The organism is Nocardia sp. XZ_19_385, from assembly GCF_015355755.1.
Lineage (GTDB): Bacteria > Actinomycetota > Actinomycetes > Mycobacteriales > Mycobacteriaceae > Nocardia.
Map to the genome: position 1 here is coordinate 111,180 of NZ_JACVEE010000006.1, position 55,365 is coordinate 166,544.

A 55,365-nucleotide genomic window follows, 5' to 3' on the forward strand; every position below is an offset into this window, starting at 1 on the left:
CTCCCCGCCGAACTCGTCGGCCATCGCGGTGAGCACGCACGGAATCGGTTCCGCCCGCGCGGCCCACGCGCTGGCGAAGGTCGAATGGGTGTGCACCACACCGCCGACCTGCGGCATGTGCCGGTAGATGTAGGCGTGCGCGGCGGTGTCGCTGGACGGGGACAGTTCGCCTTCGACCGGTGTGCCGTCGAGGTCGCAGACCACCATCGTGTCCGGGGTGAGCTCGTCGTAGGACAGACCGCTGGGCTTGATGACCAGCAGATCCGCGCCCGGCACGCGGGCCGACACATTTCCCGCCGTCCACACCACGAGCCCCCAGCGCGTCAGTTCGCGGTGCAGGTCGGCCACCTGTGTGCGCAGTCCGGCCACGGCGCGTTCGATCGTCGTCATGTGGTGGCTACCTCCTTGCGTGCGGTGTTGCGAATGCGGCGCAGCCGGTGCAGCGCCTCGGTGCCGCCGCGGCCGAAATGGTCGTGCAGGGCGCGGTATTCGGCGTACAGGGCGGAGTACGCGGCGACGCGGTCCGGATCCGGCAGGTAGGCGGCTCGGTCTATCCGGCCCATCGCCGCAGAGGCGGCGCGCACGTCTGGATACGCGCCCGCGGCGACGGCCGCGTGGATGGCGGAGCCGAGCGCGGGCCCCTGCTGCGAGGCGAGCACCGACAGCGGCAGACCGGTCACATCGGCGTAGATCTGCATGAGCACGGAATTGCGGACCAGACCGCCTGCCACGATCAGTTCGCGCACGGAAACGCCCGCGTGGTTGAAGGATTCGATAATGGTCCGGGTGCCGAAGGCGGTCGCTTCGAGCAGTGCGCGGTAGATGTCCTCGGGCCGGGTCGCCAAGGTCAGGCCGATCAGGACGCCCGAGAGGTCGTGATCGACCAGGACGGACCGGTTGCCGCCCAGCCAGTCCAGGGCGACCAGGCCGTGCTCCCCGACCCGCTGGCGTCCGGCCAGCTCGCTCAGGTACTCGTGCGGATCGAGGTTGCGAGCGGCGGCCCGGTCGCGGTAACCGGCGGGCACGGCGTTGTCCACGAACCAGGCGAAGATGTCGCCGACCGCGCTCTGCCCGGCCTCGTAACCCCAACTGCCGCTGATGATTCCGCCATCCACCACGCCGCACATGCCGGGCACCTCGGCCAGCCGGCCGGCGTTCATGACGTGGCAGGTGGAGGTGCCCATCACCGCGAGCAGCTGTCCGTCCCCCACGGCCTGCGCCGCGGGCGCGGTCACGTGCGCGTCGACATTGCCGACGGCGACCGCGATTCCGGGACGCAGGCCGGTCCACCGCGCCGCCTGCTCGGTCAGGTCGCCGGCACGGCCGCCGAGCGGTGACAGTGGGTGGGCGAGCTTGCCGGTGAAGTCGGCGAAGCCCGGATTCAGGGCAGTGAGGTACGCGGTGCCGGGCCATGCGCCGTCCTGGTGCTGTCCCTTGTAGCCCGCGGTGCACACGTTGCGGGTTTCGCGCCCGCAGAGCTGCCAGACGATCCAATCCGCGGCTTCGATGAAACGCGCTGCCGCGGTGTAGATCTCCGGATCTTCCTCCAGCATCTGCAGGCCCTTGGCGAATTCCCATTCGCTGGAGATCCGGCCGCCGTAGCGGCCGATCCACGCCTCGCCACGCTCGTGGGCCAGCGCGGTGATCCGGTCGGCCTGCGGTTGCGCGGCGTGGTGCTTCCACAGTTTCGGGTAGGCGTGCGGACGTCCCGCGAACTCCGGCACCCGGCAGAGCGGCGTGCCGTCGGCCGTGCTGGGCAGCACCGTACAGGCGGTGAAATCTGTTGCGATGCCGATGATCTCGCCCGGATCGATACCCGCCGCCCGCACCGCGGCGGGCACCGCGACCCGTAGCACGTCGAGATAGTCCTCGGGGTCCTGCAGCGCCCAGTCCGGCGGCAAAGGGGCTCTGGTGGCCGGTAATTCGTGCTCGATCACCGCGTGCCGGTACTCGCACACCGCCGTTCCGAGCTCGGCGCCGTCGCGCACCCGCACGACCAGGGCGCGACCGGACAGCGTGCCGAAATCGACACCCACTACGTACTCGTCGGCCATGCATTGCTCCCAGCTATGTTAACGCGCACATTGTTACCTACGACACTGGGAGGCTGTCAAGGACCAAGCCGGAGTCAGTGGCCGATCATCCTCGGAATATGGCCGTGTACCAGGCAATTTCAGATGAACAGCCGCTTCGGCTCATCGAGCGGTGTGTGACCCACGCCGGGCAATGGAAGCAGCTTTTGATGTTAACGCTCATCTAGTGCGGCAACCGCACTCAGCGCCAGCGGCGGTAGGCCCCGATCACCAGTGCGGAGCCGACGCCATGGAACAGGACGCTGCCGAACACCACGAGCACCATGATCGACAGCGTCGTATACGCCGGATCATCGTTGAGGTGATTGAATGCCAAGAGTCCGAACACGATCGAGGTCGTGCCGCGGGGCCCCAGCCAACCCAGCGTGAGGCGGTCACGCCAGGAGAAGTCGGTGCCCAGCATCGCCAGTAGCACGGGCCCGATCCGCACCACGGTCAGTACCGCGACACCGAAGGCGACGAGTCGCCAGCTCAGGTCGGTCGTGAGAGCGAGCACGGCGGCGCTGCCGAAGACGAACCACATGACGACGGTGAGCAGGAAACCCAAGTCGTCCAGCAACTCCAGCTCGCGCCGGAGCTCCGCTGAGACACGCACGGATCGGTACACGATGCCGCACACGAACGCGGCGACGAACCCATTTCCATGGATACCCACCGACAGCGCGAACGCCAGAATCGGCGCGGCGACCACCGCGATCCGTTTGGACTGGTCGGTCATCAACCCCCGGCGCTCCCCCGCGTTGCCGAGCAGCGCGAGCACACCGCCCGCAACCAATCCGACAGCAATCGCTTTGGCAGAGGCGGGCAGTGCGGCCTGCAAGGCCTCGATCGGCGTCTTGGCCGCCTCGGCTCGACCCCCCGCCAGCAGCAGCGCGCACAGGAAGATCGGGGACACAATGCCGTCGTTGTAGCCGCTTTCCACATTCAGCAGGTGCCGGACCCGTTCTGGTAATCGGCGGTCGCGGACGATAGAGGCCACGGGCGCGAAATCGATCGGCACCACAGCACAGGCGATCACCAGCAGCACCGCCCACTCCAGCCCTGGGAACAGCCATCGTCCCAGGACCATGGCCAGCCCGAGACTGAGCGGCATCGCAATGAGCAACAGCCGCAACGCCGACGACCGTTCCCGGCCGAGCAGCCCGCCGCGAACCTCGCAGGCGTCGACGAAAAGCAGTACCGCCAAGATGATTTCGGCCGCCTTCAACGCGACCTCGGTATTCAGGGTTTCGCCGAGCGAACCCTTGGTCGAGATCCCCATCGCGACGCCGGCCAGCACCACGATCATGGGTGCGGTGATCCGCCAGCGCTCCAGCCGCCCGGCCAGCACGGCCCACAACGCCACCACCGACGCCACCACGATCAGGGACTGATTCACAACTGTCACCTCTCAGCATGTCGCGACTCTCGGCAAACCCGTCGTTACCTGTGATCATCGAGCCCCGATGCTCCGGGCCACCGTCGTGACACGCGCGGCGCCCCTGATGAGACCTCCGATCATCGGCTGGCGGCGGCCTGTTCTTCGATCCGCAGCGCACTGACGAGTTCCCGGTACAACTCGTCGCTGTCCACCAGTTCGGCGTGCGTGCCCTGGGCGCGGATTCGGCCCTCTTGCAGCACGACTATGCGGTCGGCGTCGACCACGGTGGAGAGCCGGTGCGCGATGGTGAGCACCGCGCCTTCCCGCGCCCGTTGCCGGATGCAGTCGTGGATAGCGGCTTCGGTGATGCCGTCGGCATGGGCGGTCGCCTCGTCGAGCAGCAGCACTTCGGGCGCGCCCAGCAGTGCACGCGCCACGGCGATGCGCTGGCGCTGGCCGCTGGAGACCGACGCCGCGGCCAGCGGTGTGTCGAGGCCCTGTTGCTGTGCGGCGATCACCTCTTGCAGCCGGGTATCCCGAATCACTTGGGCGAGTGCGTCTTCCGAGGCGTCCGGACAGGCGTAGACCAGATTATCGCGGATGGTTCCCGGCACCACCGGCGTGTCCTGTTCCACGTAGGCCAGCCGGCCGCGCACCTCGGCGTAGCCGTAATCGGTGTAAGGCCGCCCGTCCAGTAGCAGGGCTCCGTGCTGCGGTTCGAGGAAGCGCAGGATCAACGACATCAACGTCGTCTTACCGGCGCCGGACGGACCGACGATCGCGGTATGCCCGTGGCGCGGGATGACGAGATCGATATCGCGCAGCGCCGGGGCCGCGCGATTGCCGTAACCGGCAGTGACGCCGCGCAATTCGAGCACCGGGCCTGCGGAACGCGTCGGCACGACTCCGGCTGTGGCGGAATCGGTTTCGATCTCCATGTGCTCGACCTCGCGAATCCGGCCGGCGGCCGCGATACCCCGCTGCAAGGTCATCACATGCTGGCCGAGTCCGGTCACCGGTTCGACCAGTGCGAAGGCGTACAGCAGGAACGCGATCAGGCTGGACAGCGGCAATGAGCCGTGCGCGACCCGCCACGCGCCGAAGGCCAGCACCACGACGATCGCGGCTTCCACACCGGCCCAAGCGATTCCGGAGGCGAGTCCTTCGCGCCGGACGGCGCGGATGGCATGCTCGGTCGAGGCCTCGGCGTCGGCGAGGATGCGCTCGGATTGGCGTTGCTCGGCGCGGCTGGCCTTCACCGTGCGGATCGCGTGCAACGCGCCCTCCAGCGCACCGCCGACGAGCCCGAGCCGCTGCTGCGCCTGCTGACGCTGCTCGGCCACACCCGGCATCAGCGCCAGGAACAACACACTCACCACGACGACCGCCGTGAGCGTGACCCCGAGCAGCGTCAGGTCCAGCACAGCCATCAGGATCAGCGACCCCACCAGCATGACCACGCCGTTGACCAGCCCGATCAGGCTGGAGGATGCCGCCTCGTGCAGCAGGACCGTGTCGGAGGTGACCCGGGTGACCAGCTCACCCACCGGACGGCTGTGCAGTGCCGGGATCGTGGCGCGAAAGTACCTGCGGACCAGCGATTTCCGCGCGTCGAGCACTACCCGTTCACCGACCGTACCGAGCAGGATCCACTCCACGCACAGCACCGACGCGCTCAGGATCGACAGCCCCGCCAGGGTGGCCACGGGCGCCACCAGGGACGCACCGGTCCCCAGCGCGTCGAGTACCCACTTGGTGATCATCGGCATCGCCAGGCCCGCCGTCGCGCTGAGCAGTGCCAGCACCAGTCCGATCGCGAGCACACCACGGTGCGGCGCGATGAACGACCACAACAGACGGAGCCGGGCGAAGCGCGGCTGCGAATTCTTCATGTTCTCGACGGTAGGTACCGAATCGCGAATTCGACAGCGCGCCAGCAAACTTCCAGCCATACGGCCGACGCGATGCACCCAGGTGGCGGACTGCGACCCGCCATCCGGCGGGTCGAAGTCTTTCAGAGTTGCATCGCGTCACCGTAGACGGTGATGTTGTTGTCGGCGGTCGGCGTGGAGATCGCCGCGGTGGCGAAGGAACGCAGCGTGACCGGACCGGCACAGGCGTCGACCTTGACCGTGACCTGTTCGGCGGTGATCGAGGCCCTGGACTCCGACCAGGGCTTCTCGCCCAGGGTGATGGTCGTGATGGACCCGGGTTTGAGCGAGGTGGAGATATTCGGAGTCACCGAGGCCGTGACGCCGGCATTGGGCGGTTTCATGATGGATACGCCGGCGTTCGCGCCGAGCGTGGCACCGACACCCAGATTCAAGCCGCTGGAAACATCGACAGCGCAACCGATTTGATAACCCACGGTGATGGTGCCGCTGGTCACCCGCGGCCCGCTTTTGCCGGTGACCTCGGCCGTGGCCTTGACCGACACGAAACCCTCACGGCTGACCGGGGAATTCACCAGACCGGGTGAGCGGTCCAGGTTCTCACCGGATTTGGTGATTGTCAGCGTCCGGCCGTCATCGGTCACGGTCTCCCGCGATCTATCCGCCACCGGCTCTGCACCGGCGGTTCCAGCGCCGATCACAATGGTGCTCAGCAAAATTCCGGCACTCGCCCATGCGGCCCCTGTATTCGTTGCCATTCCGATCACATGTCACCTTCAGAAGCCCCTCTGGTCCGACCAGCGAACGGATAGTGGCGGGCACCCATGTGAGGGGGAGGCATGGATGCCCGCCACCTACGAGTCTGTGCGACCAGCGCCGCCCGAGGAATCCGCCGGATGGCTGTTCGCACCCCCTCCGGTGGCGGGTGGATGGCCCGCCCCCGCACCGGCGTTCAGGTGCGCGGCAGCCGCAATTCGACACGGAAGCCGCCCTCGGCGGTCGCGCCGCTGAGCAACTGGCCGTTCAGCAACTCGGCGCGCTCGGTCAATCCGAGTAGACCGTGACCAGATCCGGGCAACGGCAGCGCGCTGCGTGTGGCCGGTGTATTCACGACCACCACACCGAACCGCTCCGCGTCCGACCACAGGTGGATCTCCGCCGTGGCTCCCGGGGCATGCTTGCGGACGTTGGTCAACGCCTCCTGCACCGTTCGATACACCGCGCGCTGCGCCGCACCGGTGATCTCAGTGGGCAACTCGCCACCGAACACCACCGGAATGCCGCTCGAGTCGATCAGCGTGTGCAGGTCCGCCAGCGTCGGCTGGGGTGTCAGTTCGGTGCCCCGGCCGCCCGACGCGCGCAACAGCGTCACCAGGTTTCGCAGTTCGTCGAGGGTCGTGACACTCAGTTCCCGGATGGTGCGCGCTGCCTCGCGGGTGTCGGTGTCGGGGGCGGCGACCTGCAACGCGCCGGCGCGAACGGCGATCAGGCTGACCTGATGCGACACCACGTCGTGCATTTCCCGGCCGATCTGCGCGCGTTCCCGTGCCAGCACGGCCTGCGCGTGCAGGTGGCGTTCATGGTCCCGCGCCTCCTCGATCTCCACCAGCCGCTGGCTGAGCTCGTCCCGGGTCCGCACCAGCTGACCGAACAAGACCGGCGCCGCGGCCCACGCCGCCGTGAAGACGCCATAGATCACGGCATCGGTCCGAGAAAGCGGCTCGCCCAGCCCCCAGGAGATCCCCGCGGCCGCGGCAGCCACCGCGCACCCGATCGACACCAGCCGATTACGCGACTGCCTGCCCACCGTGTACAGCGCGATGGCGGGCGCGATGACGAGCTCGTTCAGCATCGCCGACGGCAAGGTCAGCAGGAACACCGCCACCGGCCACCGCCGACGGAAAACCAGTGCGGCACAGGCGATCACCGCCAGCGCCAGCTCACTGTTATCGAGATAGACACTGCCGAAAATCGCATCCACCACCGCGACCGCCACCGCCGCGGCGTCGACAACCCAGCGGGGCGGCCGAACCCGGGTGATCAAGGCTTCTCACGCTGCCCGGCAAGCAATCCGGCACGCTGAGCCACCAGCGCCGCCTGCACCCGGCTGCCTACCCGCAGCTTGCTCAGAATCGCGCTGACATGATCCTTGACCGTGCCCACGCTCAAATAGATCCGCTGCCCGATCTCGGCGTTGGACAACCCCTCCGCCAGCAGCACCAGCACCTCACGTTCCCGGTCGGTCAGCGCATCGATGCGCGCGACTTCGGCATCGGTGGCGGCCATCCGGCCCAGCTTGTTGTCACCGTGCAACAGCGTGGCCGCCGCCTTCGGCGACATCACCACACCCCCGGCTGCCAGCGTGCGAATCAGTTGCGCCAACTGGTCCGGTTCGGTGTCCTTCAACAGAAATCCCGCCGCGCCCGAACGCAGCGCCGTGACGATGTATTCGTCGGTGTCGAAGGTCGTCAACATCGCGACCACCGGCGGCTCGGCCAACTCGCGCAGCCGGCCCAGCACCGTCAGCCCGTCCACATCGGGCATCCGGATATCCAGCAACACCACATCCGGGTGCAGCTCGCCGATCATCTCCACGGCCCCGCCACCCGAACTCGTCCCCACCACGTCGACATCGGGCGCGGCACCGAGAATGAGCTCGAACCCCGACCGCACCAAAGCCTCGTCATCGACAATTACCACTCGAATCACGGAAAGACCTGCCTCGCTGTCGTCGCTCGACGTTCGCTGGGTAACCGACGACGCTACCGCGTGCCTCCGCACCCGACGCGCTACCACTCTGTCAGCCCAACGAACGAACAGTAGTGCCCGGTCAGCGGCGCGCCCATCCGCCGACCGGCGGAAACTGTCCGTCGACCGACGGGTCCGCAACAGCGACAGCTGTGCTCGCCCATCGTCGGTAGCGGGTGGCTGAGCTGCCTCGCCGAACGTTGGCGTTCCGGACGATCGCCGTGGCGTTTGAGTCGCGTGGCAGGCCGGGCCGGACTGTTGCATCCGACATGACCACGACATCGACGACCGGCACTGCCGCATCGGGGCTTTCCCGCCGCGCCGCCTGGCCCGCCTTGCTGACCATGTTCCTCGGCAGTTTCACGCTGGTGACCGCGGAGTTCCTGCCGCCGGGTGTACTCACCACGCTCGCGCACGATCTTCGGGTGCCCGAGGGGGTGGTCGGGCTGTCGGTGAGCGCGACGGCGCTGACCGCGCTGTTTGCCGCGCTCGCGTTGGGAGCACTGTTCCCGCGAGTTGATCGGCGGAGCTTGCTGATCGTGTTGACCATCGCGGCGGCGGTATCGAATGTTGTTGTGGCGCTAGCGCCGAACATCGTGTTGCTGCTGATCGCGCGACTGCTGCTCGGGGTGGCCGTGGGCGGGTACTGGTCGATGGCGCTGGTAATCGCCGCGCAGTTGGTGGCGGCCGAACGGCTCGGTAAAGCGATGATGATCGTCAACGCGGGGACCACGGTGGCCACGGTGGCCGGTGTTCCGCTGGGGGTGCTGCTGAGCACCTATGCGGGCTGGCGGACAACATTCGTCGTCGTAGCGGGGTTGACCGTGGCGACGGCGATCGCGGTCCGGATGGTGTTGCCGCCGATCGCACCGAGCGAGGGCGTCGGATTCGCAGCGCTCGGCGCCGCGCTGCGGGCGCCGGGGGTGGCGCTCGGCCTGATCAGCGTCGTATCGGTGATCGCCGGACACTTTGCCGGATACACCTACATCCGCCCGGCCCTGGACGAACTGATGCAGGCCGGCCCGGCAGTGATCCCGGTGCTGCTCGCGCTGTTCGGCATCGGCGGCCTGATCGGGAATTTCGTCCTCGGATCGCTGGCCGACCGGCGACTCGGCGTGCTGCTGGTAGCGGTACCCGTGGCCATCGGCGGCTCGCTGCTGGTGATCATCGCCGCCGGGGCTGTTCCGGTTCTCGGCTACCTCGCCGTGCTCATCTGGGGCGGTGCGTTCGGCGGCATTCTCAATCTGGTGCAGGTGTGGGTGTCGCGGGTGCTGCCGGAGCGCATGGAGGCAGGCGGCGGGCTGGTCGTCGGCGGCTTCCAGTTGGCGATCATCCTGGGTTCCGCGCTGGGCGGTCGCGGTGTGGACAGCATCGGGCTCACCGCCACCTACGGACTCGCCGCGCTGGGCGCGGTGCTCGGCGGGGTGCTGGTGCGGGTATCGCTCACCCGGGCACAGCGCTAGCCGACGACTCCCGGGCCGCACGCCGCCACTGCGACGGCGTGTGGCCCGTATGCCGCCGGAACGCCCGCCCGAAAGCGGTCTCCGACCGGTAGCCCAGACGCCGGGCCACCGTCCCGATCGATGTGTCCTGCTCCGCCAGAAACCGTTGCGCCCGTTCGACTCTCAGCTTCGTCAGATACCGGCCCGGCGTGAGACCCGTCGCCGCTTGGAACCGGGCGGCGAACCCCGACCGCGAGGCCAGCGCGACGCGCGCCAGCGCCTCGACGGTCCACTCCTGCCCGGGATCGGCGTGCATGGCGGCCACCGCCTGCGCCACCCCCGGCTCGTTCACCTTCATCAGCCACCGTTGCGGCGCGCAACCGCGGGCATGCCAGGACTCGATCGCCATCGACGTGATCAACGTGGCGACCCGGTCACCTTGCACACCGAACGGATCGGGGCATTGCTCGACCAGGTGCCGCATCATCGTCGTGGCCAGCGGCGTGTGTTCGACGAAATCGGTCAGCAGCACCCGCTGCGGCAACGCGGCCATCAGGCTGCCACTCCCGACCGGTTCGAGCCGCACGCGCTGCACCCGGCCCGACGCCAGCGCGTTGATCGCGAACCGGCCGTTACCCGGCACGAAAAGAAAGTCGCCACTGGCCAAATCCTCTGTCGCACTGAGCCCTTCGACGCGGACCAGGCCATCGAGCACGACGAGCGCACTGGGCTCGGTGATGAATTCCCACTGCCCCGCCGCCAACGTGAACTCGTCCCGCCCCGCGAACCGCCACTGCAAACCGGCCAGTACTTCATCGAGGCCCGGCACTCCCTCGACCTTCGTCACCGCGCACCCCTCTAGTGGAATCCAATGCGGTTCACGGTACCAACGGCCGGAGCCGTTTCCGCTGGGAGGAGGCGCGAGGATCGTCGATGCCGGGCGGGTGGGCGCTGTCCGGCGGTGTGATCAACAAGACCATGCAGCCGGGCATGAACGGCGCTAGATTGGAATTGTTCCAGAAAAGGTCAACCCTAGAGAAGGAGCAATCGTGACTGCAACGCTGTCCAAGAGGGCCATCGCGGGAACTCTCGGCAAGGCCGAAACCAAAGTCGTCGGCGTCGTTCTGCAGGAGGCGCTCACCGATCTGATCGATCTGAGCCTCACCGCCAAGCAGGCGCACTGGAATGTCGTCGGCCCGCATTTCCGCTCGGTCCATTTGCAACTGGACGAACTCGTCGACAGTGCCCGGGAATTCTCCGACTCGGTCGCCGAACGCGCTGCCGCGCTGGGTATCTCGCCGGACGGGCGCGCCGCCACAGTCGCCGCCGACGCCGCGGAATTCCCCTCCGGGTATCTGTCCGACAGCGAGGTCGTCGCGCTGATCGTGTCCCGCCTGGACGCCGTCGTCCGCCGGCTGCGCATGCACATCCAAGCAACCGAGACCGCCGACCCGGTCACCCAGGATCTGCTCATCGGCATCACCGCCAAGCTCGAAGAGCACCACTGGATGTTCCAGGCTCAAACAGCCCTGAGCTGATCATGCGGACGGCCCCGAGGCCGGTCCCGGCGTAAGCGCCGGGACCGGCCTCGCGTGTTTTCAGCTGACCAGCGTCAGAAACTCGTCGAGGCTGATCTTCTTGTCCCCGTTCAGATCTGCCTTCTCCACAATGGCCAGCGCCGCCTTCTTCGCTTCATCGGTCGAAAACCCGTACGCCTCGACAGCCTGCGCGTACTCCTCGAGGGTGATGAAGCCGTCACTGTTCGCATCGACCTTCACGAATACCGCCTTGGCCTCCGCGACAGTAAAGCCACCCATAACCCACTCCTTCGTTCCGATCCGACAACCGAGCTAGCTACCGGAGTATCGCACCCAGCCGCGACCGGAGGTTTCCGGGCGGCCGGACCAGCCCGTTATGCCGGCTTTCAGCTTCCGGCAAGGCGATTCGGCCAAACTCGGCCGATGAACGTTCGCACCATCATCCGCCTGGTCACCGCGGCGGCCTGTACCGCGGGGATTGCCGCGGTGGGCCCGACCGGTACCGCACAGGCGGCCGACCAGATCCTTTTCGGTTCCCCCAGCGGCAATATCGCCTGTGCGATTTTCGCAGAGGGGTCCGACGGCGGCGCGGGGTATGTCCGCTGCGAGGTGTTCGAATACACCTACACACCCCCACCTCGGCCGCCCGGGTGTTACTTACCCGACGGCACCCCGGTCCAGAGTGACTACGGATATGCGATCCATCTCAGCAAAGCCCACGGCGCGTGGTTCAACTGCGGTGGCGGCACCCTTGGCCACCCCATCAATAGTTTCCTGCCTTACGGCGCGTCGGTCACCTTCGGCGGTTTCACCTGCACCAGCGCTCGCGATGGCATCCGCTGCGGCGTCGGGTCCAAGTCCTTCCGAATCTCCCGTGCCGCTTACGAACTCAGTTGAGGAAGCCCAGGTGTACGTCGTGGTCGACTCGGCCGCCGGTGACGGTCACCTCACTGGTGACCATCGGATAGCCGCGGGTCACGACGATGTATTCGCCCGCGGGCAGGTCGGCCACCGCGTAGCGGCCGTCCATGTCGGTGTGGACGCTACCGACGGCTAAGCCGGACCAGTCGACCACGGTGACCCGGGCGTCATGCACTGCCCGGCCGTCGGCGCGTACCGTGCCCCACAACGTCGCCATCGGAGCCAGTTCCACGTCGAAGACCAACTGCCCGCTCGCCGGCACGGTCAATGTCGTTGCGGTGGGACGCATCTGATCGGAAACCGCCACCAACGTATAGGTTCCCGCTGTTACACCCTTGCAGGCGTAGCTGCCGTCCGCCGTTGTCACGGCGGCGCCGACGACCTCACCACGCAGGTCGGTCACGGTGACCGTGGCGCCTGCCACCGGCTCGCGATCGGGCGTGTACACCACACCCGACAGCTCGCCGGATCCGTGCACCGTGATGTCGACCTGCTGCGCGACCCCGTTCATCGCGGTGACGTGTACCGCGGTCGGTTGATAGCTGTCCGCCGAGACGATCAAGACATAGCTTCCCGGCGCGGGTGGCTCGATGAGGTAGCTGCCGCCGCCGTCGCCGGCCGTACGCGAAACCTGTTGTCCACGTTGGTCGATCAGTGTCAGCACCGCGTCGGGGACCGGGTGCCCGTCGTCACGGCGAATGCTGCCAACGATCGAGGCGACAACTCGCCCGGACGACAACCGTTGTGCACCGATGCCATTGGTGGCTGGGTCCGCGGCACCAGCCGGAGCGAGCGTCGGCTCCGGTTCGGCGATGACCGGCGGGGCAGGCTCCGAGATCTGCTCATCGACCCGCTCTGCGGCGAGCTCCGTCGGCATGGGGTACGCAGCGACGACGGGCTCCGGCTCGGCATGATCAGCCTGCGGCTGTCGCAGCTCTCGCAGTTTCGCGCCCTCGACGTCGATGTCGGGCAGGACGCGGTCGAGCCACTCCGGAATCCACCAGGACCGCCTGCCCATGATCACCAGCAGGGCCGGGACCAGCACCATGCGCACCACGAAGGCGTCGATGGCGACACCGGCGGCCAAGGCGAAGCCCATGGACCTGGCGACGACGTCGGATTCCAGCAGGAAGGAGCCGAACACCGAGATCATGATGATCGCCGCCGAGGTCACCACGCGGGCACCGTGGTGGTAACCGGAGATCATCGCGTCTTTCGGCGACTTGCCGTGCACGTATTCCTCGCGCATCCGGGTCACCAGGAACACCTGATAGTCCATGGCGAGACCGAATACCAAGCCGATCAACATGATCGGCAGGAAGCTGACGATCGGATGCGGATCGGCGATCAGGCCGAACGCACCTTCCTGGAAGATCAGTACGGTGGCGCCGAAGGTAGCCGCCATGGAGAGCAGGAAGCCCAGGGCCGCGGTGAGCGGGACCAGGATGGACCGGAACACCAGGATCAACAGCACGAAGGCCGCACCGGCGACGATCGCCAGGTAAGGGACGATCTTGCCGAGCAGGACGTGGTCCATGTCGGCGTAGATGGCGGTCGTGCCGGTGATGCCGTACTCGATGCCGTATTGCTCGCGCAGTTCCCTTTCGGCGGCGCGGGCGTCGCGCACGAGATCTTTTGTGGCCTGGTTGTTCGGCCCGGACCTCGGCACACCGTCGAGCATGACGCCGAGCCCGTTCGCACTGACCTGCGGCTTGGTGACGTAATCCATCTCGGGGAACTGGGCGAGCCGGTCGCGCAGCGCGGTGACCGCGGCCTCGCGCGTACCTTCCGGCACGTTCGCCAGATCGGCGACCACGGTCAGGATGCCGTTGCTGCCTTCGCCGAAACCTTCCGTCCGGATGTCGTAGGACTGACGGACCGTGGAGTCGGTCGGGAAGCTGTCCTCGCCCGGCAGTCCCAGCTGCAGGTCGAGCGCCGGAAAGGCCAGTGCGGCAAGCGCTCCCACGGCAATGGCCAGGGCGACCCATGGTCTGTTGCCGATCAAACGGCCCATCCGCATGCCGTTGGTGACGGAGGTGTCGTCTTCCGGGTCGTGCCGGGCGACCAGCGGCAGCTTCGGTTTGAACAGGAAGCGGCCGAAGGCGCCGAGCAGGGCGGGCATCAGGGTGATGGCGGTGAGAACGGCGAAGAAGGCCGCCATGGCGCCACCGAGTCCCATGAAGGTCAGGAAGTTCACGCCGACGATGCTCAGCGCACTCAGGGCGACGATGACCGTGAGTCCGGCGAACACCACCGCGGATCCGGCGGTGCCGACGGAGATGCCCGCGGCTTCTTCGGGACTTTCCGCCACGTGCAGTTCGTGTTTGTAGCGGGAGACGATGAACAGTGCGTAGTCGATGGACAGCGCGATACCGATCATCGACGCCAGGAACGTCGTGAAGCTGGGCACCTCGATGATCGAGGTGCCCAGCGCTATCACCAGCAGGGCGGCGCCGAGGCCGACGATGGCGGTGATGATCGGCACGAAGGCCGCCACGACGGCGCCGAAGGCGATCATCATGACAACCAGTGCCACGCCCATGCCGATCAGCTCGGCCTGGCCGCTGGGCTGCTCCTGCTCCTCCTGGATGGCGCCGCCGACTTCGACGGTCAATCCCTGCGCGCGGGCGGGGCCCGCTACGTCGTAGGCGGCGTGCCGCTCTGCGTCGGTGATGTCGGCCGAAGAAGCGATGTCGAATGGAACCGCAAGCACGGCAACGGTTGCCGGAGCATCAGCGCTCAGCACGTTGAGTGGGGCGCCTGAGCAGACGGCCGGGTCGGCGGCGGTCAGGCAGCCCATTTCCGCGGTCGTGTCGACCGGGTTTTCCAGTGCCGCAGCGGCCTTTTCGGCGACGAGCTTGCGTGTGCCGTTGTCGACCGACAGCGCCTTCAGATCGGCGATCAGCGCGTCGATGGCGGCGCTGTTGTTCTTGTCGGTCAGCTTCGTACCTTCGGGCGCCTTGATGACGTAGGCGCCGCTGACGGCATCGATACTGAACTGACCGGACATACCGGGGAATTGCTTGTCCAGGATGTCGGTGGCACGTTCCGACGGTAGCGACGGCATGCTGAACTCGTCGCTCATCGGTTTACTCAGCATGCCGCCGGCGACACCGAGCACTCCGAGGAGTACGAGCCACACCGGCAGCACTATCCATTTGCGGCGGAAGGCGAATTTGCCCCAGCGATAAAGGTATACGGACACGTGTGGGTTCTCCTGGAGGTGACCGGATCGTGCTGTGCGAACAGCTCCCCTGACGCCCGCTACCACGCCGAAAGCGGAGGAGCAACCTCTAGTTTCGAGAGCCTACCGCACGCCGAATCAGCACCGCCATCGGCCGGGCCGCACCCAAACCCCCAGGCTGCCATTCGAACTGAGCGCCCGCTACGCCGACTACTCGGGTTTGACCGAGGGGATGGCGGCCACACAGACGACGAGGTCGTTGCGCAGCCGGCGTTGTTCTTCCGCGGACAGCGGAGCGAACATCTGCCGCTCGACAGAGCGCACGGCCACGCTGGCCGCACGCAGCTTCTTCTGCCCGGCACTGGTGAGCTCAGTGGGCAGCGCGCGGCCGTGCGGGGCCCGCGCAGGCCGAGTCAGCAGGCCGCGATCCTGTAATCCGCGGAGCACGAGATTCATCGATTGGCGCGTGACGAACGCACCGCGGGCGAGTTCGGAGTTGGACATCCCGGGGTGCCGGCCGAGCAGTTCGAGGCAGGCGTATTGCGCCACCGACAGTTCCAGCGGGCGCAGCACCGCGTCCATCGCGGAGTGCAGCGCGGCCTGGGCCTGTTTGAGGACGTAGCCCACCGACTGCTCCAGTTCGCCCACGGCCTCCTCTTGACTCATGTCAGTATCTTGACACAGACTTTCCATGTCAGCATATTGACACCTAGATTCATGACGGCGAGGAGAAAACGATGGCTGAGATCCGCAACCGTGCGAACGATATCGACGACATCAACCTGCGAACACAGCGCAGGAAGACATCGTCCGCGACGATCCCCGACAGCCACGTCGGCATCCTCGCCAAGAAAGGCTTCGCGCACCTCGCGTCCCTGGGACCCGACGGCGAACCGCAATCGCATCCGGTGTGGTTCGACTTCACCGACGGGCAATTGCTCGTCTCAACCGGCACCGATCGGCAGAAATACCGCAACATCCAGAAAGATTCGCGGGTATCGGTCTCGATCCTCGACCCCGACGACCCCTACCGCTACGTGGAAGTCCGCGGCCGTGTCGTCGAGGTCGAACCAGATCCCGAGAAGGCATTCCTGGACCGGCTGGCGCGCAAATACCTGGACCTGGACACCTACCCCTACGAGCAGAGACGTGATGTGGAGCGGGTGATCCTCCACATCCAGCCCGACCACGTCATAGCTTGATCGGCCCACCGTCCTGTTGAAACCGTTGGCCGCCATGCGAATTAATCGTTCGATCGGTGTGCTCGCGCCTTCCACACCAGCAACACGGCCTGTGCGATGAAGAAGACGCCGCCGCCGGTGGCGTAGATGGCGAGGACATGCAGGGACGGCGATTCGCCGGTGGCTTGGGCGACGTAGGTCGCGCCGACCAGGAAGGACAGGCCGCCGGAGATGAGCGTCGGCCACTGCTTGCCCAGTGCGGGCCCGCGCCGGCGTAGGCCGACGATCAATTGCGCCGCACCCGATAGCACCGCCCAGACCCCGAATACGCCCAATACCGCGGCGGCGCCGATGGTTCCGGCGACACCGAGCGCGATGGCGATCACCGTGCTCAGCGCCCCGTTGAGGGCTGTCACGCGACGTTCGGGACCGTTGGGAACCGCGCGATAGTCGAGCAGCGACGAGACGGCGTCGATCAGCGGGTAGGCCACGAGCAGGATGATCGCGACGGCGTTCAGGGTGGCGTGCGCGGCGGCGAAGGCGGCGGCCCACGCTATCGCCAGCACGCCCCGGCTCAGGTAGAGACGGATCAGGGATGACCGCTCGGTCATCGAAACAGGCAGTACCTCGGTGTTGTTCATGAACACCAGCTTTGCGACGGGACATCCGGCTGCGCATCCGTCGGCTGACGCTGCACGCGACGTAGGCCACCGGCCTTACGTACATGCCAGCGTCAGTTGACGGATGTGCCATCCCCGCCTGGCGGCAGACAGTGGAATCGCACACTTTGCATCCACTGCTCGAAGGGCGAACCCCCATGTTAGACAACGCATATGGCGGCATCCGGCGACGCGCCACCCAGGTCGCCACGATGCTCGCGGCCGGGATCGCGGGCGCCGGCCTCGTCGTCGCCTGCACCGCGAGCACCACCCAGGCCGATCCCACCGCCGACGCACCGCGGCCGACCATCATCCTGGAGCACGGCGCTTTCGCCGACGCGTCCAGCTGGAACGGCGTGATCGAGAAGCTGCTCGAGAACCGGTATCCCGTGGTGGCGGCGGCCAACCCGCTGCGCGGACCGGCCGGCGACGCCGCGGCGCTGCGCACCGTCATCAGCCGGGTCGACGGACCGGTCGTCCTGGTCGGGCACTCCTACGGCGGGTCTGTCATCAGCGCGGCCGCAGCCGGGAACGACAAGGTCAAAGCGCTTGTCTATGTGGCGGCCTTCCTCCCCGCACCCGGCGAGACCGCACTCGAGCTGACCGGCAAGTTCCCCGGCACCACACTGCCGGGCACGTTGAATCCGGTGCCGTTCACCAACATCGACGGCAGCGCCGGGACCGATCTCTACATCCAGCAGGACAAGTTCCACGCCCAGTTCGCCGCCGATGTCTCCGCGGCGGACGCCGCGCTCATGGCCGCCACGCAGCGGCCGATCGCGCAGGCCGCGCTCGAGGAAAAAGCCACGGTCGCGGCCTGGACCGAGAAACCCAGCTGGGACATCGTGACCACCAAGGACCTCAACATTCCGGTGGCGGCGCAGCGTTTCATGGCCGCCCGCGCCAAGGCGCAGGTCACCGAGGTCGACGCCTCGCACTCGGTCGCCGTCTCGCATCCCGATGTGGTCGCCGACGTGATTCAAAAGGCCGCAGCGGCCGCGCACTGATCCCGAAAACCCAACCACCACAGGAGAACTCGATCATGGACCTGAAACTCGAAGTCATCGTGCTGCCCGTCTCGGACGTCGACCGCGCCAAGGCGTTCTACGCCGAGCAACTCGGATTCCGGCTCGACGCCGACTTCACCGTGGACGACGGCTATCGCGTCGTCCAGGTGACCCCGCCCGGCTCCGAATGCTCCATCATCTTCGGGAACGGCGTCACGGCCACCACACCCGGGGCGCTGCACGGCCTGCACCTCATCGTCACCGATATCGAGAAAGCCGTCACCGAACTCACCGGCCGCGGCGTCACCGTCGACGGACCGTTCCGGGACGCGACCGGCGTCTTCCACCACGCCGGAAGCACCGGCCGGGTGCCGGGCGCACACCCGGAGCGCCGCAGTTACGGCTCGTTCGCCGCCTTCCACGACCCGGACGGCAACGGCTGGTTCCTGCAAGAAGTCACCCAGCGCGCACCCGGCCGCTGACCACGCGGCCCCGAAAGCACATCATGTCAGACGTGAATAACCAGACATACGACGTTATCGTCGTCGGGGCCGGGCCGGTCGGCGAGAATGTCGCCGACCGCACCAGCGCCGCCGGGCTCAGCACCGTGATCGTCGAATCCGAACTGGTCGGCGGTGAATGTTCGTACTGGGCTTGCGAACCCAGTAAAGCGCTGCTTCGACCCGCCCTGCTGTACGCCGAGGCCGCACGGCTTCCCGGTGTCGCGACCGCGGTCACCGGACCGCTCGATGTCCGCGCGGTCCTCAAACACCGCGATCACATGGCCGCCGACTGGAACGACAAGGGGCAGGTCGACTGGCTCGCCTCCGCCGGGATCGACCTCATTCGCGGCCACGGGCAACTCGACGGGGTCAAGCAGGTGACGGTCCGGACACCCGACGGCGGCACCGTGCGATTGCAGGCCCGGCACGCGGTCGCGGTGTGCACAGGCACCCGGGCGGCGTTGCCGCCGCTGCCGGGGCTGGACATGCTGCGGCCGTGGACCAGTCGCGAGGCCACCAGCGCCCAGGAAGTGCCGGGCCGGCTCGCCATCCTGGGCGCCGGGGTGGTCGCGGTCGAAATGGCCACGGCCTGGCGGGCGCTCGGCTCCGAGGTCACCCTCATCGCCCGGGATTCGCGGCTGCTCGCCCGGGTCGAACCCTTCGCCGCGGAGCTGGTCGCCGACCGGCTCCGGGCGGCGGGTGTCGACCTGCGGCTCGACTCGGGCATCACCGCCGCGGAACGGGCGGGCGGACCCGACGATAGCGTCCACTTGACACTGAAAGACGGCAGCCGCATCGTTGCCGACGAACTGCTGCTCGCGACCGGGCGCGCACCCCGCACCGACGACATCGGTATGGAGACAGTCGGTTTGACCTCCGGCGACTGGCTCGCCACCGATGACAGCTTCACGGTCACCGCGGTCGAGGGCGAATGGCTCTATGCCGTCGGCGATGTCAATCACCGGGCGTTGCTCACCCATCAGGGCAAGTACCAGGCGCGGATCGCGGGTGCGGTGATCGCCGACCGGGCGGCGGGCCGCGACCTCGACACGGCACCGTGGGGTCGGCACACCGGCACCGCCGATCTGCGGGCCGTGCCGCAGGTGGTGTTCACCGATCCGGAGATCGCTGCGGTCGGCCTCACCACCGAGGACGCGGCCCGGGCGGGCCGGACGGTCGATGTCGTCGACTACGAGATCGGCGGGGTCGCCGGAGCACAGCAGCACGATCCGGACTATCGCGGCCAGGCACGCGTCCTCATCGATCCCGAGCGTCAGGTCATCGTCGGGGCCACCTTCGCCGGAGCGGGCGTCGCCGAACTGCTGCATTCGGCCACCATCGCGGTCACCGGCGAGATTCCCTTGGACCGGCTCTGGCATGCGGTGCCCTCGTTCCCGACAATCAGCGAGGTGTGGCTGCGGCTGCTCGAGACCTACCGCGATCAGCGGCAGCCTCGGACCGAGCCGAAGTCGTAGGCGCACAAACGAATCCACCGGCCACGAGCTTTCGTGGCCGGCGGATTCGTTCGTTGTGGAGTTGGCAGGTTCGGCGCTAGCCGGTGAACGCGCGCGCAGCGGGTCCACGACCCTGCCGCAAAGCGGTCTCCGACCAGATCAACATCGCTAGCGGGCCGCACACGAAAAGCTCTGCGATAGGCGGCCTTTCGGAATTGATCGGGAGAGACGCTCTTTCGGTCTTTCGCAGGTTCATCACAGTTGCCTTTCAGGTGTGCGGGTGAAGTCGCGGATCGCGGCGGCGAAACGCTCGGGTTCCTCCAGATGCCCTAGGTGGCCGCTGTGCTCCAGAACCACCAGCCGCGAATCGGGAATGAGGTCGTGCAGTTCCTGAGCCCAGCGCGGTCCGCAGATGACATCGTGGCGGCCCACTAGCACCAGTGCGGGCACACCGACCTTCGGCAGGTCGGCGCGATCATCGATGAGATCGGGGGCACCGTCGGCATCCGATCCGGAGATGTAGCTGGCGCGCAACGCCTCTCGCACCGGTGCCCAGCGCTGTTCGTCGCCCCAGTAGTCGGCGAAGTACGAGGGCAAGACGCCGCGGGCGACGGCCAGGGTCTGCTCATCGCTCGAAATGTCTTGCATGGCACCGAAAGCCGCGAGCACCTCGGCCAGCTCGGGCCGATCGGCGTGCGCGGCGGCGAACTCCTGCAGCCGCCGCGCGGCCTCCGCCCCGTGCTCGGGTCCGGTCACCGGCGCACCCTCGTACAGAATGATGCTCGCGAGTCCGGCCGGGCGGTGGATCGTGTGGTACGCGGCGACGAAAGCCCCGTGCGAATGACCCAGCAGATACACCGCTGGCCCGCCGAGGTGGTCGATGATTCGTTGCAGCGCAAGGCTGTAGCGCTCGCGGGTGTAACCGTGCGGATGCGACGGCAGGCGGCCGGATGCCCCGGTGCCGAGCGCCTCGACGTACACCATGGTCAGATGCTTTTCCAGCTCGGGCATCCGCAGGTACTCCCAGTGGATGCCCGGCCCGCCGGGGTGTACCAGGCAGACCGGTCCGCTGCCGTACACGTGATACCGCTGGGTGACGCCGTCGGAGTCGAAAGCGTGCACGCCGGGGGTCATCGTGGTCATCACGCGGCCCGCAGCGGCGCGGCGAAGGACTTGCGCAACGCGGACGGCCCGACCAGCGGCAGCAGCGCCGCCAGCACCTTGCCCTTGAACGCGCGCGGAGTCCGGGTCAGTTCCACGTCGACGCGGGTGCCGAACACGTCGGGCGTGGCCCGGAACACCCAGCCGCCGCCCGCGCCGAAGAGCTTGGAGTCCAGCGTGGTGATGGTCACGGTGTGCCCGGCCGGGTCCCAGTCGTAGCGGGCGCGCTCCCAGGCCGCGGCGGTGCCCTCGGTGACCTCGGCCCAGGTCGCGCCCCGGTCGTGCACGACGAAGTGCTCGGCGTCGATGGTCGGCCACACCTCGGGACGGGCGGGCCCGAAGTCGGTGAGCACCTGCACGACCTCGGCGGGTGACAGAGTGGATAGGAGGTGGAAACGAACAGTAGCCATGGAAATACGATCGCTGTGGCGGGTATGGCGGCGAATCGGTCAGATGACGCTGGGAGTGACGTATTTCGGTGCGACAGGGAAGAGGTAGCGCGGCAATGCCGATGTTCGGACGAGACACCGAGCTGAAAGATCTGCGCGCACTGGTCGACGGACCCGGTGAGCACGGTGGAATCCTGATCGAAGGAGCGCCGGGGATCGGGAAGTCGACGTTGGTCGAAGCGGCGGTCGAGGCCGCGGCCGTCGCGGGCGTGCGGGTGCTGCGCACGGCCGGCGCCGAAGCCGAGCAGAATCTCCCCTACGCCGGACTGCATCGGCTGCTCTATCCGCTCCGCCGCGGATTCGACGCCCTCCCGTCCCGCCAATTCGAGGCGCTGGCAACCGCTTTGGGCATCTCTGCGGACACCGGTGAACCGAGCCCCTACCTGGTCGGGCTCGCCGCACTGACGTTGCTGGCCGATACCGCCACTGCCGACGGGACCGAGCGGCCACTGCTGATCGTCGCCGAGGATGTGCACTGGCTCGATGCCGCCAGCACCGACGTGCTCGCGTTCGTGGCGCGCCGCATCGACGGTGAACCCATCGCGCTGCTCGCCACACTGCGCGAAGGCGGCAGCTCCCCGCTGTGTGACGCCGGACTGACCGAGATGCGGCTCGACGGGTTGTCCGACGAGGATGCGACGGCACTGATCGACAGCGCCGCACCGGACCTGCCGCCGTCGGTCCGCCACCGGGTGCTCGCCGAGGCCCAGGGCAATCCGCTCGCGCTGGTCGAACTGCCGACGGCGGCGGACCGCACCGAACCCACCCAGGCGCTGCCGTTGACCGAACGCCTGACGCGCGCGTTCTCGGCGCGGGCCTCCGCACTGCCCGAGGACTGCCGTTCCGCGGTGCTCGTCGCCGCGCTCAACGACAGCGACTCGAGCGCTGAAACACTCGCGGCTGCCGGCGTTCTCCTCGGAGAGACGGTCGCGCCGGAGATCTTCGCACCAGCGGTGACCGCGGGTCTGGTCGAAATCCATTCCAGCACAGTGACATTCCGGCACCCCCTGATGCGCTCCGCACTGGTCGCGAGCGCCACTGCCGACCAGCAGCGGAGCGCCCACCTCGCGCTCGCCGAGATTCTCGGCGCGACACCGGATCGGCAGGTGTGGCATCGCGCGGCGGGCACCCTCGGTCCCGCCGAGGAGGTAGCCGCCGAACTCGACGGCATCGCCGAACGGGCACGCCACAGCGGCGGCGCGGTCGCGGCGCTGGAGCAGGCCGCGGCACTCAGCGGCACCCCCGGCCGGCGCGCGAGCCGCTTGCTGCGCGCGGCCGAACTGGCCGTCGAGGCCGGTCGCCGCGAGACGGCCGACCGGCTGGTAGACGCCGCGCGCACGCTCCCCCTCACGACCGAGCAGCAGGCCACAGCGAACTGGCTGCTCAGCGAGTTCGAGGACGGAATGCGCGAAAGTTCTTCGCGCATCGGCGAACTGGCCGCCCTCGCGGCCGCCGTCGCCGCCAGCGGGTATCCGGATCCGGCGCTGCGGATCCTGTGGGCCGCGGCGGCGCGGTGCTTCTGGTCCGAACCCGGGCCCGATACCCGGCGCGCGGTGCTCGCGGTCGCCGACACCTTCGGCATTCCCGACGGGGATCCGCGCAAGCTCGCGATCGACTCGATCGTGGCACCGTTCGAGCGCGGCGAACAGGTCCTCGGCCACCTGCGGGCGCTGGCCGCGACCACGGGCCGCGATACCGAGGTCGACCACTTTCTCAGCAGCGCGGCCTACCAGGTCGGCGCTTTCGATCTCGCGGCGAACTTCGCCGCGGCCGCCGCACCCGGATTCCGGGCCGCCGGACGGCTCGGGCTGCTGACCCGGGCGCTCGCGATCCAGGCCTGGAGCCTGGCCCGGGTCGGTGACCTCGCCACCGCCGCGCCGATCGCGGCCGAGGCGGCGGCCTTCGCCCTGGAGACCGGGCAGCCGTTCATGCATGCCTCCGTTACGGCGGTGCAGGCCGAAATCGCCGCTCTGCGTGGGGATTACCCGCAGGCCACCGCACTCACCGCGGACGCCGAACGAACCGGACTGGCCGCCGGCGCACGCCCGGTCCTGGCCACCGCGCAGCTCACCCGCGGGCTCATCGCGCTCGGCGAGGGCCGATTCGACGACGCCTTCGCCGATCTGGCGCGCATCCACGATCCGCGCGACCCGTCGCATTCGCCCGGGCTGCGCGCGTATTTCCTCACCGAACTCGCCGAGGCCGCGGTCCGGGCCGGACAGCACGACGCCCTGGCCGAACTGCTGCGCGGACTGGAACCGGCGGCGGCGTCCACGCCGTCGCCTGCGCTGCACATCGGAATGCGTTACGCCCGAGCAGTTCTCGGCGGTGATTCCGCCGATGAGCTGTTCACCGCCGCGCTGGCGGCGGATCTGAGCGGCTGGCCCGCCGAACGTGGCCGCCTGCATCTGGCCTACGGCGAGTGGCTGCGGCGGCAGCGCCGGGTCGTCGAGTCCCGCACCCATTTGCGCACGGCCCGAGAGATTTTCGATGCTCTCGGCTTCGCCGCGTGGAGTGAGCGGGCCCGGGTGGAATTGCGCAGCGCGGGCGAATCGAGCCCGAACCGCGACCCGGACGCCCGGGAACGGCTCACCCCGCACGAGCTGAGCATCGCGCAGCTGGCCGCACAGGGTTTGACCAACCGGGAGATCGGGCAACGGTTGTACCTGTCGCATCGGACGGTCAGCACCCATCTGCACCGCATCTTCCCGAAGCTCGGGATCAGTTCGCGTGGCGACCTGGCCGCTTTGCTGACGGCGTGAGAGACCGCCGAACCGACACTCATTACGTCATCTGACGCTCGCGGCGACTCCCGCCAGCTCCCTAGCGTCAGCGGTGCAGGCGGTACTGGTCGCGATCCTTCGGCCACACCGCACCGGCCCGAGGACGACAGCAGGAGCGCAGATGGATCTCAGCAGACGACTTTTCGGTGGAGCCCTGGCGGCGGGCGCGGCGGGCCTGACCGCGGCATCGCTGAGCGCCTGCACCACCGACTCCCCCGCTGCGCCCGCCATACCGGGTGCGCAACTGCGGGCGGGATCGGGCGTCAACACGACGCTCGGCCCCATCAAGCAGATCGACGCCGGTGTCTTGAACGTCGGATACGCCGAATTCGGCCCCAGCACCGGGCGACCCGTGGTTCTGGTGCACGGCTGGCCGTACGACCCCTACGCCTTCGCCGATGTCGGACCGCTGCTGGCCGCCGCCGGATACCGGGTCCTGGTCCCGTTCCTGCGCGGCTACGGCCCGACCACCTTCCGATCCGAGCAGACCGTGCGCAACGGCCAGCAGTCGGCCATCGCGCGCGACATCGTCGACTTCATGGACGCGCTGCACATCGACCAGGCTGTCCTCGGCGGATTCGACTGGGGCGCAAGGACTGTCGACATCATTGCCGCGCTGTGGCCGCAACGCTGCAAGGCGATCGTCGCGGTGAGCGGATACCTCATCACGCAGCAGGCAATGCAACAGCAGCCGCTGACTCCGGAAGCCGAACTCGGCTGGTGGTATCAGTACTACTTCGCGACCGAGCGCGGCCGTCTCGGTTACAGCAAGAATCGGCACGAGTTCAACAAGCTGATCTGGCGACTCGCGTCCCCCCAGTGGAATTTCGACGACGCCACCTATAACCGCAGCGCCACCACCTGGGACAACCCCGATCACGTCGACATCGTCGTGCACAACTACCGCTGGCGGTTGAGCCTGGCGCCGGGTGAGCCGCAATACGACGTCTACGAGCAGCAACTCGCCACCGCCCCCGCCATCACCGTGCCCGCCATCACCATCAGCAGCGATTTCGACGGTGCGGCCAAGGACGGCAAGCCCTACCGTGCCAAGTTCACCGGCAAGTACGAGCACCGTGTCCTGGACGGCATCGGACACAATGTCCCGCAGGAGGCCCCGCACCCGTTCGCCCAGGCGATCATCGACGTCGACCGCTTCTGAGTTCCGGGCGCGAGGTCTCGGCCTCGCGCTCGTCTCGGTTGCCGCTACAGCGCGCCGCGCTGGTGCATGCCGCCGGTGGGATCGAGTTCGATGACGGTGTCGATACCGATCCGCCGCAGGAACGGGTAGTCGTGACTGACCACCAGCACCGCGCCGCGATAGGCGACCAGAGCATCGACGAGTTGGTCGACGCTGGCGATATCGAGGTTGTTGGTCGGCTCGTCGAGGATCAGCAACTGGGCGGGCGGGTCGGCGAACAGTAAGCGCGCCAGGGAGACTCGGAAGCGTTCACCGCCCGACAACGTCGAGACCGGCCGCTCGGCCCCGGCGCCGCGCAGCAGCATCCGCGCCAGGTGGTTGCGGATCGCGGCGGGCGGGGTCGCCGTGGCCGCCGCGTGCACGTTCTCCAGCGCGCTGGCCTGCTCGTCCAAGCCGTCCAGCCGTTGCGGGAGATAGCCCACCCGATCGGTATGCAGGGTGCCGCGTCCGGGATCGCGACCGTGCAGCAGGTTCTCGATCAAGGTCGTCTTCCCGGTGCCGTTGCGGCCGACGAGGGCGACCCGTTCCGGCCCCTGAATGATGACGCTGCGGTCGCCGTCGCGCAGTTCCGCGATGCGTCGCCCGCGCTGCACGTCGGGATCGGGCAGATCCAGACGAATGCGCTCCTCCCGGCGCACCCGATCCGCTGCCGCGTCCAGGACATTTTGGGCCGCACGGACTTTCGCGTCGAGCGTGGTGCGCATCGATCCCGCCGAGGCTTGCGCCTTACTGGCACGATTACCCGCCAGGATCCGGGGAATTCCGCCGTTCTGCTGTGTCGCCTTTCCCGTCCGCTCCCGCCGGGCGAGCTTGGTCTCGGCCTCGATCCGTTGCCGTTTCTCGACTTTCAACGCCTGCCCGGCGGTGCGCGCCGCCTGCGCGGCCGCGGCCTGTTCCTGCTCGAGATGCTGTTTCCAAGCGCTGTAGGGCCCGCCGAAGACCTCCAGGCTGGTCCCGTGCAGTTCCGCGGTGGCATCCATATGCTCGAGCAGCTCGAGGTCGTGGCTCACCACCACCAGGGTGCCGGGCCACGAGTCCACGAATCTGGTGAGTTCAGCGCGGGTTTCGCGGTCGAGATTGTTGGTCGGCTCGTCGAGCAGGGTGATCGGGGTGCGCCGGATGCGCAGCCCGGTGATGGCGACGAGAACAGCTTGCCCGCCGGATATCTCGCCGACCCTACGGTCGAGATCGGCTGCGCTGAAACCGATCTCGTGCAGGGACTCGTCGGCGCGGGCCTCGATGTCCCAGTCGTCGCCGATCGTCTCGAAGTGCTGGTCGCCGACTTCACCGGCCTCGATGGCGCGCAGGGCGGCGAGTTTGCCTGCGATACCGAGCAATTGGGCGATGGTCTCGTCGCGGCCGAGGGTGAGCGTCTGTGGCAGATACCCCACCTCGCCGGTGGTCTCGATGCGCCCGGAGGTGGCCGTGACGAGTCCGGCGACGAGACGCAGGAGCGTTGATTTGCCGGCGCCGTTGCGGCCGACCAGGCCGGTGCGCCCGGTGCTGAACGCGCCGTTCAGCCGGGAGAACGCGACGGTTCCGTCGGGCCATTCGAAGGACAGATTGTGCAGTGTGATCGCCGAGGGCGTGGAGGTGGACATGGGTGATTCGACTCTTCCTGCTCGGGAAACGAGCGGCCGCAAATACGGCACCCGAGGCCGCAGTGACCTGGGCGCGCGAAGGTATCGGGAAATTTGCGGATGCCGTCGAAGGCTCAATTGAGCACGCGGAAGACACATTCCAGAGCTGAGGGGAATGTGTAATCGGGAGCGCCGCCTTCGAGTGGGCGGCTAGAGTCTGTCGACCTCTTCCAAGAGCACTCGGCCACGTTACCACCGGGCTATCGGCGCTCGCATTACGTCGAGTCCAGCGTCAGTTGACCGATGCCACCGGCACCCGCCCGGATTCAGACTTCATTCATGGCAAAACAGACACACCCTCGACCGCCTGCCGCCGCGCCGGATCGCCGGTTCGTGCTGGGCAAACATCTGCGGATGACCATCCTCACCACCCCCGAAGAGACCGACGGCCGCCACGATCTCGCCGATATCACCCTGCCCCCGGGCTCGGACACCCCATTGCACAAGCACACCCGCTACGAGGAGCGGATCTGGGTGCTCGACGGCGCGGTCACGATGTGGGCCGGCGAAGACTCCTACACCCTGCAATCCGGCGACTTCTACACCATCACCATGAACACCCCCCACGCCCTCGCGGCCGGAACCGAGGGCGCCCGGGTCCTCACCATGAGTTCACCGGCGCATTTCGTCGATCTCATCCGGCGGGCCGGCACCCCCGAGGCCGACGCGACGCCGGACACCGAGTGGGATCTCGAGCTCTTCGACCGGCTCACCGCTGAGCACGGCGATGTCATCCTCGGCCCGCCGGGCATGCGGCCCGCCGATCTGCCCGCACCGGCCTAGACCCTCACCCAGTCCAACGAAGAAGGACCTCATGTCTTTACGACTGCACGGCAAGAAGACCCTGATCACCGGCTCCACCAGCAATATCGGCCGCGCCATCGCCTTCGCCTTCGCGGCAGAAGGGGCGCACGTCATCGTCTCCGGACGCGACCGGGACCGGGGCGAGGCGGTCGTCACCCAGATCCGCGACGCGGGCGGCCAGGCCGACTACATCTACGCCGATCTCGACGGCACTGCCACCGCGAGCAGCGCACTGGCCGCCGCCGCCACCGAACGGCTGGGTGGACGCATCGACGTCCTCGTCAACAACGCCGGCATCTTCCCGCCGGGCACCACCCTCACCATCGACGACGAGACCTTCGACCGCGTCTACGCCGTGAATGTCAAAGCGCCGTTCTTCCTCACCCAGGCTGTCGTGCCCGGGATGCTCGAGGCCGGGAGCGGCGTGATCATCAACCTCGGATCCTGGGTCGCGCGGCTCGGCGTCCCGGTCGGCGCACTCTACAGTTCGACCAAGGGCGCGGTGGAAACCCTTACGCGCGCATGGGCTTCGGAGTTCGGGCCGCGCGGCGTCCGGGTCAACGCCATCTCGCCCGGCGTCATCCTGACGCCCGATTGGGATCCCGCGGTCGAATACCCCGGTGCGGCGATGATGCACGGCACACCGGCCGGGCAAACCGGTCATCCCGACGCCATCGCGGCCGCCGCCGTCTACCTCGCCTCCGAGGACGCGGCCTTCACCCACGGGACCGTGCTCGATGTCGACGGCGGCCGGACCGGCGTAGCGGTCATCGCCGACCGCCGGAGCGCCTGACCAGCAAACCGGGTCTCCCCCGCTTCGGTAGGGTCACAGCCAGGCCCGCAAACGGTTTGGGCCGGAAAGGGGCGTGCGCCGTGCCGCTGTTCGGACGAGAAACCGAGCTGAAGAATCTGGGTGTCCTGGTCGACGGCCCCGAGGAGCGCGGCGGCATCCTGATCCAAGGTGCGGCCGGGATCGGGAAGTCGGCACTGGTCGACGCGACGGTCGCCGCAGCGGCCGTCGCGGGGCTGCGGGTGCTGCGGACCGCGGGGGTCGAAGCCGAGCAGAACTACGCCTACGCCGGACTGCACCGGTTGCTGTATCCGTTGCGGAAGGCGATGGCGGGCTTGCCGGCTCGGCAATACGACGCGCTCGCAACCGCTTTGGGATTGTCCGACAGCGGCGGCGAACCCACCGGATACCTGGTCGGCCTCGCGACGCTGACGCTGCTCGCCGACGCGGCAGGCGAGCAACCGCTGCTGATCGTCGCGGAGGACGGGCACTGGCTGGACTCGGCCACCGCGGAGGTGTTGGCCTTCGTCGCCCGCCGCGTCGACACGGAGCCGATCGCGCTGATCGCCACCGTGCGCGACGGCATAGACACACCGCTGGCCGATGCGGAGCTGCGTCTCATGGCGCTCGAGCCACTCTCCGACGAGGACGCGGCCGCGCTGCTCGACCACGCCGCTCCCGAACTGTCCCCGCAACTGCGGCATCGACTGCTCGCCGCGGCCCACGGTAATCCGCTAGCACTGACCGAATTACCTACCGCGACAGGTGATCTCGATGACCCAGCGGCACTGCCGCTGACCGAACGGCTCGAACGCGCCTTCACCGCGCGCAGTACCGCGCTGCCCGCCCGCACCCGGACCGCGCTGCTCGTAGCCGCGCTCAACGACAGTGATTCGATCGCCGAAACACTCTCCGCCACAAGCATTCTCATCGATTCGCCAGCCGAACTCGGGATCTTGACACCCGCGGTCGACGCGCGGCTGCTCAACCTCGGACCCGGCACCGTGACCTTCCGTCACCCCCTGATGCGATCCGCCCTCATCGCGACGGCGACGCCCGGCGAACGCGCCCGCGCCCACCACGCCCTCGCGGACATCCTCACCGAGCACCCGGACCGGCACATTTGGCAGCGGGCGGCGGCCACCGCCGGCCCCGACGAACAGGTGGCCCGCGACCTGGAGGACGTCGCGGGGCGCGCCCGTCACCGCAGCAGCGCCATCGCGGCGCTGGAACGGGCCGCCGACCTCAGCGACAACCCGGTCCGGCGCGCGGACCGGCTGCTGTGCGCGGCCGAACTCGCCGTCGATTCCGGCCGCCGCGATACCGCCGAACGACTCGTCCTCGCCGCCCGCGCCCTGCCCACCACACCCCGGCACGAGGCCACCGCCGCCTGGCTGCTCAGCGGGTTCGACGATGGTGTCCGCGAAGCCCCTTCGCGCATAGCCGAATTGGCGACGCTGTCGGCCGAAGTCGCCGCCGACGGTCACCCCGACGCGGCGATGCGGATCCTGTGGGGCGCGGCCATGCGCTGCTTCTGGTCCGAACCCGGGCCGGACACCCGGGCGGCACTGCTCGCGATCGCCGATGCCCTTCCCATCCCCGACGACGACCCGCGGCTGATCGCGGTCACCTCGTGGGTCGCTCCGTTCGAACGCGGCGAGCGCACCCTCGACCGGCTGCGCGCCCTGGCCCCCAACACCGGGCACAACCCACAGCTCGACCGACTGCTGGGCAGCGCGGCGCATCAGGTGGGCGCCTACGATCTCGCCGCCCATTTCTCGGCCGCGGCCGCGCCGGGGCTGCGCGCCACCGGACAGCTGGGCCTGCTGCCCCGTGCCCTGACCGTGCAAGCCTGCAGTCTGACCCGGCTCGGCGATCTCGCGTCCGCGGCGACCGCCGCGGACGAAGCCGCCGCGCTCGCCTGCGAAACCCGGCAGCCCTTCATCCACGGCTTGGCCACCGCCATCCACGGCGAAATCGCCGCGCTCCAAGGGGATTTCCCGCGTGCCGCCGCCCTCACCGACCATGCCGAACGAATCGGACTCGCCTCCGGTGCGCGCCCCATCCTGGGGATGGTCCAGCTCGCCCGCGGACTCGCCGCCCTGGGCGCGGGTCGATACGACGATGCCTTCGCCGACCTGCGCCGCATCTACGACCCCCGCGATCCCTCGTACTCACTGTCGCTGCGCGCCTACGTCATCGCCGAACTCGCCGACGCCGCCAACCGTGCCGGGCAACTCGACGCATTGCGAGATCTGCTGCAGGACATGGAATCCGTGGTGACCGCCACCCCCTCGCCGATCGTCCACATCGGCTTGCGATATGCCCGCGCCCTACTCGAAACCGACGCCGCCGAAACACATTTCACCACCGCCCTCGCGGCCGACCTGATCGCATGGCCCGCCGAACGCGGGCGGCTGCACCTCGCCTACGGCGAATGGCTGCGCCGGCAACGCCGCGTCATCGAATCCCGTACCCACCTGCGCACCGCCAGAGAAACCTTCGACGCCCTCGGCTTCGCGGCCTGGAGCGCGCGGGCCCGCCTGGAACTCCGCAGCGCCGGTGAATCCAGTCCCAACCGCAACCCGGACGCCCGCGACCGCCTCACGCCCCACGAACTCAGCATCGCCCGGATGGCGGCCCAGGGCCTCACCAACCGCGAAATCGGCCAGCGCCTGTACCTGTCCCACCGAACCGTGAGCACCCATCTGCACCGGATCTTCCCCAAGCTCGGTGTGAGCGCGAGGGCCGATCTCGCGGCTCTGCTACCGGCGGAAGACGACCCGGCCATTTGACCTGCGTGCGTTTTGTGTCGATGCGCTCGGGTATCGACTACTCGCCGTGGGATTGCCTGCGGTCAACCGCGCCCATGAGGTCAACCGGGTCTTCGATGAAGGGCAAGCACGGATGGCAAATCTGGACGAGACGGTCTTGCATGCGATCAGCCGCTGGCATCGAGGCGGCGAACCGGCCGCCCTGGTGCGGGTCGTAGGCAGGTCGGGTTCGGCGCCGCGCGGGCTCGGCGCCGCCATGGCTGTTTCGCGGTCCGGGACGGTGGTCGGCAGCGTTTCGGGCGGCTGCGTCGAGGGTGACGTGTTCGTGCTGGCGCAGCAGGTGATCGACTCCGGAACTCCGGTCACCTCCTCGTACGGCACCGGCACCGATCCCCTGGCCCCCGGGCTGCCGTGCGGGGGCACGATCAAGGTATTCATCGAGCCGGTGGATTCGTCGTTGATCGAAGTGCTTCCCGCACTGCTGGATTCGGTGCGCAGCGGCGAGCCGGTGGCGCTGGTCTCAGTGATGGCGGATGCCGCCTCCGGTCGCCACCTGCTGGTAGCGCCGCACAGATCCGTCGGCTCGCTGGGCGATGCCCGCCTCGATCACGCGGCGTTGGACGACGTGCGGGGACTGCTGGCTCAGGGGACTACCCGGGTGCTGCACCTGGGTTGCGAGGGTCAGCGCCGACACGACGAGTTGGCCGTGTTCGTGCAGTCTTTCGCCACGCCGCCGCGGATGCTGATCTTCGGCGCGAACGACTTCGCCGCGGCGTTGACGCGGATCGGGAAATTCCTCGGTTATCGGGTCACCCTGTGTGACGCCCGGTCGACGTTCGCGACGGCCGAGGGATTTCCGGACGCTGACGAGGTGGTCGTGCGATGGCCGCACGAGTACCTGGCCGAGACGCCGGTCGCTGCCTCGACGGTGATCTGCGTGCTCACCCACGACCCGAAATTCGATGTGCCGGCGCTGGAGGTCGCGCTGCGCACCGAGGCCGGCTACATCGGTGTGATGGGCAGCCGGCGCACCCACGCGGATCGGCTGTCCCGATTGCGCGCCGCCGGGGTGACCGATGGGCAGTTGGCGCGCCTGGCCGCCCCGGTCGGGCTGGACCTGGGAGCGCGCACGCCAGAGGAGACAGCGGTGTCGATCGCCGCGGAGATCGTCGCCGGACGCTGGGGCGGAACCGGCGCGCGATTGAGCGTGCTCGAGGCACCGATCCACCATGGCTGATCTACCTGTCGATGCGACGGGTGTGGTCCTCGCCGCCGGTGCCGGGCGGCGCTTCGGCCAACCCAAAGCGCTTGTCCGACTGAGCGGTGAACGGCTCGTCGATCGCGCGGTGCGCCTGTTGCGAGAGGGCGGGTGCCGCCGGGTCGTGGTGGTGTCGGGAGCGGCACCGTTGCGGGTCGAGGGCGCCGACGTCGTGGACAACCCGCAGTGGCCTACCGGGATGGGATCTTCGCTGGTCACCGCGCTCGAGGCGATCGGCGAGCACGCGGCGATCGTGGTGCCGGTCGACATGCCCTGGCTCGGTGCCGAATCGGTGCGGCGGCTGCTGCGGTCCGGATCGACGCTTGCGGTGGCGACCTACGGCGGGCGCCGGGGTCATCCCGTGCTGATCGGCCCGGAGTTCTTCGCCGAGGTCCGCGCGACCGCGATCGGCGATGTCGGTGCGCGGACATTTCTGGCCGCACACGCTGATCTGGTGCGCGAGGTGCCCTGTGACGGCACCGGTTGTCCGTGCGATGTGGACACTCCGCAGGATTTGCGCACGCCAGGTTCGATCACCGATGTCCGGGTATCCGGCGCAGATGGATGCCACGGAAACGCGGACGGACATCACGCTCGAAGTGGATGGTGAGCGGCGATCCTTGCAGGTCGACAACCGCACCACCCTGCTCGACGCGCTGCGCGAACACCTCGGCGTCAGATCGCCGAAAAAGGGCTGTGATCACGGACAGTGCGGATCGTGCACCGTGCTGCTCGACGGCCGCCGCGCCACCACCTGTCTCACCTTCGCCGTCGCCCAGGACGGTGCCCGGATCATCACCGCGGCCGGACTGGCCGACGGCGACGAGCTGCATCCCATGCAACAGGCTTTCCTCGACCAGGACGGGTTCCAATGCGGCTATTGCACACCCGGACAGGTGTGTTCGGCCGTCGGGGCGCTCGCGGAGATCGAGGCGGGCCACCCCAGTCACGTCACCGAGGACCTCGTCGGCGAACCGGAACTGACCGATGACGAGATCCGGGAACGGATGAGCGGCAACCTGTGCCGCTGCGCGGCCTACCCCAATATCCTCGCCGCGATCCGGCAGGCGGCGACGCCATGATCCCGTTCGAGTACCGCCGCCCCACCAGCGCCCAGGACGCGGTCGCCATGGTGACCGCCCGCCCCGATGCGGCATACCTCGGTGGCGGGACGAACCTGGTCGATCACATGAAGCTCGGGATCGCGGCACCGCAGTTGCTGGTGGATGTCAGCCGCCTCCCGCTGGCCGACGTCGAGGAGATCGCCGACGGCGGTCTGCGGATCGGTGCGGGAGTGCGCAACAGCGACCTCGCCGCGCATCCTCTGGTCCGATCGCGATATCCCGCGCTGTCGCGAGCGCTGCTCGCGGGTGCGTCCGGCCAACTACGCAACCTGGCCACCACCGGCGGCAATCTGCTACAACGCACTCGGTGTCCGTACTTCCAGGACGTGACCACGCCGTGCAACAAGCGCGATCCCGGCACCGGTTGCTCCGCGATCGGCGGGTATCTGCGCTACCACGCGATCTTCGGTGCGTCGGAGGAATGCGTGGCCACACACCCGTCGGACATGGCGGTCGCCTTGGCCATGCTCGACGCTCGCGTGGTCGTGCACAACGTCGACGGTGCGAGGCGGATCCCGCTCGCCGATTTCTATCGGCTGCCCGGGGATCGGCCCGATCAGGACACCGTGCTGACCCACGGCCAGCTCATCACCGCCGTCGAGTTGCCCGCCCCGCCACCCGCCGCGCAGTCGACCTATCGGAAGGTGCGGGACCGCGCCTCTTTCGCCTTCGCGCTCGTCTCCGTCGCCGCCGAACTGGTTCTCGACTCCGGCGGCGCCGAGATCACTTCTGCCCGTATCGCTCTCGGCGGTGTAGCGCACAAACCGTGGCGTGCCACCGAGGCAGAAGCTGTACTACGCCGCGCACCGGCCACCACCGAGACCTTCATGCGGGCGGCGCGGGCCGAACTCGCCGCGGCAAAGCCGTTGGACGGCAACGCATTCAAGGTCGACCTGACCCAGCGCACGCTCGTTTCCGTTCTACGCTCCCTCACCGAAGAGGCCTCGCGATGACAACGATCCAACCCAGGGCGATCGGCGCGCCGCTCACCCGGCTGGACGGTCCGGCCAAGGTCACCGGCACCGCGCACTATGCCTTCGAGCATCCGGTTCAGCACCCGGCCTATCTGCACCCGGTGCAGGCCACCATCGCCCACGGACGCGTCGCCGGAATGGATACCGCCGCAGCGGAACAGCTCGACGGAGTGGTCGCCGTGCTGACGGTGTTCGACGCACCGAAGCTCGCCGACGCCTCCGACGGCGAATTGAGCATTCTGCAAGACGATCGCGTGCACTTCCGCGGTCAGCTCATCGGCGCGGTCGTCGCCAATAGTCTCGAAATCGCCAGGCAGGCAGCGGATCTGGTGCGAGTCGACTATCACGAAGAACCGCACGACGCCGAACTTCGCGCCGACCACCCCCGGTTGTATGCCCCTGAAGACATGCTCGAATCGAAGCCCACCGATACCGAGGAGGGCGATGTCGACGCCGCCCTCGCCAACGCCGCCGTGACGGTCGATCAGACCTACACCACCCCCATCGAGCACAACAACCCGATGGAACCGCACGCAACGATCGCCACCTGGGACGAGTCCGCGGGCCGCCCGCAGGTGACGCTCTACGATTCGACGCAGGGCGTGCACGTCGTCCGCAAGACGCTGGCACCGATGTTCGGCCTCGAACCCGAACAGTTGCGCGTCATCGCACCGCACGTCGGCGGCGGATTCGGCGCCAAGGGCGCCCCGAAGGCCCACAATGTGCTCGCCGTCCTGGCCGCCCAGCGCTGCGGCGGCCGGCCGGTGAAACTCGCACTCACCCGCCAGCAGATGTTCGCCCTGGTCGGCTACCGCACCCCGACGATTCAGCGGGTCCGGCTCGCTGCCGACCCGGCCGGAGCGTTGACGGCGCTGTCGCACGAAGTCATCGAACAGACCTCCGCGGTCAAGGAATTCGCCGAACAAACCGCGGTGGCATCCCGGATGATGTACGCCACGCCGAACCGGCGCACCTCGCATCGCCTTGCGGCACTGGATGTTCCGGTGCCGTTCTGGATGCGCGCACCCGGCTTGTGTCCGGGGATGTTCGCCACCGAGGTGGCGATGGACGAACTGGCCGAAGCCTGTGGCCTCGATCCGATCGAGCTCCGCATCCGCAACGAACCTCGGGTCGACCCGGAGACCGGCAACCCGTGGTCTGGACGTCGCCTCGTCGATTGTCTGCGCACCGGTGCCGAGCGATTCGGCTGGGCGGACCGTGACCCGTTGCCACGAAACAGAATTCACGGCCGGTGGCTGCTCGGCACCGGCGTCGCGGCCGCCACCTATCCGGCCTCCTCGAATCCCGGAAACACCGCTCGCGTCGAGTACCGGCCGGATGGCCGTTACGCGGTGCAGATCGGCGCGGCCGATATCGGCACGGGCACTTGGACCGCGCTCACCCAGATCGCCGCCGACGCTCTCGGCTGCGACACCGATACTGTCGAGGTGCAGATCGGCGACACCGATCTGCCCGCCGCGACGGTGGCCGGCGGATCCAGCGGTATCAGCTCGTGGGGCACGGCGATCGTCGCGGCCGCCCAGGCTTTCCGCGACAAACACGGCGAAAACCCTTCCTACGGAGCAGAAGTGAGCACGGAGGCGCCGGAGAACCCGGACGCCGAGAAGTTCGCCTTGCATTCGTTCGGCGCCCAGTTCGCCGAAGTCGCGGTCGATCGGGACACCGGTGAGATTCGCGTGCCGCGGATGCTCGGCGTGTTCTCCATCGGCCGCGCCATCAACGCCCGCACGCTGCGGTCGCAGTTGATCGGCGGAATGACGATGGGTCTGTCGATGGCGTTGCACGAGGAGAGCGTGCGCGACCCGCGATTCGGCCACGTCGTGACGCAGGACCTGGCCAGTTACCACATCAGCGCGCACGCCGACGTCCGCGACGTCGACGCGATCTGGCTCGACGAGGTCGACGAGCACGCCAACCCGATGGGCGCCAGAGGAGCCGGCGAGATCGGCATCGTCGGAGCCGCGGCCGCGGTGGCGAATGCCATTTACCGCGCGACCGGTGTACGAGTGCGGGATCTGCCGATCATGGTCGACGATCTGCTGCACTGACACCGCGAGCACAGGGGCATCTTGCTGTTGACAAGTTATATTCCATTGTGGAATATGGAGTCGCCGGTCGGCGGTTTGCCGGACCCTCCATCGAAAGAGCGGCCATGCCCACGATTCCCTGGATCACAGTCACCACGCCCACCACGCCCGAGGTCCAGTGCATGGCCTCACGCCTCGAGGTGAAGTCGGTGCGCGACGCACCCGGCTTCCTGATCTCGTCACTGAAATTGTGGCGGCAGGCCCGCCGCTCGCCGGGCGTGCTCGGCGTCGCCTTGAAAGCCGAGATCCTGAAGGGCACCTTCTGGACCTACTCGGCCTGGACCGATAAGTCCGCGATCTACGCCTACGCGGCCGCCGAGCCGCACAAGTCCACCGTCGAACGCAAACGAAAGGTCATGCGGGAAGCCACTTTCGTCTTCTTCGACGCACCCGCCGACGAGTTGCCCGTGTCGTGGGACGAGATCGGCCGCCGCATCGCCGAGGAGCGCGACTCGGCGCGATCCCGGCAAGGTTGATCTCGCCCTGTCAGGCGGCGAAGACGGTGCGGACTACGGACTCGTCGCCGTCGATCTCGATCAGTCCGAGGGCGCGGGCATCACCGAGAGTGAAGGCTCCGGCGGCGAGGCCGAGGATGTAGGCGGGGTCGGCGCGGACGGTGGCGTCGAGGTCGCGGCCGTCATGCGGGCCGACCGAGAAGCCGGAGCGCGTCGCGCGGAGCTGGAGGAGCGGGTCGCCGATCTCGAGACCGACTGTTGCCGCGGCGCGAACCTTGACCCGGGCGTCGAGCAGGGCGGGGACGGCAAGGGCGAGCCACTCGGGACGGAAGGAATCACCCTCGGGGCCGCGGACCATCAGCGGGGTGGACCAGCGGATCAGGCTTTCGATCGGCTCACGTAGTTCAGCGCCCCACGATGTGAGGGCGTACTCGACCACGCTGCCTTCCCCGGCTAGTCGCCGCTCGATCACGCCCGCGGCCTCCAGATCGCGGAGCCGGTCGGCGAGCAGGTTGGTCGCGATGCCGGGGAGGCCGTCGATCAGATCCCGGTAGCGGGCGGGGGCGATGAGGAGCTGGCGGACGATGAGCAGATTCCACCGGTCGCCGACGACTTCGAGGGACCGGGCGAGCCCGCAGTACTGGCCGTAGCTACGCATCATTTCCCTCTATCGCTTGAAATTCTCAAGTGCGGTTGACATACTCAAGCCTACCTTGATGCCGAGCCCTGAGGGGGCCACCATGGCCGAGACCACCGAGAGCGTGCGGCCGGAATGGGTGGACGACGCCCTGTTCCCGTTCGAGAGCCGCTTCGTCGAAATCGACGGGCACAGCGTGCATTACGTCGACGAGGGGTCCGGTCCCACTCTGCTACTCCTGCACGGCAATCCGACCTGGTCGTTCCTCTGGCGCGACGTGATCCGCACGCTGCGCGACGACTTCCGGTGCATCGCCCTGGATTACCCGGGCTTCGGGCTGTCGACGCCGAAGCCCGGCTACCGTTTCCTGCCCGAGGAGCACGCAGAGGTGGTCACCGGGTTCGTCGACGCGCTCGGCCTCGAGGGGGTCACCCTGGTCGGGCAGGACTGGGGCGGCATGATCGGCCTGGCGACAGCGCAGCGGCGGCCGGGCGTCTTCGAGGGGCTGGTGCTCGCCAACACCTTTGCTTGGCCGGTCAACGGGGTATTCCACTTCGAGTGGTTCGGTCGCATCATCGGCGGAGCTCCGTTCCGCTTCCTGGTCCGGCGGCGCAACGTCCTCGTCAACTGGTTCATGCCCGCAGGTCACCGCAGGCGGAAGTTGACCGAAGCCGAGATGACCCACTACCGCCGGGCGCTGGGCACACCCGAGCGACGCCAGGCCTCTGCCGTGTTCCCCGGTCGGGTCCTGGCCAGCCGGGCCTTCTTCGCCGAGGTCGAGGCAGGCCTTGCCGGACTTGCTCACCTGCCGACACTGATCGTGTGGGGTGACGCCGACATCGCCTTCCGGCCTCAGGAGCGCGAACGCCTAGAAGCGACCTTTCCCGACCACAAGACCGTCATCATCGAGGGCGCCGGTCTCTACACAGAGTCCGACGCGCCCGAGGAGTTCGTCGCCGCGTTCCGCGACTGGGCAGCTAAGCCGCTTCCGTAGCGCCTCGCATTTGTCCGGGACTCCCCCGGCTGTCCGCTATTTGATCGCGACGGGACTGATCGGGGTCCCCACGGCGCCAGGAATTCGCAAAGCCGGTGCGCACAGCAGGAATTCGTGGATACCGTCCGCGGCGCAGTCCTGGCCGAGCGCTTCGAGGTCCCAGATTTCGCCGAGCGGCATGCCCATGTCCCGCAGCGTGAGCATGTGCAGCGGCATCAGTACGCCGTCCTCGGGGACCAGCACCTCGACGGCCGGGTTGTCGACGGCGACGGCGGCGATCTCGTTCTCGTGCAACCACTCCGCGCACCGCCAGCTGAGGCCGGGACTGCCCGCGAACCATTCGGACTGCTTGCGGGTCTCGAGAAACCTTGTCCACCAACCCGTTCGCACCAGCACGATGTCGCCGCCGGCGAAGTCGACGCCCTGTGCGTCCGCGACTGCCTGCAACTCCTGCGGGGTGATGACGCTGCCCGCGTCGAGCCGGGCGACATTTCGATGCCGGGCGACATCGAGCAGCACTCCGCGTCCGACCACGCCGCCGCGCTCGGCGACCTGTTCGATCCCCAGCTTGGTCGCGCCGAAACTGGTGACGGCGGCGGCCGGGACGCCGTTGTAGAGCAGCCCGTCGTAGTAGACATGGGAGAGCGCGTCCCACTGGGTGGCCGCCTGCAGCGGCATCATGATGTAGTCGTCGTTGAACCGCATCGGGCCGTTCGCATACATGCCCGCGACCTGGGCTTCGCTGTGCCCGCCCCAGCCACCTAGAAGCTCCGCGAAGTTCGCGTCGCCGCCGTCCACGGCCATCAGGTGAATCGGGTTGCGCCGGAACCCACTCGACCCCTGCGGCCCGTAGGCGTCGAAGGGGACGCCGAGCGAAATGGCCCGCCCCTGCCGGGCGCACGCGGCCGCCGCGGCGAGCCGTGCGGGGGTGATCAGGTTCAGCGTACCGAGCTGGTCCGCGTCACCCCATCGGCCCCAATTACGCACCCGCTCAGCGACTTCGCGCCACGCTTCGGTCACCCGACACCTCCCACTGCGACATTTCGGACGATTGTTGTCCGCCGCCGCCGTGTCGGCAAACCCGCATCCCACTGGTCGCCGTGCGGCTCAACCCACCGCGCCGCCGGGCGGAATCGTCGGAATGCCACCCTTGATCGCGAGCCGGACCATGGTGCTGCCCTGCCATCCGCCGGTGGTCGCCTGGCCGCTGGAGTTCAGGAATGTGCAGTAGACGTCGCCGTACGCGGTGCTGCCCGCGGGCGCCGAGGCCTGGAGCGAGTCACTGATCCATCGCCCTTGGTGATTGGCCGAGCCGCCGACCGCGGAGTAGTTGAATTCCCGGTACGTGCCGGTGCCGTTGGCGCTGTTCTCGACGGCCATGTCGCAGGCCGCGGTGCTACCCGCGGGAACGTAGACCCGCCAACTGAGAGTTACCGCCCCTGCGAAGGGACTGCTGATGCTGGCTTCGACTCCGTTGGTCGCGTGCGCTGCGGGAGCCAGAGTTGCGGTAAGGGCGGCAAGCCCGGCTGTGACCAGAGTTGTCGCCGCGATCTTCTTGGCTATGGACGGCTTGGGCATGAGTGCTCCTGTGGTTGATGGGCTTATCCCCTGGTGGCAAGTCAACGGGGTAGGAGGATGCCGAGCCACGAACCCGAGGAGTGGACGGCTGTCCCGCAGGGGTGAATGTTTGCCACCTGGGTGTTGCCGCAAAGTTCGCGGGTGTGGTTCGCCGGTCGAGCGCATCGGCTGACGCACGGCGCGATGCTGTAGCATAAGTGATTGAACTTGTTCGACGAAAAGGGGAGCGACGATGAGCAACGTGACGCGAATCGCCATCGGGGCAATGTGTTTGGCGATTTTCACCGGCGGAGCCGCCGGGGCGCAGGCCGACGAATGGGAAGGTGACCACACTCCCATCACTGCCCAGCAGTGCGTCGACGGAGGCGGCGAGGTGAAAGGGGCGATCTGCGAACGCGGCTATTACACCGGCTGGATCGTCCTATAGGCGACCCGGCCAGGCCTAGTTATGCTCAGGCATATGGAGCAACGCAGAACTGCGGCGGGCGTCGCCGGACAGCCCGAATTCACCCTCGAGTACGAACCCGAGATCGTGACCCGGCTCGGAATGGACTGGCTCGCAGCGTGGTTGGAGGACTCCATCCGGGAGGGCAGCCGCTTCACCGAGGGGCAGACCGTCGGCATCGGCTGGCTGAATTGCTATGTCGTCGATCGCGGAGACGGCACGCTGGGGTCTGTGAGCCCGATTTCGAGAACGTCCCGCCGATTCTCGCGGCCGGGGCATCAAAAACAGTGAGCCAGTTGTGGTTACAGCGGGAAGTCGCCGAAAGTGTCGGGCTGGGGCCTGAGCTGGATTTCCCGCGCTATGTCCAGTACGCCATGATCTGCGACCGATTCACAGACTCCGAAACCGTGATGCTGCAACGGCATGAGTATGTAGAAGACGACGAATCCGGTTGGTTCGCAGGCTGTCTCGACGCGGAGCACGAACACGACCAGACTTCCGTGCACCTTTGCACCCTCTACGAGCTGGCGGTCATGACGCCGGGGATCGTTGGCTATCTGGCCCTGCCGCCGGGTTGCACGGTCACCCTGGGCGAGGGCGCTCCATCGATCTGGCGGGGTGACGCGGCCCTGGAAATCCGGTCGGGATCATTGCTTGCGTCGATGTTCGGCGATTAGTTTCGGCCGCGGAAGCGGTCTTCTCTCGAGGAAACAATCGCAGAGGAGTCGCCATGCCGCTACACGTTCAACGATCGCCCGAGCACCTCGTCACCGTCGGTGAAGTCGACCTGTGTGTGAGTACCTTCGGGGACCGGCAGCTACCGCCGGTGTTGCTGCCGAGCACGTCGAGACTGTTCTGGGCGGACCAGTTCTGCGAGCGGCTCGCCGGCGCCGGCCGGTTCGTCCTGCGCTATGACATCCGCGACACCGGCCGGTCGACCGCCTACCCGGCCGGCTCCCCCGGCTACAGCCTCCGCGACCTGGTTTCGGACCTCATCGGACTGCTGGATGTCTTCGAACTTCCGCGAGCCCACCTGGTCGGCTTCTCCGTGGCCGGATGGATCTGTCAGCTCGCCGCCCTCGACCACCGCGATCGCGTCTCGGCCCTGACCCTGATCAACACCCGCCCAACGGCTCCCGGCCCGGCGGACCCGGATCTGCCCGAGCACTCGGACCGGATCATGGAGTTCTTCACCAAGACACCAGCTCCGGACTGGTCCGACCGTGCGGCGGTAATCGACTACGGCGTCGAACAGGCCCGGGTCCGCGCGGGCACCCACGGATTCGACGAACAGCAGGCACGCCAGCAAGCGACCCGGATGGCCGACCGCACCACCAACATGGCCTCCAGCGTGCGCAACCTGGCGTTTGTCGACGCGGGCGAGCGCTGGCGAGAGCGTCTCGGCGACCTCACCGTCCCGACCCTCGTCGTCCACGGCACCGATGACCCGTTCTTTCCCTACGCCAACGGCACAGCCCTAGCTCGCGAGATCCCCGCCGCCACCCTGCTCCCCCTGCACGGCATCGGCCACGAACTCCCGCCCACCACCTGGGAGCAACTGCTCACCGCCATGCTCAGCGGTGCCGGTTCTTCGGAAAATTTTGGACGACGCTAGGGAACTCAACTCGGCCCCCAGCTATAGATCCAGGAACTTCCCCGCGTCGCGGCGATCACTCTAACGGTGCCCTCTACGGCCCGCCACCCAATTAACCGGCCGAAGCTCTGCGCTGCATCGGGTCTCGGTTGTAGGTCACAGTGGTTTCCGCCACGGCGGGATGGACAGGTAGGTCGCGGCGCGTAACGCCCACTCCACGGGACCGTATTGGTAGCGCCGCAGCCACCAGCTGCTCAGCGCCAGTTGCGCAGCGAAGGTCAGGAGTGCGAGGGCCGCCATCGTTGTCGGCGGAGCCTGGTCGGCCAGGCCGAGACCGTAGCCGGAGTAGAGGGCCATGAGCACCACCGACTGCGCGATATAGTTCGTCGCCGCCATTCGTCCTGCGGGAGCGAGCCATTCGAGGTAGCGGCGCAGGTGCGGGGCATAGGCAGCCAGCTGCATGATGGCGGCGATGTAGGCGAACGTCATCAGCGGGTTGATCAGCGCCTGGAGTTCCGGCCAGCTCTCGGACGCATCGATCCATCGCATAGTGTCGGCGAAGGTGACCGCCGAAATCGGCAGGCCGACAACCAGACCGATCCGCAATGTTCGAGGCGCCCACTGGTACAGCGTGTCGGGGTGGTGCAGCACTCCCCGCTTTCCCGCGGCCATGCCGATCAGGAGCAACCCGAGGCTGGGCAGGCCTTGCACGAGCCAGTTCAACAGCACGAACTTCGGTCCGACCGTCGCCTGGGCATGCAGGGTGTCGGTGAAGCTGCGGGTGAAATCCACGTGCAGATCCGGGAAATCGAGAAAGACCCAGGTTTCGTAGAAGGCTGTATCCAAGCCGGGCAGCAGGATCGATGCCACATAGAGCAGAATGCCGGTGATTCGCGCAGTGCGCGGGCGCAGGTTCCGGCAGGCGATCAGGATCAGGCCCAGGACCGCGTACAAGGTGAGAATGTCACCGAGCCATAGCAGCGACACGTGCGCGAACCCGATCACCAGCAAGGCCGCGCACCGTCGCAGCAACCGCGCGCGCTCCGAAACCCCCGCCTGTTGCGCCGCCTCGATCTGCAGGGCAAACGAATACCCGAACAAGAACGCGAACAACAGGTAGAACCGTCCGGAGAACAGGGCGTCCAGCACGGCAAGGACCCACTGACCGCCGTCGTGCTCCACGAAATCACGGGCGTTACCGAAGTCCCACAGCTGAGTCGCGACGAAAACGTTGACGAGCAGGATGCCGAATAGCGCGAATCCGCGCAGAATATCGACCTCGGCGATGCGCGCCGCCGGGGCTGCGGCGATCGGCGGCACGGACTCGGATGAAACGGACATCCGGAGACCGTATGGCAAAGGTATGGCATACGGCGAGCGCGATCCCGCGATGGCAGTCAGAAATCTAGCGGCGCTAGACACGCTAGCTGAGGAATGCTATCGTTGCTCCAGTTTCTAGCGTTGCTAGATTTCCTGGAGGGAAGCCGAAATGCTCATCGTCACTGGCCAGATCATCGCCGCCGTTGCCATTCTCGCCAATGCCGTCGTCTATGGGACCGATGTCTGCGGGGCTGTGATTACCCGGTCCGTATATCGCAAGCTCGATGATGCGACCGTGACCATGAGTGCGGGATGGGGTCACTATTACGGCGACAAGCGCATGCCCGTTGTCGGTGCGGGCGGTGTCGTGACCGCGGTGCTCACGCTGCTGATCGCATTGTGGGCCGGGCAGATCGGCGCTGCTGTCGCGGCGGGGATCACGGTCGCGGCACTGCTGACCTGGCTCGCCTTCTACGTCCGCATCGCCAAGCCGATCAATTCCCAGCAGACCGCCGCCGCGCAGAGCGGCATCATTCCGGCCAATGCCCGTGCGCTGCAGGACAAGTGGGACAGCATCCTGAAGTACCGGGTCACCCTGCAGTTCATTGCCATCGCCGGACTGTGCGCCGCACTGATCCTGTTCTGACCTCAAAGCATCGAATTCACCAGGAGCAATTGACATGACCTTCACCAGCAATGAGCAGCAGTTCCTCGCGGAGGCCGGGATCGGCCGGCTGGCCACGGTGTCACCCGACGGCGTTGTGCAGAACAACCCGACCAACTATCGAGTGAACGCCGACGGCACGATCGACATCGGGGGCATGCGGATGCGTGCCAGCCGGAAGTACCGCAATGTCGAGGCGGGCAGCCGGGTGTCGTTCGTCATCGACCAGCAGGTTTCCTTGGAGCCCTACGTGATTCGCGGCATCGAGGTACGCGGCACCGCCGAGGCGCTCAACGACGGAGAGCCACCGTTCCCACACCAGGAACCCGCGATCATCCGAATTCACCCCGACCGGGTCATCTCCTGGGGCATCGACGGCGGATCCTTCGACTTCACCAGTCGCGGCGCCGAGTTCTAGTGCGAGGCCGAACAATTCGTGCCTAGTCGCCGGCGTGCAGGATTTCGCGGGCCTGCTCCGCGGTGCGGGCAATGTTGTCGGAGACCTGCTGACCCCGGTCGGGTTTTCACCCTGGACTCCCCTCGCCTCATCAACGACTTCTGGACCACGGTCTATCAGGCACTCGACTGACCCGGGGTCTGCGTCGGCGCCGCTTTCCGGGCCTGACCTCGCCGGACGGTGTTCGCCCGGATCTCTTCGGTGGCGGCGCGGAAAGCGGGTGCGGCGCGGGCGAAGTAGTCGAAGAGGAGCGCGCGCTGCTCGGGGGTGTAGTGGGCGAGGACTTCGGCGAGGTGGCGGCGGGCGGGGCCGACGACGTCCTCGATGGGCCCCAGGGCGTCGGGGACCGCTTCGACGATGACCCGCCTGCGGTCCTTCGGGTCGGCTGCCCGGCGGGCGAAGCCGGACCTTTCGAGGCGGTCGATCAGGCGGGTGGTTGCGCCGGTGGTGAGCCCGGTGCGGGCGGCGAGCTCGCCCGAGGAGAGCGCGCCGTGGAAGGCGATGAGGCTCAGCGCGTACCACTCCGAGGTATGCAGGCCCGCGGCTTCCGCGCTGGCCAGGCCCTGTAGACCCACCGCGTCCAGGTACTGACGAAAGATCACGTGCTCGCTCTCCCCGCCGTCTGCGTTTGCCATCGCTGGAATCACCTCGTAGTATTTATCTGCATGGAAGCAGATATTGCGTGTGTGCAGTATCTGTCCAATTCTAACGAGTAAGGAAGTGAACCGCCATGCAGGGTCAACAGGAAATCGCCGAGGTGCGGGCAGTGCTGAACGGACTGATCGCCGCCTGGGACCGCAACGACGCGGAGGCATACGGCGCACTGTTCACCGAGGACGCCAGCTATGTCAGCTTCGTCGGCACCGTTTATCAGGGGCGCCGCGACATCGTGCAGAGCCATCGCGCGCTGTTCGCGAAGTTCTTGGAGGGCTCCAAGCTCGCCGACGAGGTCCTCGACATCCGCTTCTACGGAACGGATGTGGCCGTCGTCAACGGCCGGGGCGACACCTACAAAGGTAAGCGGCCGCAGAAGCTCAGCAAGGTCCAGACGTACCTGCTGGTCCGGGACGCCGGCGGCCGGTGGCTCGTCGCCGCCTTCCAGAACACCCAGCGCAAGCCGGTGATGGAGAAGATCTCGTTCATGTTCGCTCCGGACACCGTCCCCCAGGCGCAGCAGTGAGCTCGCACCGACGGGCGCTGGTCACCGGTGCCAGTACCGGTATCGGACACGCCTTCGCCCGCCGACTGGCCCAGGCCGGCTATCGCGTCACGGCTGTCGCCCGCAGCGAGCACCGCTTGCGGGACCTGGTCGGCGAACTCGGGCCCGACCACCACTTTCTGATAGCCGATCTCACGACCGAACAGGGCCTGCGGCGGGTCGTGGACCACCTGGCCGATCAGCCGGTCGACCTGCTGGTCAACAATGCGGGCACCGCTTACCACGGCCCCTTCACCCGCACCCTGCCCGGCGACGCCGCCACCACCATTCGACTCAACTGCGAGGCCATGACCGTCCTCGCGCACGCCTTCCTCACCCACGCGGAGCCAGGCGGCGCGCTCATCAACGTCTCCTCCACTCTCGCCTTCGCCCCGACTCCGGACCTCGCGGTCTACAGCGCCAGCAAGGCGTTCGCCGCCGCACTGTCCGTGGCGCTGTGGCATGAGCACAAGGACCGCGGCATCTACGTGATGGGCTTATGCCCCGGCCCGACCGCCACCGAATCGGCTGCTGAATCCCACACCGGCGTCCCCAAGGCCCTCATCCAGACCCCGGAAGAACTGGTAGCCCACGCGATGAAAGCCCTCACCCGGCGCAAACGCCCCATCGTCGTGCCGGGTTCGGCCAACACTCTGTTCGCTCTGGTCGCGCGCGTCTTGCCGCACAGCGCCTTTGCCGGACCGAACAGCAAAGGCCCCGCGTTGACGCCATCAGCAAACCGGTGAAGTGCAGCCGCCGGCTAGCCGATTTCGACGACCCGCGCCCATTCCGGCGGTCTGTCCGGGACGTACTCGGAATCGCTTTCGCTCCACGAAGGCGCGCGGCGGAACAAGCCCACGACAGTCCGGCAGGACGGCTTGGCCACGGGCCAGGGTGTCTGGCCGTCGGTCAAGACCACGATGACGTCCGGGCGGGGGTGGGCGCGAAGGGCTTTGGCGAAGCCGGTGCGTAGGTCGGTTCCGCCGCCGCCCATCAGCGGTATGCCCTCGGCCGCGCACAGCGGGTGCGCGATACGGGCGGCCGCGTCGCAGGACATCACGGTGACCAGGTCGCGGCGGCCGCCCACGGCGCGGCTGATGGCGGTCGCTTCGAGCAGGGCGCTGCCGAGTTCGGTGTCGCTGACCGAACCGGAGGTATCGATGATCACGGTGACGCGGGGTGGTGTGCGCCGCAGGCTGGGCAGGAGTACGCCGGGCACACCGGCCGAGCGGCGCGCGGGCCGGCTGTAGGTGTAGTCCTCGCCGACTCCGGGCGTGGAGACGGCCGCGCGCAGTGCCGCGCCGAGTAGATCGCGCCACGGTTGTGGTGGATGGAATGCTTCCTGGGCCCAGCGCCGCCAGCCTTGCGGCACGTCGCCGGGGCGGCCGATGATGGCCTGCGCCACTCGGAAGCGCACACCGTCGCGTTCCTGTTCGCTGAGTCCATCCGCACCGGACGGACCCAGCTCCCATTCGCGTTCCAGTCCGTCGGCCCCGCTGCCGCAGTCGAGCCATGCCATGCCGGCCGTGTACGTCCCGAACCGGAACTCACGCAGGTATTCCTCCATGAGTTTGCCTGGGGGCAAGTCGATGTCGGCGGGCAGGATCGCGCCCTCCGGCCGCACCAGTCCGTCGCCGAAGATATCGTCGTTGATCTCGAAATCCGCGGCGATGTTCATTCGCAGCCGTTCGCCCGGCCCGCTCAGGTCGTGCTCGCGGGCGAAGCGTTCACCGCGGCCGTGATGGTCGCGCAGCAGGTGGGAGACCTCGTGCACCAGGACCCCGGCCAATTCCTCGACGGGCATGCTGTCCACGAAGGCGGGCGAGACGTAGCAGCGCCAGTATCGGTCGACGCTCATCGTCGGGACGCGCCGCGACGCGACGATGTGCAGGGCGAACAGGGCGGTCGCCAGGTAGGGCCGGACTCGCACGGCGTAGAGCCGGGCGGCGAAGAGCTTGTCCAGGTCCAGGTTTCGATCCGCGGTGGGGGCGCTCATCCGCGCTCCCGCACGAGCTCGGCGGCACGATCCGCGCGCTGCGACAACGAGACCACGCCCGCGAGCTGCTCGATCGAGGCGGGCACCTCCCAATTCTCTTGGCGCAGTGTGGCGAGCGTGGTGGCGGGGACGACCACCAGATCCGGCGGCCCGGTTTCGATCGCCAGGACCAGCAGTGCCCACGCCGCATCCCAGCGGGCGCGGGCCGGGCGCTTACGCACCGCCGCGACCACGCCGTCGAGGACAGCCTGGCGCAGATCACCGCGCTCGGGGAGTTCGGCGGCGGTCGGGTCGGCCAGCAGCAGCTCGGGGTCCGGCAGGTCCATCCGGTCCAGGCTGGTGAGCAGTTCGAAACCCGGCCCGTCCCCCACCGCGCCCCGAACCAGCTGCGACAGCACATCTTTGGATGATCCGGCCGCGGTGGCGAACGCGATCAGCCGCAGCGCCATCTCCCAACTGCGCGGCGAAGCCCAGGCGCCGCCGCGGCGCGCGTCACTGCTCGGCATCTGATGCACCAGTTTCGGGCGCGCCGCGAGCAGGACGCACACGGCGCGGCGCGCGAAAGCCACTGCGTCGGTGAGCTTTACCGGGTCGAGCCGCGGCAGCGTCGCGCGCGGCCAGGTGCCGCCGAGACCACGCACAACCACCTCGTGATCGTGCACCCACTGCAGGTGCACGAACCGGTTGGCCAGCGGCGGGCTCAGCTCCCAGCCGTCAGCCGCCGAGGAGCGCGGGTTGGCCGCCGCCACGATCCGGACGCCCGGCGGCAGCTTCAGCGAACCGATCCGCCGCTCCAGCACGAGCCGCAGCAGGGCGGCCTGGACGGCGGGCGGCGCGGTGGACAGCTCGTCGAGGAACAGCAGCCCGCGGCCCGCCCGGACCAATCGCACCGCCCAGTCCGGTGGCGCCATCGGCACACCGTGCTGCGCCGGGTCGTCGCCGACGATGGGCAGGCCCGAAAAGTCCGAGGGCTCATGGACGCTCGCGATCACCGTGGTGAGCGGAAGTTCCAGGGTTTCGGCCAGTTGCGTCAGGGCCGCGGTCTTACCGATCCCCGGCTCACCCCACAGCAGCACCGGCAGGTCGGCGGCCACGGCCAGGGTGAGGGCCTCGAGTTGGTTGTTGGGCCGGGGCTCGGTGGTGGCCGCACCGAGCAGCGTCAGCAGATCGGCGGCGATATCGAGTTGGGAAGCGTGGGTGGGGGCGGCGGAGTTCAGGAGTGCAGCAGACATATGAATCACCTTGTGTCGGAGGAGTATCGACGAATGCGACAGCGGTGCGCGGCAGTCGCCGGAACGGAAGGAATCGAGTCGCGCCGGAGCCCGGCGGGGTCAGTGTCGTGTCGCGTTGCGCGGGTGCGCGCGATGATTTCGTGGCGGGCGTACCCCGGGATATTCGGGCGTGAGTTGCGGTGTGGACAGGCCTGATCGGTAGAGCCCGTACGTGATTCGCTGTTGCGCGGTGGCTGCCAGTTCATCCCGGAGCGCGCCGTCGCGCAGGATTGCTTGGGGACCGAGCAGGCCTTCGACGACGGCGAGCGCACCGGCGGTGTCGCCGTGTGCGAGACGTTCGCGAACGCCTGCGAGACAGTCCGGTTGGCGATGCGCATGATCGATCGCCTGTAGGCAGGGCACCGGGGCACCGGTCAGCGCTGCCAGGAGTTCCTCGCGCCGGATCTCGGCCGGGTCGTGATCCAGCGCGGACAGCACACCGTCGACCAGGCCGATCCGGTGTTGCTCGCCACGGCATTCCACTACCTGCGTGCGTTCGCCGGGCAGGGAGACCCGGACGGAGTCCCTCGGCGAATACTCCGGCACCAGCGCCGCCGCGACCATCGGATGCAGTCGATCCGGCGAGATCGCGCCGGTACGAAGCAGTTCCAGGTCGGGTGACTGCCAGGTCGCGGCGTCGGGCAGCACCGGTAGCGCGGACACGGCTCCGGCCGGATATCCCGTCGCGATCCGCAGACCGGCCGGCTCCAGCTCGGCGATCACCCGTTGCCGGGCACCCAGCCGCACCAGGACCGTATTCGTGTGCCGCTCTTCGGAATCGAGCAGAATTCTCGCCTCGTCCGCCCACCGTTCCACGGCGTATCCGTGCTCGGGTAGCGCGATTTTCAGTAGGGCCGGGTCCAGCGCGGACCGGTCGGCGCGTGGTTCGGCTCCGCACCGCCCGCGCAGCTCATCGGCTCTGCGTGCATCCCAGAGGTGCCGGTGCAGGTCCATCCGGAAGCGGCGGTCCGGCCGGGGATGCGGGTGCTGCCCGGCCGTTGCCCCTGCCTTGTCCCACAGCGCGAGACTGACCCGTTGCCCGGCATCCGCCCAGGCGGGCGCCGTACGGACCACCAGATGCACGAAACCGGCTGCGCCCCAAGAATACCGAGCGAGTGTGATCGTCAGTCCCGGCCGGAGCAAACCATCTGGTGCAACCCGCGGCAGGTGCCAGCGCAGCAGATCCGGGGCCAGATGCCGAAGGTCGGACTGCATATCGGCGGCCAGCTCCCGGCCGTACGTCCTTGCCACAGAACGCATGTCGAGGTCGACATCGAATCCCGCGGCAGCACAGGAACCCGCCCAATCCCCGGCCTGACGCCGAGCGGTAGCGGTCTCGATCATGGAGGGCGGCACGGCGAATTCCCGCACGCGCGGCCAGAAGGAAGCGAAGGAATAGTCCGCATTCGTCTGCACAGTGAGCATCAGCACTCACCTAGGACGAACGGGACCCCCAATCTACGATCAGAAATCATCATCGAGCCGATGATAGAGCGCACCGCCGAAACTCGCCAACTCACGGCTCGACGTTGGCCGAACCCGCCAACGTCAGCCAACGAAAGTATGTGGATTCGGCAGTGTCATCGTCCGATTCCTACAAATAGAGTCTCGGTACAACACTTGGTTCAACAACGCGGCCGACGGCCGCCTGCCGAAGGAATTGCCTGTGAAGGTGCAGATCAAAACCGCGCCGCCGGTGGCGCATGCGTCCATGCTGGGTCTCGGGGTGTATCGACCCCGCCGGGTGGTCCCCAATGCCGAGATCGTCGACCGCATCGAATCCTCGGACGAATGGATTCGGACGCGGTCCGGTATCGGGGCGCGACGGTGGGCGGAGCCCGACGAGACCATTGTCGAGATGAGCGCGGCGGCGGCACGGAAAGCGCTCGCCGCAACCGGGATCGACACCGAGCAGGTCGACGCGGTCGTGCTGGCCACGTCGTCGCAGATGGTGCTGGGACCGGCGGCGGCCGCGGTGGTGGCCACCGAACTGGGGATGCACGACACTGCCGCGTTCGACATCTCCGCGGGCTGTGCCGGATTCTGTTACGCGCTGGCCAGCGCGGCGAGTTTGGTTCGCGCCGGCGAAGCCCGCAATGTCCTGGTCATCGGCGTGGAACGACTGTCGGATCTGCTCGACCCCACCGACCGGGGCTGCGCGTTCATCTTCGCCGACGGGGCCGGCGCCGTTGTCGTCGGCCGGGCGGAGTCCGAGGGAATCGGGCCGGTCGCCTGGGGCTCGGACGGTAGCCAGACCGCTGCGATCAAGCAGGACAAGGATTTCCAGCAGTACTTCGCCGAAGTGGCGGCGGCGGAAGCAAGTGGCGGGACGTCGGAGCGGCCGTACATTCGAATGAATGGCCAGGCGGTATTCCGTTGGGCTGTCACGTTCTTGGAGAAGGCGTGCCGTGATGCGCTGGATCGGGCCGGTGTCACGGTCGAGGACCTGGATGCTTTCGTGCCGCACCAGGCCAACAGCCGGATCACCGACGCGCTGATTCGGGTACTGGAGGTGCCGGACACCGTCGCGGTAGCGCGTGACATCGCAGAAGCCGGAAACACCAGTGCTGCGTCGATTCCGCTGGCGATGGAAGAGCTGCTGCGCTCCGGCGCTGCCCAGCAGGGCGACACCGCGTTGCTCCTCGGTTTCGGTGCCGGGCTGGCCTACGCGGGCCAGGTTGTTCGCCTGCCTTCGATCGGGTGAGTCACGGGGCCGGATAGTTTTTGACGGGACTGTCCAACGGTGGTTGTATTTGCCTGTGCCTGAACGGTTTTCAAGTGTCCGCAGGAGTCGGCGCTGGGCGGCGGCGCTGGTCGCCGTGGCCGGCTGCCTGGTTGTGCAGCAGGCGGGTGCCGCGAGCGCCGCGCCTGCGATAACGCTGCCGCCGGTGCACGCCGGGTTCGATTACCAGATCACGAGCGCTTACGCGCCGCCGCCCGGCGTCACGGTTGTCAGTCGTGATCATGGCGCCGAGCGGGCCGAGGGGCTGTACAACATTTGCTATGTGAATGGCTTCCAGGTGCAGCCGGACGCCGAGAGCGAGTGGCCCGCGGATCTGTTGCTGCGGGACAAGGACGGCAATGTCGTCTACGACGCGGTGTGGAACGAGGCGTTGCTGGATATCCGCACCGCCGACAAACGCACTCGGATCGCGGACCAGGTCGGGCTGTGGATCGACGAATGCGCGAGCAAGCGGTTCAATGCGGTCGAGGTCGACAACTATGACAGCTACAGCAGGTCGCAGGGGCTGCTGACCACCGACCAAGCGGTCACCTTCATCGCCTTGCTCGCCAAGCGCTCGCATGACCGCGGCCTCGCCATCGGCCAGAAGAACGCCGCCGAGCTCGTCGACCAAAAGACCACTGCCGGACTGGATTTCGCGGTGGCAGAGGAGTGTGGCGACACCGAGGAGTGCGGTGTCTACGCGACCGCCTATGGCGACCACGTCATCGATATCGAGTACACCGAAGCCGGCCTGGCAGCGGCGTGCGCGGGTTATGGCAGCAAGATGAGCATCGTGCTCCGAGATGTCGAGGTTTCCACCCCGGGTGACCCCGGCTACGTCCGGAAGACCTGCTGAACAGGCGAACCCCCGCGGCGCCTAGCCGCGGCCCATGTAGGGCATTCCCGTCGCCATGACCGTCAGGAACGGGACGCTCGTGGTCAGCGGCAGATCGATGGTCTGAACGACCAGGCGGGCGACGTCGTCGGCGGCCATGGTCGGTTCGGGCCGGACGGTGCCGTCGGCTTGGAGCGCGCCCGCGGCGATCCCGGCGGTGAGTTCGGTTGCCGCATTGCCGATGTCGATCTGGCCGACCGCGATGTCGTGGGTACGACCTTCCAGGGCAAGGGCTTTCGTGAGACCGGTGATGGCGTGCTTGCTGGCCGCGTAGCCGACCGTGTTCGGCCGGGGTGTGTGCGCGGAGATCGATCCGTTGTTGATGATCCGGCCGCCGCGCGGCTGCTGCGTCTTCATCAGCCGGAACGCGGCTTGGGCACACAGGAACGAACCGGTGAGATTGGTGTCGATCACGCGCCGCCAATCCTGCACGGACACTTCGTCGATGGGCTGCGAAGGGCCGAAAATGCCCGCGTTGTTCACGAGGACGTCCAAGCGGCCCCACCGGCCGGTGATGTGCTCGAAGAGGGCGGCGACGGCATCCGGGTCGGTGACGTCGGACGGAACGGCCGTCACGGCCCCCGGTCCGAGCGCGGCGGCGACGGTCTCGTCGAGTGTCGCGCCGGTGCGTCCCACGGCGATCACCTGATGGCCCGCCGCGGCCAGGGCGAGGGTGATGGAACGGCCGAGGCCGCTGCCGGCGCCGGTGACGAGGACGATCTTGGATGTGGACACGAAGACGAGCGTAACTCGAAGATCTAGAGCTCGGACGCCACCTCTGTGCGAGCGCCGCGATCGAACACCAACAGGCCGAATACCAGCGCGGGGACGATCATGAGCAGGGCGTTGGAGCCCCACCACACGACGCTGAAATCGCCGTAGTAGGCCCAGAACGAGATCGCCATGAACCCGGCGCAGAACGTCAACGTGAGACCGACCGTCAGGACGATCCAGCCGAGCCGATGGCGAACGCGGACCAGATACACACCCGCGAATCCGAAGATCGAAGCGGCCAGATCCAGCGGAAAGAACGACCAATTCCAGGCCTGCACAACGGGATTCGTGTAGTCACGAAAAGCCGCGTCCTTCGGAATCGCGTCCACCGCGACCGCGATCCAGTAGACCATCAACAGCGCATCGGTCACGAGCAGCAGAACCTTGCCCACCTTCAACCGCATGAAGCCCTCCTCCCCCGGTCAGCGTAGCCGTCGCGAGGGTACAGAAAGAGAACGGTGTCAGGGGTGGTGTCAGCCGGGTGTCAGAGCGGTGTCAGCCGACCCCGCCAAAGTGTGTACATCGAACAAAAACAACCGGCACAAACCCAAGTGCCACAACCACTTTCGAGGAGCACACCATGTCCACCACCGCCATCACCCTGACCGACGCCGACAACAGCACCCTGCGCACCGCCGCCTACGGCACCATCGCGCTGCTGGCCGCCGCCGGCGCACCACACAAGGGCATCGCCTCCGGTTCCATCGCCCTGACCTCCGCGACCGGACTGGTCGGCCACGTGCTCTCCACCAAGTCCAAAGACATCCACCTGCACGGCAAGTCGGTCGCCGAACTCGCCGACCAGGTCCTGCCGAGCCTTACCGCCGCCATGCACCTGCTCACCAACCAGGCTCCCGCCGAAGCCGACAACTTCCGCGACACCATCCTGGTCACCGTCGAAGCCGCGACTCAGACCGGTAAGAGCGCACCCAGCCCGGCCGTGACCGCGATGGCACGCAAGATCACCGCAGCCCTCGACGCCTGACGAATCCGACACCCGCCCACCACAACTGGTGGGCGGGTGATGGTTTGATGCGCTACCACGATTCGATCAGCGGCACATCGTGCTCCTGCCGCCGCCATTCCGCGGAGAGGCGAGCGAGCCGGGCCGGGTTGGCGATGCCGCGCACTGCCGCGACCTTGTCCGCACGAATCTCCAGGATCGCGACGCTCAGGACGCGGTCGTCGAGCGTGAAGACCATGGCCGGGCAGCCGTTGACCAGGGCGGCGTAGATCGAGGGCGCGCCACCGGCGAGTTTGCGTTTGGCCGCAGAGGGTTTCAGGCCGGCGCTCAGCACGCCCGCGAGCCGCTGC

General features: G+C 67.8%; 56 protein-coding genes and 1 pseudogene (2 of these 57 running past the window's edge). 30 read left to right on the forward strand and 27 right to left on the reverse strand.

The window, feature by feature from the left end:
- The 7 genes from IBX22_RS34065 to IBX22_RS34095 all read right to left on the reverse strand — a co-directional run.
- On the reverse strand, positions 1–390 hold the 5' portion of the coding sequence (locus IBX22_RS34065; RefSeq protein WP_194819932.1) for an L-ribulose-5-phosphate 4-epimerase. 279 nt of this gene lie to the left of the window's left edge; the window shows 390 of its 669 coding nt (coding positions 1–390); its start codon is at positions 388–390; its stop codon lies beyond the left edge, outside the window.
- The gene (gene araB, locus IBX22_RS34070; RefSeq protein WP_194819933.1) at positions 387–2,054 is read right to left on the reverse strand and encodes a ribulokinase; all 1,668 of its coding nucleotides are present in this window, start codon (positions 2,052–2,054) and stop codon (positions 387–389) included. The genes IBX22_RS34065 and araB overlap by 4 nt, the downstream gene beginning before the upstream one ends.
- A 220-nt stretch (positions 2,055–2,274) precedes the next feature.
- Positions 2,275–3,471, reverse strand: a complete 1,197-nt coding sequence (locus IBX22_RS34075) for a cation:proton antiporter (RefSeq protein ID WP_194819934.1) — start codon at positions 3,469–3,471, stop codon at positions 2,275–2,277.
- Between the two features lie 119 nt (positions 3,472–3,590).
- Entirely contained in the window at positions 3,591–5,345 is a 1,755-nt protein-coding gene (locus tag IBX22_RS34080; protein WP_194819935.1) for an ABC transporter ATP-binding protein, read from the reverse strand.
- A gap of 122 nt (positions 5,346–5,467) precedes the next feature.
- A complete protein-coding gene (locus IBX22_RS34085; RefSeq protein ID WP_228540060.1) occupies positions 5,468–6,103 on the reverse strand; it encodes an MspA family porin in 636 nt (211 codons plus the stop codon).
- Between the two features lie 194 nt (positions 6,104–6,297).
- Positions 6,298–7,389 (reverse strand): sensor histidine kinase, encoded by a 1,092-nt coding sequence (locus tag IBX22_RS34090; RefSeq protein WP_228540061.1) that lies wholly within the window; start codon positions 7,387–7,389, stop codon positions 6,298–6,300.
- The gene (locus IBX22_RS34095) at positions 7,386–8,054 is read right to left on the reverse strand and encodes a response regulator transcription factor (RefSeq protein ID WP_309234906.1); all 669 of its coding nucleotides are present in this window, start codon (positions 8,052–8,054) and stop codon (positions 7,386–7,388) included. Before IBX22_RS34095 ends, IBX22_RS34090 begins: the two co-directional genes overlap by 4 nt.
- A 308-nt stretch (positions 8,055–8,362) precedes the next feature.
- On the opposite strand from IBX22_RS34095, the gene IBX22_RS34100 reads away from it, so the two are divergent.
- The gene (locus tag IBX22_RS34100; protein WP_194819937.1) at positions 8,363–9,556 is read left to right on the forward strand and encodes an MFS transporter; all 1,194 of its coding nucleotides are present in this window, start codon (positions 8,363–8,365) and stop codon (positions 9,554–9,556) included.
- Here the strand turns inward: IBX22_RS34100 and IBX22_RS34105 are convergent.
- Positions 9,537–10,382 carry a helix-turn-helix domain-containing protein gene (locus tag IBX22_RS34105; RefSeq protein ID WP_194819938.1) on the reverse strand — a complete coding sequence of 282 codons (846 nt, stop codon included), beginning with the start codon at positions 10,380–10,382 and terminating at the stop codon, positions 9,537–9,539. The two genes, IBX22_RS34100 and IBX22_RS34105, sit on opposite strands and share 20 nt — an antisense overlap.
- A gap of 202 nt (positions 10,383–10,584) precedes the next feature.
- On the opposite strand from IBX22_RS34105, the gene IBX22_RS34110 reads away from it, so the two are divergent.
- Complete coding sequence (locus tag IBX22_RS34110) at positions 10,585–11,073, forward strand: Dps family protein (protein WP_194819939.1); 489 nt, start codon at positions 10,585–10,587, stop codon at positions 11,071–11,073.
- A gap of 60 nt (positions 11,074–11,133) precedes the next feature.
- On the opposite strand, the gene IBX22_RS34115 is transcribed toward IBX22_RS34110, so the two are convergent.
- Complete coding sequence (locus tag IBX22_RS34115) at positions 11,134–11,352, reverse strand: EF-hand domain-containing protein (RefSeq protein ID WP_194819940.1); 219 nt, start codon at positions 11,350–11,352, stop codon at positions 11,134–11,136.
- A gap of 144 nt (positions 11,353–11,496) precedes the next feature.
- On the opposite strand from IBX22_RS34115, the gene IBX22_RS34120 reads away from it, so the two are divergent.
- On the forward strand, positions 11,497–11,970 hold the full coding sequence (locus IBX22_RS34120; protein ID WP_194819941.1) for a DUF6636 domain-containing protein: 474 nt from the start codon (positions 11,497–11,499) through the stop codon (positions 11,968–11,970).
- On the opposite strand, the gene IBX22_RS38625 is transcribed toward IBX22_RS34120, so the two are convergent.
- The 3 genes and pseudogenes from IBX22_RS38625 to IBX22_RS34130 all read right to left on the reverse strand — a co-directional run bounded on the left by IBX22_RS38625 (position 11,963) and on the right by IBX22_RS34130 (position 15,844).
- The gene (locus IBX22_RS38625) at positions 11,963–12,871 is read right to left on the reverse strand and encodes a carboxypeptidase-like regulatory domain-containing protein (protein WP_228540099.1); all 909 of its coding nucleotides are present in this window, start codon (positions 12,869–12,871) and stop codon (positions 11,963–11,965) included. The genes IBX22_RS34120 and IBX22_RS38625 overlap by 8 nt on opposite strands.
- A 15-nt stretch (positions 12,872–12,886) precedes the next feature.
- Positions 12,887–15,199: pseudogene (locus IBX22_RS38435) on the reverse strand (MMPL family transporter); the annotation flags it as partial.
- Between the two features lie 189 nt (positions 15,200–15,388).
- Positions 15,389–15,844 carry a MarR family winged helix-turn-helix transcriptional regulator gene (locus tag IBX22_RS34130; RefSeq protein WP_194819943.1) on the reverse strand — a complete coding sequence of 152 codons (456 nt, stop codon included), beginning with the start codon at positions 15,842–15,844 and terminating at the stop codon, positions 15,389–15,391.
- A gap of 71 nt (positions 15,845–15,915) precedes the next feature.
- Here IBX22_RS34130 and IBX22_RS34135 point away from each other — a divergent pair, with 71 nt between their 5' ends.
- Complete coding sequence (locus IBX22_RS34135) at positions 15,916–16,380, forward strand: PPOX class F420-dependent oxidoreductase (RefSeq protein ID WP_194819944.1); 465 nt, start codon at positions 15,916–15,918, stop codon at positions 16,378–16,380.
- 41 nt (positions 16,381–16,421) lie between these two features.
- Here the strand turns inward: IBX22_RS34135 and IBX22_RS34140 are convergent, their stop codons facing one another.
- On the reverse strand, positions 16,422–17,000 hold the full coding sequence (locus IBX22_RS34140) for a DUF308 domain-containing protein (RefSeq protein WP_194819945.1): 579 nt from the start codon (positions 16,998–17,000) through the stop codon (positions 16,422–16,424).
- A 176-nt stretch (positions 17,001–17,176) separates the two neighbouring features.
- Here IBX22_RS34140 and IBX22_RS34145 point away from each other — a divergent pair, with 176 nt between their 5' ends.
- Genes IBX22_RS34145 through IBX22_RS34155 form a run of 3 tightly spaced genes read left to right on the forward strand, consistent with a single transcriptional unit; the run spans position 17,177 to position 20,003 of the window.
- A complete protein-coding gene (locus IBX22_RS34145; RefSeq protein WP_194819946.1) occupies positions 17,177–18,025 on the forward strand; it encodes an alpha/beta fold hydrolase in 849 nt (282 codons plus the stop codon).
- A gap of 35 nt (positions 18,026–18,060) precedes the next feature.
- Complete coding sequence (locus tag IBX22_RS34150; protein WP_194819947.1) at positions 18,061–18,507, forward strand: VOC family protein; 447 nt, start codon at positions 18,061–18,063, stop codon at positions 18,505–18,507.
- A gap of 23 nt (positions 18,508–18,530) precedes the next feature.
- Positions 18,531–20,003: an NAD(P)/FAD-dependent oxidoreductase gene (locus tag IBX22_RS34155; RefSeq protein ID WP_194819948.1), complete on the forward strand. Its 1,473-nt coding sequence runs from the start codon at positions 18,531–18,533 to the stop codon at positions 20,001–20,003.
- Positions 20,004–20,237: 234 nt separating this feature from the next.
- On the opposite strand, the gene IBX22_RS34160 is transcribed toward IBX22_RS34155, so the two are convergent.
- Positions 20,238–21,125: an alpha/beta fold hydrolase gene (locus tag IBX22_RS34160; RefSeq protein ID WP_194819949.1), complete on the reverse strand. Its 888-nt coding sequence runs from the start codon at positions 21,123–21,125 to the stop codon at positions 20,238–20,240.
- The gene (locus IBX22_RS34165) at positions 21,125–21,553 is read right to left on the reverse strand and encodes a hypothetical protein (protein ID WP_194819950.1); all 429 of its coding nucleotides are present in this window, start codon (positions 21,551–21,553) and stop codon (positions 21,125–21,127) included. Before IBX22_RS34165 ends, IBX22_RS34160 begins: the two co-directional genes overlap by 1 nt.
- 95 nt (positions 21,554–21,648) lie before the next feature.
- Here IBX22_RS34165 and IBX22_RS34170 point away from each other — a divergent pair, with 95 nt between their 5' ends.
- Positions 21,649–24,354 (forward strand): AAA family ATPase, encoded by a 2,706-nt coding sequence (locus IBX22_RS34170; protein WP_194819951.1) that lies wholly within the window; start codon positions 21,649–21,651, stop codon positions 24,352–24,354.
- 142 nt (positions 24,355–24,496) lie between these two features.
- Positions 24,497–25,537, forward strand: a complete 1,041-nt coding sequence (locus IBX22_RS34175) for an alpha/beta fold hydrolase (RefSeq protein ID WP_194819952.1) — start codon at positions 24,497–24,499, stop codon at positions 25,535–25,537.
- Positions 25,538–25,581: 44 nt separating this feature from the next.
- Here IBX22_RS34175 and IBX22_RS34180 read toward each other — a convergent pair whose 3' ends face one another.
- Entirely contained in the window at positions 25,582–27,177 is a 1,596-nt protein-coding gene (locus IBX22_RS34180) for an ABC-F family ATP-binding cassette domain-containing protein (protein WP_194819953.1), read from the reverse strand.
- Between the two features lie 318 nt (positions 27,178–27,495).
- Here IBX22_RS34180 and IBX22_RS34185 point away from each other — a divergent pair, with 318 nt between their 5' ends.
- The 9 genes from IBX22_RS34185 (at position 27,496) to IBX22_RS34225 (ending at position 37,524) form a co-directional block, all read left to right on the forward strand.
- Complete coding sequence (locus tag IBX22_RS34185) at positions 27,496–27,999, forward strand: cupin domain-containing protein (RefSeq protein ID WP_228540062.1); 504 nt, start codon at positions 27,496–27,498, stop codon at positions 27,997–27,999.
- A 31-nt stretch (positions 28,000–28,030) separates the two neighbouring features.
- Entirely contained in the window at positions 28,031–28,813 is a 783-nt protein-coding gene (locus tag IBX22_RS34190) for an SDR family NAD(P)-dependent oxidoreductase (protein ID WP_194819954.1), read from the forward strand.
- An 80-nt stretch (positions 28,814–28,893) separates the two neighbouring features.
- Positions 28,894–31,605: an AAA family ATPase gene (locus IBX22_RS34195; protein WP_194819955.1), complete on the forward strand. Its 2,712-nt coding sequence runs from the start codon at positions 28,894–28,896 to the stop codon at positions 31,603–31,605.
- A 121-nt stretch (positions 31,606–31,726) separates the two neighbouring features.
- Positions 31,727–32,821: an XdhC family protein gene (locus IBX22_RS34200; RefSeq protein ID WP_375540312.1), complete on the forward strand. Its 1,095-nt coding sequence runs from the start codon at positions 31,727–31,729 to the stop codon at positions 32,819–32,821.
- Positions 32,814–33,452, forward strand: a complete 639-nt coding sequence (locus tag IBX22_RS34205) for an NTP transferase domain-containing protein (RefSeq protein WP_194819956.1) — start codon at positions 32,814–32,816, stop codon at positions 33,450–33,452. The genes IBX22_RS34200 and IBX22_RS34205 overlap by 8 nt, the downstream gene beginning before the upstream one ends.
- Positions 33,403–33,924 (forward strand): 2Fe-2S iron-sulfur cluster-binding protein, encoded by a 522-nt coding sequence (locus IBX22_RS34210; RefSeq protein ID WP_194819957.1) that lies wholly within the window; start codon positions 33,403–33,405, stop codon positions 33,922–33,924. The genes IBX22_RS34205 and IBX22_RS34210 overlap by 50 nt, the downstream gene beginning before the upstream one ends.
- Entirely contained in the window at positions 33,921–34,919 is a 999-nt protein-coding gene (locus IBX22_RS34215; RefSeq protein ID WP_194819958.1) for a xanthine dehydrogenase family protein subunit M, read from the forward strand. Before IBX22_RS34210 ends, IBX22_RS34215 begins: the two co-directional genes overlap by 4 nt.
- Entirely contained in the window at positions 34,916–37,009 is a 2,094-nt protein-coding gene (locus IBX22_RS34220; RefSeq protein WP_194819959.1) for a xanthine dehydrogenase family protein molybdopterin-binding subunit, read from the forward strand. Before IBX22_RS34215 ends, IBX22_RS34220 begins: the two co-directional genes overlap by 4 nt.
- A 104-nt stretch (positions 37,010–37,113) precedes the next feature.
- Positions 37,114–37,524, forward strand: coding sequence for a DUF3291 domain-containing protein (locus IBX22_RS34225; protein ID WP_194819960.1), 411 nt, complete (start codon positions 37,114–37,116; stop codon positions 37,522–37,524).
- A 10-nt stretch (positions 37,525–37,534) separates the two neighbouring features.
- On the opposite strand, the gene IBX22_RS34230 is transcribed toward IBX22_RS34225, so the two are convergent.
- On the reverse strand, positions 37,535–38,161 hold the full coding sequence (locus IBX22_RS34230) for a helix-turn-helix domain-containing protein (RefSeq protein ID WP_194820094.1): 627 nt from the start codon (positions 38,159–38,161) through the stop codon (positions 37,535–37,537).
- 58 nt (positions 38,162–38,219) lie between these two features.
- Here IBX22_RS34230 and IBX22_RS34235 point away from each other — a divergent pair, with 58 nt between their 5' ends.
- Positions 38,220–39,134 carry an alpha/beta fold hydrolase gene (locus IBX22_RS34235; protein WP_309234908.1) on the forward strand — a complete coding sequence of 305 codons (915 nt, stop codon included), beginning with the start codon at positions 38,220–38,222 and terminating at the stop codon, positions 39,132–39,134.
- Positions 39,135–39,170: 36 nt separating this feature from the next.
- On the opposite strand, the gene IBX22_RS34240 is transcribed toward IBX22_RS34235, so the two are convergent.
- Both IBX22_RS34240 and IBX22_RS34245 read right to left on the reverse strand, forming a co-directional pair.
- Entirely contained in the window at positions 39,171–40,154 is a 984-nt protein-coding gene (locus tag IBX22_RS34240; protein WP_194819961.1) for a cyclase family protein, read from the reverse strand.
- 87 nt (positions 40,155–40,241) lie between these two features.
- Entirely contained in the window at positions 40,242–40,712 is a 471-nt protein-coding gene (locus IBX22_RS34245) for a hypothetical protein (RefSeq protein WP_194819962.1), read from the reverse strand.
- A gap of 232 nt (positions 40,713–40,944) precedes the next feature.
- On the opposite strand from IBX22_RS34245, the gene IBX22_RS34250 reads away from it, so the two are divergent.
- Genes IBX22_RS34250 through IBX22_RS34265 form a run of 4 tightly spaced genes read left to right on the forward strand, consistent with a single transcriptional unit; the run spans position 40,945 to position 42,772 of the window.
- Positions 40,945–41,139, forward strand: coding sequence for a hypothetical protein (locus tag IBX22_RS34250; protein WP_194819963.1), 195 nt, complete (start codon positions 40,945–40,947; stop codon positions 41,137–41,139).
- Positions 41,140–41,172: 33 nt separating this feature from the next.
- Positions 41,173–41,448: a hypothetical protein gene (locus tag IBX22_RS34255; protein ID WP_194819964.1), complete on the forward strand. Its 276-nt coding sequence runs from the start codon at positions 41,173–41,175 to the stop codon at positions 41,446–41,448.
- Positions 41,445–41,834, forward strand: coding sequence for a hypothetical protein (locus IBX22_RS34260; protein WP_228540063.1), 390 nt, complete (start codon positions 41,445–41,447; stop codon positions 41,832–41,834). Before IBX22_RS34255 ends, IBX22_RS34260 begins: the two co-directional genes overlap by 4 nt.
- A 53-nt stretch (positions 41,835–41,887) precedes the next feature.
- A complete protein-coding gene (locus IBX22_RS34265; protein WP_194819966.1) occupies positions 41,888–42,772 on the forward strand; it encodes an alpha/beta fold hydrolase in 885 nt (294 codons plus the stop codon).
- Positions 42,773–42,907: 135 nt separating this feature from the next.
- Here IBX22_RS34265 and IBX22_RS34270 read toward each other — a convergent pair whose 3' ends face one another.
- The gene (locus IBX22_RS34270) at positions 42,908–44,092 is read right to left on the reverse strand and encodes a DUF418 domain-containing protein (RefSeq protein ID WP_194819967.1); all 1,185 of its coding nucleotides are present in this window, start codon (positions 44,090–44,092) and stop codon (positions 42,908–42,910) included.
- Positions 44,093–44,240: 148 nt separating this feature from the next.
- Between IBX22_RS34270 and IBX22_RS34275 the strand changes: the two genes are divergently transcribed.
- Both IBX22_RS34275 and IBX22_RS34280 read left to right on the forward strand, forming a co-directional pair.
- Positions 44,241–44,717, forward strand: a complete 477-nt coding sequence (locus tag IBX22_RS34275; RefSeq protein WP_194819968.1) for a DUF1772 domain-containing protein — start codon at positions 44,241–44,243, stop codon at positions 44,715–44,717.
- Between the two features lie 34 nt (positions 44,718–44,751).
- Positions 44,752–45,153 carry a PPOX class F420-dependent oxidoreductase gene (locus IBX22_RS34280; protein WP_194819969.1) on the forward strand — a complete coding sequence of 134 codons (402 nt, stop codon included), beginning with the start codon at positions 44,752–44,754 and terminating at the stop codon, positions 45,151–45,153.
- A gap of 155 nt (positions 45,154–45,308) precedes the next feature.
- On the opposite strand, the gene IBX22_RS34285 is transcribed toward IBX22_RS34280, so the two are convergent.
- Complete coding sequence (locus tag IBX22_RS34285) at positions 45,309–45,827, reverse strand: MarR family winged helix-turn-helix transcriptional regulator (protein ID WP_194819970.1); 519 nt, start codon at positions 45,825–45,827, stop codon at positions 45,309–45,311.
- 95 nt (positions 45,828–45,922) lie between these two features.
- Here IBX22_RS34285 and IBX22_RS34290 point away from each other — a divergent pair, with 95 nt between their 5' ends.
- Together IBX22_RS34290 and IBX22_RS34295 are read left to right on the forward strand one after the other, a co-directional pair.
- A complete protein-coding gene (locus IBX22_RS34290; protein WP_194819971.1) occupies positions 45,923–46,372 on the forward strand; it encodes an SgcJ/EcaC family oxidoreductase in 450 nt (149 codons plus the stop codon).
- Positions 46,369–47,136 carry an SDR family oxidoreductase gene (locus IBX22_RS34295; protein WP_194819972.1) on the forward strand — a complete coding sequence of 256 codons (768 nt, stop codon included), beginning with the start codon at positions 46,369–46,371 and terminating at the stop codon, positions 47,134–47,136. The genes IBX22_RS34290 and IBX22_RS34295 overlap by 4 nt, the downstream gene beginning before the upstream one ends.
- A 14-nt stretch (positions 47,137–47,150) precedes the next feature.
- On the opposite strand, the gene IBX22_RS34300 is transcribed toward IBX22_RS34295, so the two are convergent.
- The 3 genes from IBX22_RS34300 to IBX22_RS34310 all read right to left on the reverse strand — a co-directional run bounded on the left by IBX22_RS34300 (position 47,151) and on the right by IBX22_RS34310 (position 51,082).
- Positions 47,151–48,386, reverse strand: coding sequence for a VWA-like domain-containing protein (locus tag IBX22_RS34300; protein ID WP_194819973.1), 1,236 nt, complete (start codon positions 48,384–48,386; stop codon positions 47,151–47,153).
- A complete protein-coding gene (locus IBX22_RS34305; protein WP_194819974.1) occupies positions 48,383–49,618 on the reverse strand; it encodes a MoxR family ATPase in 1,236 nt (411 codons plus the stop codon). Before IBX22_RS34305 ends, IBX22_RS34300 begins: the two co-directional genes overlap by 4 nt.
- Before the next feature lie 99 nt (positions 49,619–49,717).
- Positions 49,718–51,082 (reverse strand): hypothetical protein, encoded by a 1,365-nt coding sequence (locus IBX22_RS34310; RefSeq protein ID WP_194819975.1) that lies wholly within the window; start codon positions 51,080–51,082, stop codon positions 49,718–49,720.
- A 286-nt stretch (positions 51,083–51,368) separates the two neighbouring features.
- Between IBX22_RS34310 and IBX22_RS34315 the strand changes: the two genes are divergently transcribed.
- Entirely contained in the window at positions 51,369–52,361 is a 993-nt protein-coding gene (locus tag IBX22_RS34315; RefSeq protein WP_194820096.1) for a beta-ketoacyl-ACP synthase III, read from the forward strand.
- Between the two features lie 55 nt (positions 52,362–52,416).
- Positions 52,417–53,238: an endo alpha-1,4 polygalactosaminidase gene (locus IBX22_RS34320; RefSeq protein ID WP_309234909.1), complete on the forward strand. Its 822-nt coding sequence runs from the start codon at positions 52,417–52,419 to the stop codon at positions 53,236–53,238.
- 21 nt (positions 53,239–53,259) lie between these two features.
- Here IBX22_RS34320 and IBX22_RS34325 read toward each other — a convergent pair whose 3' ends face one another.
- Both IBX22_RS34325 and IBX22_RS34330 read right to left on the reverse strand, forming a co-directional pair.
- Positions 53,260–54,012 (reverse strand): SDR family oxidoreductase, encoded by a 753-nt coding sequence (locus tag IBX22_RS34325; RefSeq protein WP_194819977.1) that lies wholly within the window; start codon positions 54,010–54,012, stop codon positions 53,260–53,262.
- A gap of 23 nt (positions 54,013–54,035) precedes the next feature.
- Positions 54,036–54,455, reverse strand: a complete 420-nt coding sequence (locus IBX22_RS34330; RefSeq protein WP_194819978.1) for a DUF5360 family protein — start codon at positions 54,453–54,455, stop codon at positions 54,036–54,038.
- A gap of 176 nt (positions 54,456–54,631) precedes the next feature.
- Between IBX22_RS34330 and IBX22_RS34335 the strand changes: the two genes are divergently transcribed.
- Positions 54,632–55,036: a hypothetical protein gene (locus tag IBX22_RS34335; protein WP_194819979.1), complete on the forward strand. Its 405-nt coding sequence runs from the start codon at positions 54,632–54,634 to the stop codon at positions 55,034–55,036.
- Positions 55,037–55,088: 52 nt separating this feature from the next.
- Here IBX22_RS34335 and IBX22_RS34340 read toward each other — a convergent pair whose 3' ends face one another.
- Positions 55,089–55,365, reverse strand: partial view of a sigma-70 family RNA polymerase sigma factor gene (locus tag IBX22_RS34340; RefSeq protein WP_194819980.1) — the final stretch only. Its footprint extends 662 nt past the window's final position; only the last 277 of its 939 coding nucleotides appear in the window; its start codon lies beyond the right edge, outside the window; the stop codon is at positions 55,089–55,091.

Excerpts from the sequence above, each read along its gene's own strand:
- araB (WP_194819933.1), bottom strand. The coding sequence starts at position 2,054 with ATGGCCGACGAGTACGTAGTGGGTGTCGATTTCGGCACGCTGTCCGGT.
- IBX22_RS34080 (WP_194819935.1), bottom strand. The coding sequence starts at position 5,345 with ATGAAGAATTCGCAGCCGCGCTTCGCCCGGCTCCGTCTGTTGTGGTCG.
- IBX22_RS34085 (WP_228540060.1), bottom strand. The coding sequence starts at position 6,103 with ATGGCAACGAATACAGGGGCCGCATGGGCGAGTGCCGGAATTTTGCTG.
- IBX22_RS34100 (WP_194819937.1), top strand. The coding sequence starts at position 8,363 with ATGACCACGACATCGACGACCGGCACTGCCGCATCGGGGCTTTCCCGC.
- IBX22_RS34115 (WP_194819940.1), bottom strand. The coding sequence starts at position 11,352 with ATGGGTGGCTTTACTGTCGCGGAGGCCAAGGCGGTATTCGTGAAGGTC.
- IBX22_RS34120 (WP_194819941.1), top strand. The coding sequence starts at position 11,497 with ATGAACGTTCGCACCATCATCCGCCTGGTCACCGCGGCGGCCTGTACC.
- IBX22_RS38625 (WP_228540099.1), bottom strand. The coding sequence starts at position 12,871 with ATGCCGACGGAGCTCGCCGCAGAGCGGGTCGATGAGCAGATCTCGGAG.
- IBX22_RS34130 (WP_194819943.1), bottom strand. The coding sequence starts at position 15,844 with ATGAGTCAAGAGGAGGCCGTGGGCGAACTGGAGCAGTCGGTGGGCTAC.
- IBX22_RS34135 (WP_194819944.1), top strand. The coding sequence starts at position 15,916 with ATGGCTGAGATCCGCAACCGTGCGAACGATATCGACGACATCAACCTG.
- IBX22_RS34140 (WP_194819945.1), bottom strand. The coding sequence starts at position 17,000 with ATGAACAACACCGAGGTACTGCCTGTTTCGATGACCGAGCGGTCATCC.
- IBX22_RS34145 (WP_194819946.1), top strand. The coding sequence starts at position 17,177 with ATGTTAGACAACGCATATGGCGGCATCCGGCGACGCGCCACCCAGGTC.
- IBX22_RS34150 (WP_194819947.1), top strand. The coding sequence starts at position 18,061 with ATGGACCTGAAACTCGAAGTCATCGTGCTGCCCGTCTCGGACGTCGAC.
- IBX22_RS34155 (WP_194819948.1), top strand. The coding sequence starts at position 18,531 with ATGTCAGACGTGAATAACCAGACATACGACGTTATCGTCGTCGGGGCC.
- IBX22_RS34160 (WP_194819949.1), bottom strand. The coding sequence starts at position 21,125 with ATGACCACGATGACCCCCGGCGTGCACGCTTTCGACTCCGACGGCGTC.
- IBX22_RS34165 (WP_194819950.1), bottom strand. The coding sequence starts at position 21,553 with ATGGCTACTGTTCGTTTCCACCTCCTATCCACTCTGTCACCCGCCGAG.
- IBX22_RS34170 (WP_194819951.1), top strand. The coding sequence starts at position 21,649 with ATGCCGATGTTCGGACGAGACACCGAGCTGAAAGATCTGCGCGCACTG.
- IBX22_RS34175 (WP_194819952.1), top strand. The coding sequence starts at position 24,497 with ATGGATCTCAGCAGACGACTTTTCGGTGGAGCCCTGGCGGCGGGCGCG.
- IBX22_RS34180 (WP_194819953.1), bottom strand. The coding sequence starts at position 27,177 with ATGTCCACCTCCACGCCCTCGGCGATCACACTGCACAATCTGTCCTTC.
- IBX22_RS34185 (WP_228540062.1), top strand. The coding sequence starts at position 27,496 with ATGGCAAAACAGACACACCCTCGACCGCCTGCCGCCGCGCCGGATCGC.
- IBX22_RS34190 (WP_194819954.1), top strand. The coding sequence starts at position 28,031 with ATGTCTTTACGACTGCACGGCAAGAAGACCCTGATCACCGGCTCCACC.
- IBX22_RS34205 (WP_194819956.1), top strand. The coding sequence starts at position 32,814 with ATGGCTGATCTACCTGTCGATGCGACGGGTGTGGTCCTCGCCGCCGGT.
- IBX22_RS34210 (WP_194819957.1), top strand. The coding sequence starts at position 33,403 with ATGGATGCCACGGAAACGCGGACGGACATCACGCTCGAAGTGGATGGT.
- IBX22_RS34215 (WP_194819958.1), top strand. The coding sequence starts at position 33,921 with ATGATCCCGTTCGAGTACCGCCGCCCCACCAGCGCCCAGGACGCGGTC.
- IBX22_RS34220 (WP_194819959.1), top strand. The coding sequence starts at position 34,916 with ATGACAACGATCCAACCCAGGGCGATCGGCGCGCCGCTCACCCGGCTG.
- IBX22_RS34225 (WP_194819960.1), top strand. The coding sequence starts at position 37,114 with ATGCCCACGATTCCCTGGATCACAGTCACCACGCCCACCACGCCCGAG.
- IBX22_RS34230 (WP_194820094.1), bottom strand. The coding sequence starts at position 38,161 with ATGCGTAGCTACGGCCAGTACTGCGGGCTCGCCCGGTCCCTCGAAGTC.
- IBX22_RS34235 (WP_309234908.1), top strand. The coding sequence starts at position 38,220 with ATGCCGAGCCCTGAGGGGGCCACCATGGCCGAGACCACCGAGAGCGTG.
- IBX22_RS34245 (WP_194819962.1), bottom strand. The coding sequence starts at position 40,712 with ATGCCCAAGCCGTCCATAGCCAAGAAGATCGCGGCGACAACTCTGGTC.
- IBX22_RS34250 (WP_194819963.1), top strand. The coding sequence starts at position 40,945 with ATGAGCAACGTGACGCGAATCGCCATCGGGGCAATGTGTTTGGCGATT.
- IBX22_RS34255 (WP_194819964.1), top strand. The coding sequence starts at position 41,173 with ATGGAGCAACGCAGAACTGCGGCGGGCGTCGCCGGACAGCCCGAATTC.
- IBX22_RS34265 (WP_194819966.1), top strand. The coding sequence starts at position 41,888 with ATGCCGCTACACGTTCAACGATCGCCCGAGCACCTCGTCACCGTCGGT.
- IBX22_RS34270 (WP_194819967.1), bottom strand. The coding sequence starts at position 44,092 with ATGTCCGTTTCATCCGAGTCCGTGCCGCCGATCGCCGCAGCCCCGGCG.
- IBX22_RS34275 (WP_194819968.1), top strand. The coding sequence starts at position 44,241 with ATGCTCATCGTCACTGGCCAGATCATCGCCGCCGTTGCCATTCTCGCC.
- IBX22_RS34280 (WP_194819969.1), top strand. The coding sequence starts at position 44,752 with ATGACCTTCACCAGCAATGAGCAGCAGTTCCTCGCGGAGGCCGGGATC.
- IBX22_RS34285 (WP_194819970.1), bottom strand. The coding sequence starts at position 45,827 with ATGGCAAACGCAGACGGCGGGGAGAGCGAGCACGTGATCTTTCGTCAG.
- IBX22_RS34290 (WP_194819971.1), top strand. The coding sequence starts at position 45,923 with ATGCAGGGTCAACAGGAAATCGCCGAGGTGCGGGCAGTGCTGAACGGA.
- IBX22_RS34300 (WP_194819973.1), bottom strand. The coding sequence starts at position 48,386 with ATGAGCGCCCCCACCGCGGATCGAAACCTGGACCTGGACAAGCTCTTC.
- IBX22_RS34305 (WP_194819974.1), bottom strand. The coding sequence starts at position 49,618 with ATGTCTGCTGCACTCCTGAACTCCGCCGCCCCCACCCACGCTTCCCAA.
- IBX22_RS34310 (WP_194819975.1), bottom strand. The coding sequence starts at position 51,082 with ATGCTCACTGTGCAGACGAATGCGGACTATTCCTTCGCTTCCTTCTGG.
- IBX22_RS34315 (WP_194820096.1), top strand. The coding sequence starts at position 51,369 with ATGCTGGGTCTCGGGGTGTATCGACCCCGCCGGGTGGTCCCCAATGCC.
- IBX22_RS34330 (WP_194819978.1), bottom strand. The coding sequence starts at position 54,455 with ATGCGGTTGAAGGTGGGCAAGGTTCTGCTGCTCGTGACCGATGCGCTG.
- IBX22_RS34335 (WP_194819979.1), top strand. The coding sequence starts at position 54,632 with ATGTCCACCACCGCCATCACCCTGACCGACGCCGACAACAGCACCCTG.